At 48.6% G+C, this 49,982-nt stretch carries 45 protein-coding genes, 1 pseudogene and 1 riboswitch; of the genes and pseudogenes, 15 read left to right on the forward strand and 31 right to left on the reverse strand.

The window, feature by feature from the left end; all coding sequences use genetic code 11:
• Positions 1 to 509 precede the first annotated feature (509 nt).
• Positions 510 to 617 (forward strand): annotated as a pseudogene (locus tag NG792_RS24480) (RNA-guided endonuclease TnpB family protein); the annotation flags it as partial.
• Positions 618 to 667: 50 nt separating this feature from the next.
• Entirely contained in the window at positions 668 to 1,177 is a 510-nt protein-coding gene (apcB, locus tag NG792_RS24485; RefSeq protein ID WP_261237115.1) for an allophycocyanin subunit beta, read from the forward strand.
• Between the two features lie 275 nt (positions 1,178 to 1,452).
• Here the strand turns inward: apcB and NG792_RS24490 are convergent, their stop codons facing one another.
• The 3 genes from NG792_RS24490 to NG792_RS24500 all read right to left on the reverse strand — a co-directional run bounded on the left by NG792_RS24490 (position 1,453) and on the right by NG792_RS24500 (position 2,503).
• On the reverse strand, positions 1,453 to 1,650 hold the full coding sequence (locus NG792_RS24490) for a hypothetical protein (RefSeq protein ID WP_261198729.1): 198 nt from the start codon (positions 1,648 to 1,650) through the stop codon (positions 1,453 to 1,455).
• A gap of 91 nt (positions 1,651 to 1,741) precedes the next feature.
• Positions 1,742 to 1,876 (reverse strand): hypothetical protein, encoded by a 135-nt coding sequence (locus tag NG792_RS24495; protein ID WP_261198728.1) that lies wholly within the window; start codon positions 1,874 to 1,876, stop codon positions 1,742 to 1,744.
• Positions 1,877 to 1,999: 123 nt separating this feature from the next.
• Entirely contained in the window at positions 2,000 to 2,503 is a 504-nt protein-coding gene (locus NG792_RS24500; RefSeq protein ID WP_261237116.1) for a hypothetical protein, read from the reverse strand.
• Positions 2,504 to 3,120: 617 nt separating this feature from the next.
• Between NG792_RS24500 and NG792_RS24505 the strand changes: the two genes are divergently transcribed.
• On the forward strand, positions 3,121 to 3,969 hold the full coding sequence (locus NG792_RS24505) for a TlyA family RNA methyltransferase (RefSeq protein ID WP_261237117.1): 849 nt from the start codon (positions 3,121 to 3,123) through the stop codon (positions 3,967 to 3,969).
• A 426-nt stretch (positions 3,970 to 4,395) separates the two neighbouring features.
• Here NG792_RS24505 and NG792_RS24510 read toward each other — a convergent pair whose 3' ends face one another.
• Entirely contained in the window at positions 4,396 to 6,330 is a 1,935-nt protein-coding gene (locus NG792_RS24510; protein ID WP_261237118.1) for a heavy metal translocating P-type ATPase, read from the reverse strand.
• A 315-nt stretch (positions 6,331 to 6,645) separates the two neighbouring features.
• On the reverse strand, positions 6,646 to 7,347 hold the full coding sequence (locus NG792_RS24515; protein ID WP_261237119.1) for a M15 family metallopeptidase: 702 nt from the start codon (positions 7,345 to 7,347) through the stop codon (positions 6,646 to 6,648).
• A 358-nt stretch (positions 7,348 to 7,705) separates the two neighbouring features.
• Here NG792_RS24515 and gatA point away from each other — a divergent pair, with 358 nt between their 5' ends.
• The 5 genes from gatA (at position 7,706) to NG792_RS29025 (ending at position 16,570) form a co-directional block, all read left to right on the forward strand.
• Positions 7,706 to 9,163, forward strand: a complete 1,458-nt coding sequence (gene gatA, locus NG792_RS24520) for an Asp-tRNA(Asn)/Glu-tRNA(Gln) amidotransferase subunit GatA (protein ID WP_261198723.1) — start codon at positions 7,706 to 7,708, stop codon at positions 9,161 to 9,163.
• Positions 9,164 to 9,245: 82 nt separating this feature from the next.
• Positions 9,246 to 10,163, forward strand: coding sequence for an alpha/beta hydrolase (locus NG792_RS24525; RefSeq protein ID WP_261198722.1), 918 nt, complete (start codon positions 9,246 to 9,248; stop codon positions 10,161 to 10,163).
• 242 nt (positions 10,164 to 10,405) lie between these two features.
• Complete coding sequence (gene dnaE / locus NG792_RS24530; RefSeq protein WP_261237120.1) at positions 10,406 to 14,287, forward strand: DNA polymerase III subunit alpha; 3,882 nt, start codon at positions 10,406 to 10,408, stop codon at positions 14,285 to 14,287.
• Positions 14,263 to 15,063, forward strand: coding sequence for an endonuclease (locus NG792_RS24535; RefSeq protein WP_261237122.1), 801 nt, complete (start codon positions 14,263 to 14,265; stop codon positions 15,061 to 15,063). The genes dnaE and NG792_RS24535 overlap by 25 nt, the downstream gene beginning before the upstream one ends.
• A complete protein-coding gene (locus tag NG792_RS29025; RefSeq protein WP_261237123.1) occupies positions 15,056 to 16,570 on the forward strand; it encodes a helix-hairpin-helix domain-containing protein in 1,515 nt (504 codons plus the stop codon). The genes NG792_RS24535 and NG792_RS29025 overlap by 8 nt, the downstream gene beginning before the upstream one ends.
• Before the next feature lie 22 nt (positions 16,571 to 16,592).
• Here NG792_RS29025 and NG792_RS24545 read toward each other — a convergent pair whose 3' ends face one another.
• The 17 genes from NG792_RS24545 to NG792_RS24625 form a co-directional block, all read right to left on the reverse strand.
• Entirely contained in the window at positions 16,593 to 16,817 is a 225-nt protein-coding gene (locus NG792_RS24545) for a hypothetical protein (protein WP_261237124.1), read from the reverse strand.
• A complete protein-coding gene (locus NG792_RS24550; RefSeq protein ID WP_261237125.1) occupies positions 16,802 to 18,700 on the reverse strand; it encodes a serine/threonine-protein kinase in 1,899 nt (632 codons plus the stop codon). The genes NG792_RS24545 and NG792_RS24550 overlap by 16 nt, the downstream gene beginning before the upstream one ends.
• A 187-nt stretch (positions 18,701 to 18,887) precedes the next feature.
• Positions 18,888 to 20,759, reverse strand: coding sequence for a WD40 repeat domain-containing serine/threonine-protein kinase (locus NG792_RS24555; protein WP_261198716.1), 1,872 nt, complete (start codon positions 20,757 to 20,759; stop codon positions 18,888 to 18,890).
• Between the two features lie 396 nt (positions 20,760 to 21,155).
• A complete protein-coding gene (locus NG792_RS24560) occupies positions 21,156 to 22,307 on the reverse strand; it encodes a serine/threonine-protein kinase (RefSeq protein ID WP_261237126.1) in 1,152 nt (383 codons plus the stop codon).
• A gap of 102 nt (positions 22,308 to 22,409) precedes the next feature.
• Positions 22,410 to 24,401 carry a serine/threonine-protein kinase gene (locus NG792_RS24565; RefSeq protein ID WP_261237127.1) on the reverse strand — a complete coding sequence of 664 codons (1,992 nt, stop codon included), beginning with the start codon at positions 24,399 to 24,401 and terminating at the stop codon, positions 22,410 to 22,412.
• 485 nt (positions 24,402 to 24,886) lie between these two features.
• The gene (locus NG792_RS24570) at positions 24,887 to 25,294 is read right to left on the reverse strand and encodes a response regulator (RefSeq protein ID WP_261198713.1); all 408 of its coding nucleotides are present in this window, start codon (positions 25,292 to 25,294) and stop codon (positions 24,887 to 24,889) included.
• 721 nt (positions 25,295 to 26,015) lie between these two features.
• Positions 26,016 to 26,873 carry a DUF3153 domain-containing protein gene (locus NG792_RS24575; RefSeq protein ID WP_261237128.1) on the reverse strand — a complete coding sequence of 286 codons (858 nt, stop codon included), beginning with the start codon at positions 26,871 to 26,873 and terminating at the stop codon, positions 26,016 to 26,018.
• A 53-nt stretch (positions 26,874 to 26,926) separates the two neighbouring features.
• Positions 26,927 to 28,234: a TldD/PmbA family protein gene (locus NG792_RS24580; RefSeq protein WP_261198711.1), complete on the reverse strand. Its 1,308-nt coding sequence runs from the start codon at positions 28,232 to 28,234 to the stop codon at positions 26,927 to 26,929.
• A 139-nt stretch (positions 28,235 to 28,373) separates the two neighbouring features.
• Complete coding sequence (locus NG792_RS24585) at positions 28,374 to 28,562, reverse strand: hypothetical protein (RefSeq protein WP_261198710.1); 189 nt, start codon at positions 28,560 to 28,562, stop codon at positions 28,374 to 28,376.
• A gap of 249 nt (positions 28,563 to 28,811) precedes the next feature.
• A complete protein-coding gene (locus NG792_RS24590) occupies positions 28,812 to 29,654 on the reverse strand; it encodes an ABC transporter ATP-binding protein (protein ID WP_261198709.1) in 843 nt (280 codons plus the stop codon).
• A gap of 144 nt (positions 29,655 to 29,798) precedes the next feature.
• The gene (locus NG792_RS24595; protein ID WP_261237129.1) at positions 29,799 to 31,208 is read right to left on the reverse strand and encodes a CmpA/NrtA family ABC transporter substrate-binding protein; all 1,410 of its coding nucleotides are present in this window, start codon (positions 31,206 to 31,208) and stop codon (positions 29,799 to 29,801) included.
• 218 nt (positions 31,209 to 31,426) lie between these two features.
• Positions 31,427 to 32,266, reverse strand: a complete 840-nt coding sequence (gene ntrB, locus NG792_RS24600) for a nitrate ABC transporter permease (protein ID WP_261198707.1) — start codon at positions 32,264 to 32,266, stop codon at positions 31,427 to 31,429.
• A gap of 199 nt (positions 32,267 to 32,465) precedes the next feature.
• Positions 32,466 to 32,633: riboswitch (cyclic di-AMP (ydaO/yuaA leader) on the reverse strand.
• A gap of 312 nt (positions 32,634 to 32,945) precedes the next feature.
• Positions 32,946 to 33,419, reverse strand: coding sequence for a GNAT family N-acetyltransferase (locus tag NG792_RS24605; RefSeq protein WP_261198706.1), 474 nt, complete (start codon positions 33,417 to 33,419; stop codon positions 32,946 to 32,948).
• Positions 33,420 to 33,656: 237 nt separating this feature from the next.
• Positions 33,657 to 34,232 carry a TIGR04376 family protein gene (locus NG792_RS24610; protein ID WP_261237130.1) on the reverse strand — a complete coding sequence of 192 codons (576 nt, stop codon included), beginning with the start codon at positions 34,230 to 34,232 and terminating at the stop codon, positions 33,657 to 33,659.
• A 280-nt stretch (positions 34,233 to 34,512) separates the two neighbouring features.
• Positions 34,513 to 35,841, reverse strand: coding sequence for a hypothetical protein (locus tag NG792_RS24615; RefSeq protein ID WP_261198704.1), 1,329 nt, complete (start codon positions 35,839 to 35,841; stop codon positions 34,513 to 34,515).
• A gap of 388 nt (positions 35,842 to 36,229) precedes the next feature.
• Complete coding sequence (mnmG, locus tag NG792_RS24620; protein ID WP_261237131.1) at positions 36,230 to 38,143, reverse strand: tRNA uridine-5-carboxymethylaminomethyl(34) synthesis enzyme MnmG; 1,914 nt, start codon at positions 38,141 to 38,143, stop codon at positions 36,230 to 36,232.
• A gap of 359 nt (positions 38,144 to 38,502) precedes the next feature.
• Positions 38,503 to 39,636 carry a tetratricopeptide repeat protein gene (locus tag NG792_RS24625; protein WP_261237133.1) on the reverse strand — a complete coding sequence of 378 codons (1,134 nt, stop codon included), beginning with the start codon at positions 39,634 to 39,636 and terminating at the stop codon, positions 38,503 to 38,505.
• Positions 39,637 to 40,147: 511 nt separating this feature from the next.
• Between NG792_RS24625 and NG792_RS24630 the strand changes: the two genes are divergently transcribed.
• Positions 40,148 to 41,002, forward strand: a complete 855-nt coding sequence (locus tag NG792_RS24630) for a DUF3598 family protein (protein ID WP_261237134.1) — start codon at positions 40,148 to 40,150, stop codon at positions 41,000 to 41,002.
• Between the two features lie 19 nt (positions 41,003 to 41,021).
• Here the strand turns inward: NG792_RS24630 and aat are convergent, their stop codons facing one another.
• Positions 41,022 to 41,600, reverse strand: coding sequence for a leucyl/phenylalanyl-tRNA--protein transferase (gene aat / locus NG792_RS24635; RefSeq protein ID WP_261237135.1), 579 nt, complete (start codon positions 41,598 to 41,600; stop codon positions 41,022 to 41,024).
• A 344-nt stretch (positions 41,601 to 41,944) separates the two neighbouring features.
• On the opposite strand from aat, the gene NG792_RS24640 reads away from it, so the two are divergent.
• The gene (locus NG792_RS24640) at positions 41,945 to 42,199 is read left to right on the forward strand and encodes a hypothetical protein (RefSeq protein WP_261237136.1); all 255 of its coding nucleotides are present in this window, start codon (positions 41,945 to 41,947) and stop codon (positions 42,197 to 42,199) included.
• A 77-nt stretch (positions 42,200 to 42,276) separates the two neighbouring features.
• Here NG792_RS24640 and NG792_RS24645 read toward each other — a convergent pair whose 3' ends face one another.
• Complete coding sequence (locus NG792_RS24645) at positions 42,277 to 42,723, reverse strand: TIGR02588 family protein (protein ID WP_261198686.1); 447 nt, start codon at positions 42,721 to 42,723, stop codon at positions 42,277 to 42,279.
• The gene (locus tag NG792_RS24650) at positions 42,720 to 43,616 is read right to left on the reverse strand and encodes a TIGR02587 family membrane protein (RefSeq protein WP_317619404.1); all 897 of its coding nucleotides are present in this window, start codon (positions 43,614 to 43,616) and stop codon (positions 42,720 to 42,722) included. The genes NG792_RS24645 and NG792_RS24650 overlap by 4 nt, the downstream gene beginning before the upstream one ends.
• Before the next feature lie 414 nt (positions 43,617 to 44,030).
• On the opposite strand from NG792_RS24650, the gene NG792_RS24655 reads away from it, so the two are divergent.
• Positions 44,031 to 44,360, forward strand: coding sequence for a DUF8822 family protein (locus NG792_RS24655; RefSeq protein WP_254563839.1), 330 nt, complete (start codon positions 44,031 to 44,033; stop codon positions 44,358 to 44,360).
• A gap of 89 nt (positions 44,361 to 44,449) precedes the next feature.
• Here the strand turns inward: NG792_RS24655 and rpsN are convergent, their stop codons facing one another.
• Positions 44,450 to 44,752, reverse strand: a complete 303-nt coding sequence (rpsN, locus tag NG792_RS24660) for a 30S ribosomal protein S14 (RefSeq protein WP_261198685.1) — start codon at positions 44,750 to 44,752, stop codon at positions 44,450 to 44,452.
• A gap of 111 nt (positions 44,753 to 44,863) precedes the next feature.
• Entirely contained in the window at positions 44,864 to 46,255 is a 1,392-nt protein-coding gene (locus NG792_RS24665; protein WP_261237137.1) for an IS110 family transposase, read from the reverse strand.
• A gap of 187 nt (positions 46,256 to 46,442) precedes the next feature.
• Here NG792_RS24665 and NG792_RS24670 point away from each other — a divergent pair, with 187 nt between their 5' ends.
• Positions 46,443 to 46,604, forward strand: a complete 162-nt coding sequence (locus NG792_RS24670) for a hypothetical protein (RefSeq protein WP_261237139.1) — start codon at positions 46,443 to 46,445, stop codon at positions 46,602 to 46,604.
• On the opposite strand, the gene NG792_RS24675 is transcribed toward NG792_RS24670, so the two are convergent.
• From NG792_RS24675 to NG792_RS24690, 4 genes are all read right to left on the reverse strand, one after another.
• Positions 46,601 to 46,843: a hypothetical protein gene (locus NG792_RS24675; RefSeq protein WP_261237140.1), complete on the reverse strand. Its 243-nt coding sequence runs from the start codon at positions 46,841 to 46,843 to the stop codon at positions 46,601 to 46,603. The two genes, NG792_RS24670 and NG792_RS24675, sit on opposite strands and share 4 nt — an antisense overlap.
• Before the next feature lie 79 nt (positions 46,844 to 46,922).
• Positions 46,923 to 47,108 carry a hypothetical protein gene (locus NG792_RS24680; RefSeq protein WP_261237141.1) on the reverse strand — a complete coding sequence of 62 codons (186 nt, stop codon included), beginning with the start codon at positions 47,106 to 47,108 and terminating at the stop codon, positions 46,923 to 46,925.
• Positions 47,109 to 47,241: 133 nt separating this feature from the next.
• Positions 47,242 to 47,556 carry a hypothetical protein gene (locus NG792_RS24685; RefSeq protein WP_261237142.1) on the reverse strand — a complete coding sequence of 105 codons (315 nt, stop codon included), beginning with the start codon at positions 47,554 to 47,556 and terminating at the stop codon, positions 47,242 to 47,244.
• On the reverse strand, positions 47,553 to 48,170 hold the full coding sequence (locus NG792_RS24690; protein ID WP_261237143.1) for a Rho termination factor N-terminal domain-containing protein: 618 nt from the start codon (positions 48,168 to 48,170) through the stop codon (positions 47,553 to 47,555). Before NG792_RS24690 ends, NG792_RS24685 begins: the two co-directional genes overlap by 4 nt.
• 183 nt (positions 48,171 to 48,353) lie before the next feature.
• Here NG792_RS24690 and NG792_RS24695 point away from each other — a divergent pair, with 183 nt between their 5' ends.
• From NG792_RS24695 to NG792_RS24705, 3 genes are all read left to right on the forward strand, one after another.
• Positions 48,354 to 48,626 (forward strand): helix-turn-helix domain-containing protein, encoded by a 273-nt coding sequence (locus tag NG792_RS24695; RefSeq protein ID WP_261237144.1) that lies wholly within the window; start codon positions 48,354 to 48,356, stop codon positions 48,624 to 48,626.
• Positions 48,627 to 48,903: 277 nt separating this feature from the next.
• Positions 48,904 to 49,227: a hypothetical protein gene (locus NG792_RS24700; RefSeq protein WP_261237145.1), complete on the forward strand. Its 324-nt coding sequence runs from the start codon at positions 48,904 to 48,906 to the stop codon at positions 49,225 to 49,227.
• Positions 49,205 to 49,918, forward strand: coding sequence for a hypothetical protein (locus NG792_RS24705; RefSeq protein ID WP_261237147.1), 714 nt, complete (start codon positions 49,205 to 49,207; stop codon positions 49,916 to 49,918). The genes NG792_RS24700 and NG792_RS24705 overlap by 23 nt, the downstream gene beginning before the upstream one ends.
• The last annotated feature ends 64 nt before the right edge of the window (positions 49,919 to 49,982 follow it).

Raw genomic sequence — 49,982 nt, forward strand, 5'->3', positions numbered from 1 at the left:
CTCCCCATCCTCCCCATCCTCCCCATCCTCCCCATCCTCCCCATCCTCCCCATCCTCCCCATCTCCCCCATCCTCCCACCCCGATCGCCTTTCTTTACAATCCCATGGTCTGTTCCTGGGTATCGCTTTGTAGTAGACTACAAACGTTCGAGCATCTGACGTCCGAGGGGAAGCGAAGGCCAGTTTGCCTCACTCCCTCCTAAGTATTTTTGCTCATTAAAGTAGTAACAATACTCGGCGATCGGTCCTGTTGTTGCTCGAATCTGGATAATGCACAACACTCTCATTGACACCAGAGTAAGGATTTAATCCGATATTTGCCCGCCATCTGCGGATAATCGGGTAAAATCTCCAAAGAGAGTTGAAAATGGATCCGCCAAGAAGCGCCCTCCATAATATTTTTCCGCCCTACCTTTGAGACTTCCTTGCTTGGTTGCCGAGGTGACGTGGATTCTTAAGTCTAAGAGGGTACGAGTCTAATAAGACGAATCGACCTTAAACCATCTTGCGCTTTTGGAATCTTTCTAAAAGCTTTGCGGGATACCGCCATAGTCGCCTTCAAGGGTGATAGTGCCATCGCTGCATTGTCCAGCAATAGCCGGACAAATGTCGCATAAATGTATCAAGTAGTAAACCATCTGTTGACACTGTTGGGAGAAGAAATTTAATGCGGGACGCCATCACAAGCCTGATAAAAAACTATGACGTCACAGGTCGCTATCTCGATCGCGACGCCATTGATAACCTGAAGTCCTATTTTCAAACCGGGACTGTCCGGGTACAAGCGGCTGGAATTATTAATGCCAATGCAGCCGCACTGGTTAAACAAGCCGGGATCCGTTTATTTGCGGATTTACCTGAGTTGATTCGTCCGGGTGGAAATGCTTATACGACCCGTCGCTATGCCGCCTGTCTGCGGGATATGGACTATTACCTGCGGTATGCCAGTTATGCCTTAGTTGCAGGAAATACCGACGTTCTTGATGAACGAGTTCTACAAGGATTACGGGAAACTTACAATTCTTTAGGAGTCCCCATTGGACCGACTGTGGTCGGAATTCAAATCCTTAAAGAAATGGTCCGAGAACAGGTTGCCGCCGCCGGAATTCAACCCGGTGATTGGTTAGATCAACCTTTTGATCATATTAGCCGCGAGTTAAGCGAACGCGACATCTAGTCGGAAGACTTTAAAACCGAATTTTAAATCTCGGGAAGTCCGCATTGGCGGACTTTATATTTTTTGGGGGTTAGGGGTCTGCATCAACCCCTGAATTTTTCCCTGATTAACTTGATAAAAGGTCAATCAGGGAAATCCCCAATCCGGGTGAGTAATCCTTACGGTGAATTTTATATCCTCAGACTGTTGTAGAGAGGAGAAAGGAGCATTTCTACATCTTCTTTTGATTTGAGGTTATGTACATCAGATTTTGGATGACTCGCTCTCCCTTTGTTTTAAAAAGCAGCCAGGTCGCCCCAGACCTGGCAACGGTGAAGCAAGTTTTTAATGCGCGATCGCTCTAAAAATTGACTGGCGATCGCTTCTACCTTGCCATTGGGATAAACAATATAAATGCTATCTCCACTCAGAACCGCTAATAGATTTTCTGAGGGTGTGAAGGAATCACGGTCGGTCGCTTGTGAGAAGGCCATACCTGAATTTGCCTAGAACGTCAATATTGGTTCTGAAATTGTTGCCCGTCTCAATCATCAAGCCATTTCTATATTTGCTAAGTGATCTTACTTAACAAATTAGGCGATCGAAAACAGCTACAAAGGCGATCGCGATCGTTTCTAAAATGGACAATATCTGATATAGACGCAAAAGTTCCCTGCCTTCTAACTTCCCAGAGAATTCCCCGACTCTGGAAAAGGTCACACTCTTTTCAGGGCATGACGTGGGGATATAAGGGTCATCGGACCCAGGATGATTTTAAAAACTGAGTTCGTAATGTTGTGATAGCTGCAAGGGAATTTTCAGTCTATGGGTAGATTTAAACTATTAATAAGTATCGTGTTCCCCCAGTACACTCCAGGGAGTTAGGGTTTCCACCTGCCCAACCAGGGTTTCAGGCAGGGTTTGAACGGCAACTAAGGGGATGAGTCCACAGAGAAAAGAGGTGAAGACAACCAGGGAAACGGTTAGGAATCGATTCGGGCGATCGCCAGGAAAATCATTCCAATGGTGTTTATTTCCCGAATTTTCTCCGGTGATACTGCACTCATTTAGTAATAATTCCAGGGAAGGTTGCTCTAGCAATCCAGGCATTTCTTTCCGTAAAACCGATACGGTGACTTCTGTTTTGGCGATCGCCACTGCTGCATATTCTTTTAATTGCTGCAAGGCTTCAAAAATTTCGCGATCGCTATAAGGATGGTCCCGATATTCCGAGGTCCAGGCTTTAAAATCTTGCAAATCCACCTTAACAGGTGATTCTCCGCTTCCTCTGCGCTGAATCCAGCCATACAATAAATTGGCGCAGGGGTTGAGTTTTGCTTCTAACATTGAGTGCCTCTCCACTGTAAATTCAACTGCGGATCCAAGCTAATTCCTTGTCTTAATCCAACTCCCTAACCCGCTTGAATTAAACCTCGTCTCTCCAGACTCAAGGGTTCAAGAGTGGGATGAAGAACAGGGGTCATTTTTTTTGGATTTCTCCTTAATGGTAACATTGGTTACAGTTCCGTCAAGAATTGTGTGCATGATTTTTCGTGAAAAAATATGAAGCCTTCACCGTTAAAGGATTCTATAGAGCTTTTGCAGAAGGAGGCTCATCCCAGGCCCCTCTTTTTAAATGAAAAGTTCGGTCAGGATCCAAAATCTTAAATTGTCAAGGATTCCTGACAATTTAAGATTTTTAATCATTCAGCATGGCTCAAAATTTACCCCTCTTGAACCAGGGGATTAAACATACTTGGTTCATTCTAAAAAAAATTAAAGATGAAGAATTTAAAGCGCTTCATCTTATCTTTAAAAACAGGAAAACTTGAGTGATTGATGAAGGATTCAAGGTTGAGGGGGTTGGCCGGATACTCGCCATTGCTACGGAGCGATCGCCTAAATTTTGGCCCAAAAAACGGTAAAATCAGGTATTGCAAATCCGTCTGCACCCCTGAAATCCCGTGGCTAAACAACGACTCGACACCCTGTTAGTAGAAAGAAACCTCTGTTCCTCTAGGCAGCAGGCACAGCGTTTCATTCGGGCTGGGGAAGTCAGGGTGAATGGGCAACTGCTGGATAAACCCGGTACCGAAGTGGATATCAATGCTGAACTTCAGATCAAAGAGCGATCGCGGTTTGTCTCCCGAGGCGGCGAAAAACTCGCCAAAGCCCTGGAAACCTTTCCCATTACCGTCAGCAGTCGCTGCTGTCTCGATGGCGGCATTTCCACCGGAGGCTTTACCGACTGCTTGCTGCAAGCGGGGGCTAAACTCGTCTACGGCATTGATGTCGGCTATGGTCAAGTGGATTGGGGACTGCGTAACGACCCCCGGGTAATTTTGCGGGAACGCACCAATTTACGGTATTTGAGCAAAGCAGATTTGTATGAGTCTGAAGAGAATCTGCCAGATTTAGGGGTGGTGGATGTCTCTTTTATTTCTCTGACCAAGATATTACCGGCCTTATGGGAATTGCTGGTATCTCCCCGAGAATTAGTGTTATTGGTGAAACCTCAGTTTGAAGTGGGGCGATCGCGGGTGGGGAAAAAAGGCGTAGTGCGGGACCCAGCGGACCATACCGATGCAATTTTTCAAGTCTTGCAAGCAGCACTAGAACTGGGTTGGGGTTATGGGGGGTTAACTTGGTCTCCCATCAGTGGTCCAGCCGGAAATATCGAGTATTTACTGTGGTTAAAAATGGCAAGCGATACCCCTGCACCGGATCAAGTAGCGATCGCCCTGATGGCAAAACAGGCGCAACAAATATCCAAAAAACCCGCAGCGTCAAGCCCGGAGGCTACACGGACGTAGACGCGCTAGAGGCTTCCCGAAGGGTAGCCCGCCTGCGCGGGCTGAAGAGAAAACTTGTTTAGGTGCGATCGCATCAATTTTGGATGATTTATTTGTTGGAATACCCTAGGCTGTTGCTGTAGAGGCGATCGCCCCTTATACCAAATCCAGTTGTCAAAAGTCGGTTTTCTCTTCAGCCCGCGCAGGCGGGCTTTGTCCGTGTAGCCCCAGGCTTTAGCCTGCGGGTTTTTATAGACCTATCAGAACCGAATTCCGTATCATACCAAATCCAGTTGTCAAAAGTCGGTTTTCTCTTCAGCCCGCGCAGGCGGGCTTCGTCCGTGTAGCCTCCGGGCTTTAGCCTGTGGGTGTTTATTTCACGCCCTCAGCAGCAGGCGGGCTTCGTCCGTATAGGCCCACCCTTCAGGGTGCGGGTTTTTATAGACTTCAATCCCTCAGCATCCGCAAACCGTTGAGGGTGACCAGCAAAGTCGAACCTTCGTGGCCCAGCACCCCGATGGGTAGGGTGAGTTCCCCCAGGAAATTGGCCACCATCAGTAGGCTAATGGAAACCAGAGCCAGGGTGATATTTTGCCAAATGATGCGCTGGGAGCGTTGGCCGATGACAATAGCCTGCTCTAGCTTTTCTAGGCGATCGGCCATCAGCACAATATCGGCAGTCTCCAGGGCCACATCTGACCCGGCGGTGCCCATAGCAATGCCCACCGAGGCTTGGGCCAGGGCCGGGGCATCATTAATGCCATCCCCCACCATAGCTACGGTGCCGTACTGCTGTTGCAGAAGCTTTATCACCTTAACTTTATCTTCGGGCAGCAGGTCGGCATAGACCTCTGTGACACCCGTTTCAGTCGCCACAGTTTCGGCGGTGGCGCGGTTGTCACCAGTCAACATCACCGTGGCCATAATGCCTCGCCGACGCAGAGTTTGTAGTAACTGGGCCGACTGGGGCCGCACCTGATCGGCCACGGCCAGCAAGCCTAAAACCTGCTGCTGGCGGCGCACCCAAATCACAGTTTTGCCCGCAGCCTCTAGCCGTTGACTGGCTTGCACCAAGGTCGGGTCTACGGGGGTAGCCAGGTCAGTGGAGATATAGACCAGCTTGCCCACCTGCATCGGTAGCCCATCCAGTTCGCCGCTAATGCCTCTGCCGACGCTGGCTTGGACTGCGGCGGCTGGGTGTAGGGGAATCTGGCGCTGGTGGGCGGCAGCGACCACGGCCTGGGCGATGGGGTGTTCGGAGTAGGTTTCTAGGGATGCGGCGATTTGCAGCAGTTGTTCGGGGGTTACGCCAGGGGCGGGAATTTGGTCGCTGACGTTCAACAAGCCGGTGGTAAGGGTTCCCGTTTTGTCAAAGGCGATCGCCTTGACCTGACCAATGGTTTCTAGCAGGGCTCCGTCTTTGAAGAGAATCCCCTGTCTCGCCCCCCGGGCAATCCCCGACAGCAAGGCGGGCATAATCGACGCCATGAGGGCACAGGGGGAGGCGACTACCAAAAAAACTAAGGCGCGGTAGATGGTGATGTCCCAAGCCCAGCCCAGGATCAGCGGCGGCAGGGTGGCCAGCAGGACCCCGGCCCCAACAATCACCCGAGCGTAGCCCCGCTCAAACCGTTCTAAAAATTGTTGGGAGGGGGGTTGAGTGGTTTTGGCTTGCTCGACTAGCTGAATCACCCGCTGAATCAGACTGCTTTCGGGGGGTTTATGCAAATCAACCAGCAGCACACCGCTGCCGTTGATGGTGCCCGCAAACACTTCATCGCCCAAGGTTTTTTCCACGGGAATCGATTCCCCGGTGATCGGGGCTTGGTTGACGGTGCTATCGCCTTGGGCTACTAAGCCGTCGGTGGGGATGAGGTCGCCCGGTTTGATTAAGATGCGATCGCCCACCCGCAAATCTGCCGTGGCTACCTGCTTTTCCTGCCCCTGCACCAGCATCCGGGCGGTATCCGGCGTTAACTGCATCAAGCTACGAATATTGCGCTCAGTGCGATGCATGGCGATGTTTTCCAGGGCACCGCTGAGCGCAAAAATCAAGATCAGCACTGCCCCATCCACCAGCAAGTGGTAATCCTGCTGCCACAGCCCCAAGGCCGCCGCCCCTAGGGCCGCCACAATCATCAGCAAATCTACATCTAGCTCGCGCTCTTGCCACAGAGTGGTTAAGCCCTCCCGGGCACTGGCATACCCGCCAATCACGTAGGCAGCAAACAGCATCCAGACTCCCAGCCCCAGCCACTGCATCTGGAGCGCCAGCCAGCCCAACATCGTTAACCCAGCGCAGAATCCTGCGGCGATCGCCTCTGGGTAGGTCTGCACCCAAGGGGGTAGCCTTTTTTGCAAGGGGATGGGAATGTAAACCATGAGAGACAGCTTTGAGGAAGAACACTTCCAAGGTAAACCTTGACATTAATGGCAATGTCAAGCTCAAGGGGTAATATCCTCGCTATTGGTTGGGCTAATGGCGAAAAACAGCAACCCTTGACCTTGAACATTGACCTTGACATTGCCATTAATGTTAATGCACAAAATGGCCAATTTTACCTCTTTTTTTCAGGTCCTCTGTGTCCTTTGTGGGCTTTTTTCCCCACCCTTTCCTAACAGAACGCGACAGGAACAGGCTGGGGGTTTTTTGGAAATTTTATTTCAGGGAGTTCCCTAAAAAAAATGGGTAAGTCATCAGGGGGACTGGTGAAATAGCTGCTGACTTTCTGCATCGCCCACCCAGCGCCAGTGCCAGGGTTCATAGTTGACTGAGGGATGATTTTCAGGGAAAGAAAGTTCAAATCCAAAGGTAGCGGCGTTGGCGGTTAACCAGCGAAAAGCGGGGGTATTTTCAAAGCTGACCCGCAGATCATGGGTGGGTGCTGCTCCATCGCCGATATCCAGAGCATAGCCGGTATGGTGTTCGCTGTGGCCGGGGGGTGCGGCATAACGCGCGCGTTGTTGTAGGGTTTGGCCCCGTTGGTCGGCGATCGCATAAAAAACGTGATGTTGAGCCTCGCGAGTGCGAAATCCGGAGAGGGGAACCAACTGGACTCCATCGGCTGCCGCTGCACTTACCATTGCCTCAAACTGGAATGCTGCACTTTGACGCAATGTTTGCCCATTTCCCACGGCGACTAAATCTCCATCCGGGGCTTCGGCGTAGGCTAAATGACCATAGAGGGTTGCGCTGGGAGTGTGAGTGGGCAAAGGAATGTAGAGACTAGAATCGAGGAGGGGTGGCAAGGGGGGCGGAGTTAAATTCAGCAGGGATTTCCACGATTCCTCAAGGGTAACCTCTGGGGGAATCGCTGGGGGTGGGGTCAGGGCGAGGATGGGGCTAGGGTTGGGGAATAGGAAGGCGATCGCGCCGAGGGGAATCAAACGTCCAATCATTCATTTTTAGGGCAAATCATCCGATAGTTTCAGAATATCTGGACCGCCCTCCCCCGGCATCGCCCCCCTGACAGAAATTCCCCGGGATCAATTGAAGAAAATTACCCCAGGGGGATCTATCCTCCGAAAGAGCGCTGAGTCTCAACGGCATCCGGGCATCGGGTGATCCAGCGTTCCCGAAGTGTCCCTACAAATAGAGCCGTTCAAAGTATTAAACTCCTGGGAGTGCCTGTTCATTCTGATATAGCATGAGTTTAGAGACGCTGGCTGCGCCAAAGATTTGAAAGCCCCAAGCTTGATGGTATTCTGGCGAGTTGAGGTCACCTTAATATTAAGATTGAAATCATAAGGTACGAGCATGGCATCCATCCGCGAGTTACACAAACAACTAATCCGAAAAGAACGCTCGGCGGTAGAAATTACCAAAGAAGCCCTAGAGCGGATTGATTCGTTAGAACCCAAACTACATAGCTTCTTACTCGTGACACCCGATCGCGCTTTGGAACAAGCGAAACGGGTGGATGCCAAAATCGCTGCCGGTGAGGAAATCGGTATGCTCGCAGGCATTCCTATCGCGATTAAAGACAATATGTGCACTGAGGGGATTCGCACGACTTGCGGATCTCGGATGTTGGAAAACTATGTGCCGCCCTACGAATCTACCGTGACTGAGCGTTTAATTGAGGCAGGCGCGGTGATGGTGGGTAAAACCAATATGGACGAGTTTGCGATGGGCAGTTCTACGGAAAACTCAGCCTTTCAGCTCACCTCGAACCCTTGGGACCTCAGCCGGATTCCTGGGGGGTCTTCTGGCGGGTCAGCGGCAGCCGTCTCCTCGGGAGAATGCATTGTGGCCCTCGGTTCGGATACGGGGGGTTCTATTCGGCAACCGGCATCGTTTTGCGGCGTAGTGGGGATGAAACCCACTTACGGATTAGTATCCCGGTATGGATTGGTCGCCTATGCCTCTTCCCTGGACCAAATCGGACCGTTTGGGCGCACGGTAGAAGATGCAGCAATTTTGCTTAAGCATATTGCTGGATATGATCCCAAGGATTCGACGAGTCTGAAGGTGACGATCCCCGATTATATGAAATTCGTGAAACCGAATTTAAAGCCGAAGGGTCAGCGACGGATTGGGATTATTAAGGAAACCTTTGGGGAAGGGTTAGATGGGGGAGTGGAAAAAGCCGTCACCAAGGCGATCGAGGTGTTGCAAGAGTTAGGGGCGGAGATTCAAGTCGTATCCTGTCCTCGGTTCCGCTATGGGTTGCCGACTTACTACATTATTGCGCCTTCGGAAGCTTCGGCGAACCTAGCCCGTTATGATGGGGTGAAATATGGGTTCCGCGCTGAGGATAGTGAAAGTTTAATTGAGATGTATGGGAAGACTCGGGCCCAGGGATTTGGGGCTGAGGTGAAGCGCCGGATTGCGATCGGGACTTATGCGCTATCGGCGGGCTATTATGATGCGTATTATCTCAAGGCACAAAAAGTTCGCACCCTGATTAAAGAAGATTTTGAACGAGCGTTCGCCCAGGTGGATATTTTAGTCTGTCCGACTGCTCCTTCTACGGCATTTAAGGCGGGAGAAAAGACGGCTGACCCGTTGAGTATGTATTTGTCGGATTTGATGACAATTCCGGTCAATTTAGGGGGGTTACCGGCCCTGAGTATTCCTTGTGGGTTTGATGACCAAGGATTGCCGATTGGAATGCAGATGATTGCGAATGTTTTGCGGGAAGATTTACTGTTTGAAGTGGCCTATGCTTATGAACAGGCGACAGATTGGCATAACCGCAAACCGCAAATTTAGAAGGGCGATGCTGGGATTTTCTAGGAAACTGGTGATGCTCCGAAGGTTCATCTAAAATCAAAAGTCTAAGGTTGCAATTGGCATGAATGGAATGGGACTGCCGACTTCTGTAAAAGGACCTGTTTTGATTGCGGGGATTTTGGCGATCGCCTACTTCGGTGCTTGTTTGTTTCTTTATCTGCGGCAAAATCGGTTTATCTTTTTCCCCGCACCTGTTATAGAAACAACTCCGGCTGAGCTTGAACTCCAGTATGAAGAAGTTTGGATTCCTGTAAGTCGGAAAAATGGCAAAGTAGAACGCATTCATGGATGGTGGATTCCCTCAGAAACCCCCAGCGATCGCGTCTTGTTGTACCTGCATGGAAATGGGGTGAATATTGGGGCGAATGTCAATCATGCCGCCCGGTTTCATCAATTGGGGTTCTCCGTGTTGTTAATTGATTACCGGGGGTATGGACTCTCGGAAGGGTCATTTCCCACGGAGAATACTGTATTTGTAGATGCAGAAACCTCTTGGAACTATTTAGTTCAGGACCGAGGGATATCACCGGAACAGATTTTCTTGTATGGACATTCTCTCGGGGGGGCGATCGCCGTTGACTTGGCAAGTCGCCAACCCGATGCCGCTGGGGTGATTGTTCAAAGTTCCTTTACCACCATGCGGGAAATGGTGGATTATCGCTTCCATTTTTGGATGTTTCCCATCGATTTATTGTTGACCCATCGCTTTGACTCTCGGGCTAAAATCAGCAAATTACAGACTCCTGTTTTGTTCATTCATGGCATGGCTGATCCAGAAATTCCCAGTGAAATGAGCGAACAACTTTATCAAGTGGCACCGGAACCAAAACGCATTTTTTTAGTGCCGGAGGCGGGACATAATAATGTGGCATCGATTGCTGGTGAAGCCTATTTTCAAGCGGTGAGAGACTTTATCACCCTTGCTGAAGAGGACCTCAGTGCAGAGATTTCTCGGGATGGAATCCAATCTTTCCGATAACTTGAGTGAAGCCTTCAAGGAAGTTTATCTAGTAAAATCCGGCAGCCTAAAGGGTGCAGCGATCTGAATCAAGCCCGCCTGGGCGGGCTACCCTGAAAATCGGGGTTTGACAATTTGATAGGGTCTGATTCTCAAGAACTCCGGAAAGCGTTAAAATAGGACTAACCGGGGGATAAATTTCTCAATCGGGAATATCAAAACTCTATTTATTTCATCATCAAACTTCAATTAAACGTAGCCTTATGTCATTTGTTGGTTTACATATTCACACCGATTATAGCCTGCTTGATGGCGCCAGTCAGATTCCGCAACTGATTGACAAGGCGATCGAGTTGGGAATGCCCGCGATCGCCCTGACGGATCACGGGGTCATGTATGGGGCGATCGAACTCATTAAAGTCTGCCGAGGAAAGGGAATTAAACCAATTATCGGCAATGAAATGTATGTGATTAATGAACCCTTAGATACAAAAGCCCGTTGCCGTCGCTATCATCAAGTTGTTTTAGCCAAAAATACTCTAGGCTATAAAAATTTAGTTAAATTAACCACAATTTCTAGTTTAGAAGGGATTCACGGCAAAGGAATTTTTGCTCGTCCTTGTATTAATAAAGAACTCTTAGAACAATATCATGAAGGGTTGATTGTTACCAGTGCTTGCTTAGGGGGAGAAATTCCCCAAGCGATTCTGCAAAACAAAGTAGATGTCGCCCGAAAAGTGGCGAAATGGTATAAGAAACTGTTTGGGGATGATTATTATTTAGAACTCCAGGATCATGGGTCTCAGGAAGACCGGATCGTGAATGTGGAACTGGTGAAAATTGCCCGAGAACTGAATATTAAACTGATTGCCACCAATGATTCCCATTTTATCTCGTGCTACGACGTAGAAGCCCATGATGCGCTGTTGTGCATTCAAACCGGCAAGCTGATTAGTGAAGATAAGCGGATGCGCTATAGCGGGACGGAGTACATGAAATCCGCCGAAGAGATGGCGTTGTTATTTAGAGATCACTTGTCTGATGATGTAATTCAAGAGGCGATCGCCAATACCCTAGAAGTTGCCAGTAAAATCGAACCCTACCACATTCTGGGCGAACCTCGGATTCCTGATTTCCAATGTCCTCCGGGAGAAACTCCTAACACCTATGTGGAATGGATTGCCAAAGAAGGACTGAAGGAACGCTTCAAGGTTAAAAGCTACGAAGAAATCCCCCAGGTGTATCGGGACCGACTGGTTTATGAAGTGGAAATGCTGCAAAAGATGGGGTTTGCGGCTTATTTTCTAGTGGTTTGGGATTACATCAAATATGCACGCGATCGCGGCATTCCTGTCGGTCCCGGTCGAGGGTCTGCCGCCGGGTCTCTCGTCGCCTATGCCATGCAAATCACCAATATTGACCCAGTACATCATGGACTCCTATTTGAGCGCTTCTTGAACCCCGAACGGAAGTCTATGCCCGATATTGATACAGATTTTTGCATCTCTCGCCGGGATGAAGTCATTCAATATGTCACCGAAAAATATGGCAAAGAACGGGTCGCCCAAATCATCACCTTTAACCGCCTCACTTCCAAAGCTGTGTTAAAAGATGTCGCCCGGGTGTTAGGGATTCCCTACAAAAAATCCGATGAAATGGCGAAATTAATTCCCGTCGCCCGAGGGAAACCAGAAAAATTAGCAGTGATGATTTCCGATAAATCCCCTGCCCCGGAATTTCGAGAAGCTTATGTTAAAAACGAAGAAATACTCCGAGAAGATGGGACAGTAGTCAGATTCCAACAATGGTTGGATATGGCAATTAGAATTGAAGGAACTAACAAAAGTTCTGGGGTTCACGCTGCCGGAGTCGTTATTTCTGCCGACCCTTTAGATGAAATTGTTCCCCTCCAAAAGAATAACGACGGTGCAACCATTACCCAGTATCCGATGGAGGATTTAGAATCCCTGGGTTTATTAAAAATGGACTTTTTAGGGTTGAAGAATTTAACCATGATTCAGAAAACTCTAGACTATATCAAGGAAACCAAAAATTTGGATTTTGACCCTTATCAGTTTCCTTCGGAAGAACGACGAGCACAAGAAGTTCGAGGCAGAGGGGTGAAAAAATTCCCCAAAGATATTGAAAATACCTACAAGATTTTAGAACGAGGGGACCTCGAAGGAGTTTTTCAATTAGAATCCTCGGGAATGAAACAGATTGTGCAAGAATTGAAGCCTTCCAGTTTGGAAGATATTTCTTCAATTTTGGCTTTGTATCGTCCGGGTCCGTTGGATGCGGGACTGATTCCCAAATTTATCGATCGCAAACATGGACGAGAAGCGATTCAATATGAACATCCCATGTTAGAAACGATTCTGAATGAAACCTACGGGATTTTATGTTTACCGCAAGGGACGCAGATTAATAAACCTGATGGGTCTACCGTGGCGATCGAAGACATTCAACCCGGAGACTGGGTAATGACCTCAAATGGTCATCAAGTTTGGAACGCTAAGGTTGCCAAACAATGGCGCAGTGGGTGCAAAGAAATCCTCAAAATTACCCTCTCTAGCGGGACGGTGATTTATACCAGTAAATCCCACCGATTTTTAACTCCAGAAGGAGACAAAGAAGCGGGGGAATTGAAGGCTGGACCTGGAGGATTGAAAAATGCTCATATCTATAGTTCAGTTCTCTATGAACAATGGCCGATTTCTAACAATTCCAAACAGCTTAATGCCAATGAAGCCTATCTGTTAGGGTTGTTCATTGGCGATGGCAACCTGGTTTCATCTACTCCGAATATTGCTTGTTCGCGAGAAGAAACTGCCCAATATGTGGCAAATCTAATCGGGTCAACCTGGGGAGGTGAACCGAAATATTATTTCCATACGCGATGCTGGTACGCTTACTCTAAATTCAAGACGCAACCGAAACCGACTCCATTAACCCAATTTATGGATGGGTTGTATGGCGGACGGAGTTGGAAGGTGAAATCGCAACAGAAACATTTACCGGCAGATGTGTTGGATTATTGCGAAGGCGATCGCCTCGATTTGTTACGAGGTTTATGGGATAGCGATCGCTGCTATCATCCCACCTTATTATTTTTCCGCAGTTCCTCTCCCCAGTTATTACAACAAGTTGGGTTATTGTTAGGTAGCCTAAAAATCTCTTATGCGGTGTTGGACAATTATGTTTATGTCCTCGATCGCACGCGGTTTAAATCCCTGTTAGGCAAATCTCAACTTCCCGCAAAACTGGATGAAGGGATTGTTGACAATTATTTGGCAGTCGCTGCCAATCGGTTTAGCAAATTGCTCACCGAGGCGATCGCCACTACCGATTCCAAAACCAGGCAGGCGATCACCACCTCCCTCCAAAATGCCACCCTATTTAAACCCAAAGCATCCCAATACAAACAAAAGTTAGACCGCTGGGACGAATTTTATCACCATCTTTATGCAGAAACCTATCTGCAAGATGCCCGCTATGTGTATGTCATGGCAGTAGAAGAGGCAGGCGTCGCCGAATGTTTTGATATTCAAATGGAAGACCAATCCTCACCCTATTTTCTAGCCGAGGGCGTGGTTACTCATAATTGCTATCAAGAGCAAATTATGAAAGTCGCCCAAGATTTAGGAGGATATTCCTTGGGTCAAGCGGATTTATTACGCCGTGCAATGGGGAAAAAGAAACCCGAAGAAATGAATAAACATAGGGAACTTTTTCTGGATGGCGCAACAAAAAATGGCGTTTCCAAATCCATTGCCGAAAACTTGTTTAATCAGATGCTTTTGTTTGCAGAATATTGCTTAAGCTACGATACGGAGATCTTGACCGTAGAATATGGCCCAATGGCGATCGGTCAAATTGTAGAAAAGCAAATCCCCTGTACCGTTTATAGTATCGATTCTAATGGGTATGTTTATACCCAGCCTATTGCTCAATGGCATCATCGAGGTCAGCAAGAGCTTTTTGAGTATGAACTCGAAGACGGTACAGTAATTCGCGCGACGAAAGACCATAAATTTATGACTGAATCAGGTCAGATGTTCGCCATTGACGAGATATTTGAGAAAGGATTAGAGTTGAAGCGCGTAGAGGGGATAGAGAAATGGCAATTTCCTACAGCAAGTTAACACCTCAGTATCGACAACAAATTATTGAAGCGTTCCATAAAGGTATGGAATGTCGTGATATTCCTACTTATTTGGAAGTGAGTGAGCGTTCCGTTTCCCGAGTGCTTGCTGAAGCAGGCATCAATACCAAGCGCAGAAATCGCTATACCCTGAATGAAGGCTACTTCGATGTCATTGATTCTCAAATTAAAGCCTACTTGTTAGGGTTAATGGCCGCTGATGGTTGCGTTACCTCCACTAACTATGTGGTTTTTGAATCCGTTCAACGGGAATTGGTCGAACTGCTAAAAGCCGAATTACAATACACAGGTGAAATCCGAGTAATTGATCCTCCTGGTGGTTATGCTTCTCATTACCGCATTAATTTTTCTTCGGAGGGATTAGCGACGGCTTTATCCCGATATGCAGTAATTGCCGGTCGAGGAATATCCGGCGTTTATTACTTCCCTGAATCAGATTATCTTGGGTCTTACCTCTTGGGGTATTTTGATGGGGATGGTTGTGCGTATGTCAATAAAAATAGAACTGGTGGATTGGTTTGTATCGTTGGTTCCCGACCCTTTACTTGTGAGTTAGCCAAACAAGTTGACATGGGTAAAGTTGTGATTCATCAATCTCAATCGGTATATTATTGGCGGATTTATAGTCGAACTCATATCCAAAAATTTTATGATTTGGTTTATGCAAAAAATAAATTAGACCCAGACAAAACATTTGGACTGCAATATAAAAAGACAAAAATAGAAGAAATTTTAGGGAGTTACTCTCGTGGTTAAAATCAAAAGTAGAAAATTAGTCAGCACTCAAGAAGTTTATGATATTGGCGTTGAACGCGACCATAACTTTATTCTTGAAAATGGGTTAGTTGCTTCTAACTGCTTTAATAAATCCCATTCCACTGCCTATGGCTACGTTACCTATCAAACTGCTTATTTAAAAGCGAATTATCCCGTCGAATATATGGCGGCTTTGCTGACTTCCAATAGTGGGGATCAGGATAAAGTTCAGAAATATATCGCCAACTGTCAAGAGTTAAATATCACCGTCCAAGGACCGGATATTAATCGGTCGGGGGTAGATTTTACTCCCGTGGATGCGAATCCAGAAAAGGGAACGATTCTGTTTGGATTGTCGGCAATTAAAAATATTGGAGACAATGCAATTCATTGCATTTTGGCAGAACGAGAGGCGAATGGGCCGTTTCACTCTTTGGCAGATTTGTGCGATCGCATTAATCTACATACGGTCAACAGTCGTGCCTTAGAAGCCTTGATTAAATGTGGGGCTTTGGATGGTCTCAATTCTAACCGCAAACAAGCCCTTGAATATATGCCTTTGGCAATTAAATGGGCGCAGGACCGGGCCAAGGAACAAGAAACAGGCCAGCTTAATTTATTTGACCAATTAGCTGTAATGACCGAGACTTCGACCTTTGAGTCAGCGCCGGTTCCCCCCAATGTTGCTGATTTTCCCGTGGAAGAAAAGCTGCAATTTGAAAAAGAATTGCTAGGGTTTTATGTGTCCGAACATCCCTTAAAAAATGCGGGAAGAATTGCCGAACACTTGGGAATAACGGTAGTGAGTTTGGGGAAACTGGATGAACAGAAATCCCGAACCAAAATTAATGTACTGGTGGTGTTGACGGAAGTTAAACAGATTCTAACGAAAAAAGACGAACGCCGCATGGCCTTTTTGCAAATGGAAGATATTGAAGGCAAGGCGGAAGCGGTGGTATTTCCCGATACTTATGAACAAGTGCAGGAGTTGCTAATTCCCGATACGCCAATTCTGATTGAGGGGAAAGTCGATCGCCGGGACGATCGCACCCAATTAATTGTAGAAGAAGCCAAAATTTTGAAATTGGATGAGTTAACCCCACTGCGTCCGGCGATCGCACCGACGAGGATAACGGAGATGATATTGCTAGAACTGACCACCGATCGCATCAATACCCCTGAAGTGCTCGATCGCCTGAAAGTGCTTTTGGAAGAACATTCCGCAGACAAAACCAAAGCAACGGTCCCAGCAGTCGCCATCATCGTTAAGTCCGGCGATCGCCATCGCGCCGCTGCCATTTGCGGACCCAATTTTTGGGTCCAGGATTGTCATAATGTGGTCACAGCCCTCAATTCGGCGGGATTCCCGGCAGTAGTGTATTCTCTTCCTCCCCTGAACGGGATGGGGAATTTACCCCCATTCCCGGACCAGATTCCGTTTCAACACATTACCGTCCCCTATCTCAACTCGATTCGGTCAATTTTGCAGCAGTTCGATGAGGCATGATGGGGATAACGACAGCAAGCCGTTACAACGACCGGGGAAGGGGATAACGACAGCAAGTCGTTACTACAAACTTGCTGGTTTCTCCCCCATCTTCCCCATCCTCCCCATCTTCCCCATCCTCCCCATCCTCCCCATCCTCCCCATCCTCCCCATCTCCCCCATCTTCCCCATCCTCCCCATCTTCCCCATCCTCCCCATCTTCCCCATCTCCCCCATCTCCCCCATCCTTCATCACGGTGCCTGCCACAACTTAATCGTCTCATCCCCTGCAGCCGTGGCGAGGGTTTTGCTATCGGGACTGAATGCCACAGCAAAGACGCGATCGCTATGGTCGGTCAGAGTACAAATCGGCTTACGCTTGCGGATATCCCAGAGGATGACGGTTTGATCCCGGCTGCCACTGGCGAGTAATTTGCCATCGGGACTAAAGGCGACAGTATTGATCCGTTCAGAATGTCCTGGTAAGCGGGTGATTTGTTCACCCCGACCCACATCCCACAAGACCAGAGTGCCGTCAAAATTGCCGCTGACAATGGTTTTGCCATTGGGACTGAAAGCCACGGCATTAACGAGGCCCGAATCGCCGTAGAGGGTAAAAAATTGCTTGCCAGTGTGGACATTCCACAGCATCAGGGTAGTGTCGCGACTGCCGGAGGCGAGGGTAATGCCATCGGGACTAAAAGCGAGGGAATAGACCCAGCTTGAGTGGCCCCTAAGCTTGCGAAAGGCTTTGCCGGTGTAGGGATTCCACAGAATGATTTTCCGGTCCCAACTCCCAGAAGCCAACATGGTCCCATCGGGACTGAAGGCCAGGGCGTCTACTAATTCAGAATGGCCGGAAAACCATCCTCCCAGGTTCCGAATCCGTTCCCCGGTTTCGGCGTTCCAGAGAATGATACTTTTATCTCGGCTGCTACTAGCCAATAAAGGAGATACAGGACTAAAGGCGACGGAGAGGACTAAATCGGAATGACCCTGTAGGGTGCCGAGGCGATCGCCGGTGATGGGATTCCAGAGGATTACGCTTTGATCTGCGCTACCACTGGCTAAGGTTTTGCCATCGGGACTAAAAGAGATCGCCCAAACCCAACCTTGATGACCTTTGAGGGTGCGGATGCATCTCCAGGCATTGGGATCTTCTACCAGGGATGGGGTTGCCGGTGGGGTGGGGGTGGGGACGGTGGGCGGTAAACTTTCCTCTTCTAACGGGTTCAAAAAGGTCGGTCGGTGGGAATGCAAATCAGCCATAACTTCCGTGACAGACTGATAGCGTTCATTCACTCGGTCCTGCAAAAGTTTCTCTAGGATTTGGGCTAAACGGTCACTTACATCGGTCCCAATTTTCCAGAGTCGTTCTCTCCAGATCCATCTTCCCTCCAGGGGGTCGTACAAATCGTCAACCCACTCTCCGGTTAACAATTGAATACAGGTGACCCCTAGACTATAGAGGTCGCTGGCGGGATAGGCGAGTCCTCCCCGGATCTGTTCTGGGGGCGCATATCCTTCGGTGCCAATGGTGCTCCCGGTGCGGGCGAGTCCCAGACTGGCTAAATGTTTAGAGATGCCTAGATTGGTCAGGACTAATTCCCCGTTATGGCGGCGGCGAATATTCTCCGGTTTGATATCTCGGTGAATAATATTGCCATCGTGAATGGTTTTAAACACGGGTAAGAGAAGATCAAGCAGTTCCCAGATTTGGGGTTCTCGGAACGCCCCATGTTGTTCCATCTCTTCGAGCAAACTTTGCCCGTCGATAAACTCGATCGCCATGTACAGGCGTTTGTCTTGCTCAAAATAATCTAGCAACTGCGCAATCTGCTGATGATCTCCGAGTGCCTGCCGCCGTTGAGCATCGTGATGGAAGACTTCAATCGCTTTTTCCAGGGTACTACTGTTGTTTGCGGAGGCTTCTAAGCCGGTTTCGATTGGCAGCAGTTGCTTGATAATGCAGTAACTGTCTTGTTTCTGTTGATCCACCGCCAAAAACGTTCGTTCCATCCCCCCTTCTCCCAGAAGTTGGATGGTACGGTAGCGCTCTTTCAGCAGCAAATTCGATCCACAACTTAGACAAGTCTGGATATTCGTTGGGTTTTGGGGATTTTGGCAAGCGGGATTTACGCAATAAGTCATACGAGCAAACACTCAGAAGTGGTTATATAATAATCAGTCTTTACCAGCATTTTGGGTCGGCGCGGTTACAAAACGGGTCCATTGGGATTGATTTTTGCTAATTATTGGTATTGCAGACTACCAAGAGTCGGGAATTTAATCGGCTTTTTTTGGAGGGGACTCGTCTTGTGGATGGCCTATTTTATGTTTATGTTTTATTTTCAGTTGACAAGACAGCTTGCCAAATTTTGATTGTATTATCCCAACTGCTACTCACTAATTTGTTGCCCTCTGGACTAAAGGCCACAGAGGTAATAGGTCCAGAATGCCATTTTAAGGTGCACAGTTCTTGTCCGGTTCTCAAATGGAACAATCTAATCAGGCGATCGCGACTGCCACAGGCTATGATTTCTCCATCGGGACTCACGGCGATCGCTTGTACCCAATCCTTTAGAGTCGGCAAGCTGTAGGTCGGGCTGTGGGTCTGTAAATCCCACAGTTTCACGGTTTTGTCTTCACTGCCGCTGACTAACTGTTGACCGTTGGGAGTAAAGGCAATGGCCCTGACCGAGGCCAAATGCCCCTGGAGGGTGGTTTGCTCCAGTCCGCTGCTCAAGTCCCATAATTTGATGGTATGGTCATCGTATCCACCCCCACTCGCCAAGGTTTTCCCGTCAGGGGCGATCGCCACACATTCCACATACCCCGTATGTCCCATCAGGGTCCCCACTGCCATCCCCGTTGTCAGGTCCCACAGTTTCACGGTACTGTCAAAACAACCTGCTGCCAGTATTCCCCCATCGGGACTGATCGCAATCGACAACGGATAAGCATTTAATCCATCCCAGGTCTGCAATAAGTTCCCACTGCCCAAATCCCACAGTTTTAGGGTGTTATCCAAACTCCCACTAACCAGAATTTGTCCGTCGGGACTAATGGCAAGGCAACTCACCCACCCGGTATGAGCGCTTAAAGTCCCGATCGCATTCCCGGTTGCCAAATGCCAGACCTTGATTGTTTTATCATAACTACAACTGGCTAAGGTTTCTCCATTGGGACTAATCGCTACGGCGATCGCATAGTTCTGATGACCTGTCAAGGTATGAATACATTTCCAGGTAGTCGGAATAGCTGGGTTAATCGTCGGAGTGGCTGTTAGGGATTTGGACATAAACCCTTGGGGAAGCGACCAATAAAGGTCTACCAGCGCCCCTGACGCACTTTCGTAGCGATCGTTCACCCACTCCTGCACCATCTTATCAACTACTTTTTCTAAGCGGCGATCAATACTCATTCCTTTTTTGATTAATTCTTCTCGCCACAACCAGCGCCCCCTCATGGGATCGTACAATTCATCCGGGTTTGTATCGGTCATCAAATGAATACAAGTCACCCCTAAACTGTACAAATCACTGGCCGGATATGCTTTTCCTCCCCGCAGTTGTTCAATCGGTGCATAGCCTTCGGTCCCGATTTTGGTTCCCGTTTTAACTAAAACATTATTACTAAGTTGTTTAGCTACGCCAAAATCAATCAAGACATATTTTCCATCTAATTCTTGTCTTAAAATATTTTCCGGCTTAATATCTCTATGAATTACATTACGGTCATGAATAAACTGTAAAACAGGTAATAAATCTAATAATAAATTTTTAATTTTATCGCTCGAAAATGCTCCATTTTCTTCCAACTCCTGCAACAAAGTTTTGCCCTTGATGAACTGTTGTACCAAATAGAGCCGCCCATCGATGGCAAAATCTGCAAATAAGGTGGGTATCTGAGGATGATCCCCCAGTTGTAACAGTCGTTGGGCTTCCTGGGCAAACATTTTAGTTGCCGTTTCTAATAAGTCAGAATTTTGCTGAACTTGGGGTAAGGGCAAAAATTGTTTGATCACGCAGGTGGCATTTAAGCGATCGGCATCTTCTGCGATGAAGGTACGCCCAAATCCCCCTTCCCCCAGGAGGGAAAGTGCTCGATATCGCTGATTGAGTTGCAACTCATTGCCACAACTTTGACAAAACTTGATACCGGCTGGATTCTCTGGAGTTTGACAGTGGGGATTGAGACAATAGCTCATGCCATTTTTAAGTAAAACGCTTCAGGATGCGGGCAGGTCTTCTACTTTTCTATTTTAATCCCAATTTTAAAAAATTAACCGCTGGCTGGAAAAATTAATGGAGTTACTACCGCAGGGTTTTATCAGGCGTCTACATCATTATAATCAGAGGATTTAGAAGGGGGATATCGGGTTTCCTAGCAGCAGTAAATAACCAGATATTTCCCCCCTTAAAAAAATCATTCATTTATTATTCTAGCTTGGTTCTTAAAAATTGGGGGTAATTTAAGCCGATTAAATGGGTTTTAACCCTAAAGAAATGGAGGGTTTAGCCCATTGAATGCGCGGTTTTATTTTCAGGAGAGGGAATTTATGTTTATTCGGGATAAACCGGGGTGTTTTCAGGTTTCTCAGAGATTAAAGTTCTTCTCCAAATTCTGAGCGTAAGGCTTCTAATTCAGCGGAGATCGGGTCAAATCCTGGGGGTTTAGTGGGGGGAGTTGGGCTGGATTTGGGTGGGGGAGATGCAGGGGGTGGAGCATTCCCCGGTTGTCCTTGACTGAAATGTGTTTTAATCGCTTGTAAATCCAAAGAAACCGGGTCAAATTTTCCCGGTTGAATGGGGATGGAGGGGGGAGTTTGGGCAGCAGCAGAAGCGGGTTTGAGGGGAGGGGAGGAGACTGGATTGGGTTGCAGTGCCTGTAAAACCTCTGCCGCTGATTGATAGCGATCGCGCACTACTTCTTGCAACAATTTATCTAAAATTTGCGCTAAAATTGGAGAGGTACTTTTCCCTTGCTTTGCCAGTTGTTCTTTCCACAGCCAGCGGGCATTCATCCCATCATATAAATCATCGGGCATTTTTGCCGTTAATAACTGAATACAAGTCACGCCCAAACTGTATAAATCACTGGCGGGATATGCCTGACCCCCGCGAATTTGTTCCACCGGAGCATACCCATGAGTACCGGCGCGTGTTCCCATTTGAGCGAGGGCAGTCCCCGTCCCTTCTTTAGCCACGCCAAAATCGACTAAAACTAGCTTATTATCCTTGCGCCGCCGTAAAATATTATCGGGTTTAATATCTCGATGAATCACATTATTTTTATGAATAAATTGCAGAATTGGCAATAAATCCAGTAACAGGGATCTAATTTGAGTTTCGCTGAAAGCTCCCTGTTGTTTCAGTTCATTTAACAGGTCTGATCCCTCAATTAATTCCTGGACTAAATACCAGCGTTTATCCTGTTCAAAATAAGCATAAAGGGAGGGGATTTGAGGATGTTCCCCGAGGTGAAGCAGTTGCACTGCTTCCCGTTGAAACAGTTCTGTCGCTTTTGCTAAGGCAGTAGTGCCTTGAATTTGGGGAAAAAACTGTTTAATCACACAGGGTGCATTGAGGCGGTCTTCATCAACGGCGAAAAAGGTGCGACCCATCCCCCCTTGGCCCAGGGGTTGTACTGCCCGATAGCGCTCTCGCAACAGCAATTTAGTACCACAAGTTAGACAAAATTTGGTAGAGGGGGGATTGGAGGGGGTGGGACAGTTTGAATTGAGACAATAGGTCATAATCTTACCGGAATTGACAGAATGGTTATTCTTCTTCGGTGATGAGTGGCGATCGCACCGACACAAGTCAACCGCAGTCCAAACTAGGCTAATCGGCCCAGTTTAAGACAAGACTTGCCAAATTTTAATCGTTTCGTCCCAACTGCCACTAATCACCAGTTTACCATCAGGAGCAAAAATCACCGCATTCACCGCCCCAGTATGTCCATTGAGGGTGGTAACAGGGTTCGTGAAGAACTGGCCTTTTTCCTGGCGAATTTGCCACAGATTTAACGTTTGGTCCGTACTGCCACTGACGATATGTTTGCCATCGGGAGAAAAGGCGACGGAATTCACCATCTCCCGATGACCGGATAAGGTGGTAATCAGCTTTCCGGTGGCAAAATTCCAGAGTTTAAGGGTTTTATCTTTACTGCCACTGATCAGAAGTGTCCCATCGGGACTGATGGCTAAACAGTTTACCGATTGGAGATGTCCCCCCAGGGTATAGAGAACTTTATGCTGTTTTAAATCCCAAATTTGGATGGCGTTATCGAGACCGCCACTGGCTAAATGTTGACCATTGGGTGCGATCGCAATTGCTTTAATCATCCCCGAACGACCGGCCAAAGTACACAAAGGTGAGACGGAAACGCTGTCTTTTGGTCCCGTTCCTAGCTGCCAAAGTCGCACGGTTCTATCTTCAGAACCGGAGGCTAAAATCGTGCCCGTGGAGTTAAAAGCTAGGGAATTTACATCCCGTAAATGTTCCGTGAGGGTGGCAATTTCCTGGCCCGTATTCAGATACCAAAGCTTGATGGTATCATCATCGCTGCAACTGGCTAAAAGAGTCCCATCTGGCGAGATCGCCAGGGCATTAATGGATTTGGTATGACCGGAGAACCCGCGTAGAGTTTCCCCGGTAAAAAAATTCCAAATCAGGATGCGATCGTCGAGACTGCCACTGGCGAGAATGTGACTGTTAGGCGCGATCGCCAGACAGGTTACCCAAGAGGTATGGCCCGTGAGGGTCCGCACACACCGAGGTCTACTGTGGGTTGAGGCGCGATTGCTAATCGGGGGTTTGGAAAAAAGGGCCACCGGACTCACCCTCTGTGCAGGGGGAAGTAAATTCCGGGTGGAGGGGGTTTTCATAAACTGGGGGGTTTGAATCCGGGTGGCGGCGTTGGGGAGTTCCGGGCGATCGCCCTGGGGTAAAAGTGCGGCCAAATCGGTCAATACCGCCAGGGCAGACTGATAGCGATCGCCCAAGTTATCTTTAATCATTTTATCCAAGATATCCCCCAGGCGCGGGGCGATCGTCCGCCCTCGATTTGCCAAATACTCCCGCCAAATACATCCCTTAATTGGATCAAACAGTCCATCGGGTTTTGCACCCGTAAGCAAGTGAATGCAGGTCACCCCTAACCCATATAAATCACTGGCGGGATACGCTTTCCCGCTGCGAAGTTGTTCGATCGGTGCATAACAAGTGGTCCCGACCCTTGTCCCGGTTTTAGCAAATGAAGCGTCCGTCAGTTGTTTGGCCACCCCAAAATCAATCAAAATCAGTTGACCATCGCGCTTCCGTCTCAACAGATTCCCCGGGGTTATATCTCGGTGAATCACATTTTTGGAATGGACAAATTGTAGAACCGGCAAGACTTTGGCCAGGAGTTCGCAAATTTTCTCTTCCCGAAATGGACCTCCCTCTTTGAGTTCATGCCACAGGGTTTTCCCATCAATATACTCTTGCACCAAATACAGGCGTTTGTCCTGTTCAAAAGAGGCCAGCAGGGTGGGAATTTGAGGGTGTTCTCCCAGTTCGTAAAGTCGCACCGCTTCTTGGTTAAATAGGGCAACGGCCTTCTCGAACAATCCTTGTCTAGATTCACTACTGCCTTGTAGGGTCGGCAGCAGTTGTTTAATGGCACAGGGCGTATTGAGGCGGTCTTCATCGATCGCAAAAAAGGTTCGGCCAAATCCCCCTCGGGCGATCGGTTTAATCGCTCGATAGCGGTCTTTAAGCAGTAACTTTGAGCCGCAACTTTCACAAATTGAAGTCTTCGGCAGATTTTGGGGATTTTGACACCGGGGATTTAGGCAGTAGCTCATATAGGGGCAGGCGATGAACCGATCTAGTTTTATTTTGCCTTGTCAGCGTCCAAGTATTTCGACCATCCTGAGCAAAACCCCTCTACCTCTGTGGTCGTTTTATCTTTATTTCCCGCGATCGCGGGGAGTTTTTTGGCCCTCCTCTGAGTCCCCTAACGGCTAACCTGTCGGGGCTTTCTTGGGGTAACTACCCCTCGGGATCAACAGATTTTTAGCCCAAATTTTACACTTCTTGAATATTTATTAATTTTTATGGATTAACCACCTAAGTCCCTATTGTTGTATGCTATGATTGAGTTTGAATCAAATCTTAAATTTTGTTAAAGGCTTGCCCTCTTCTCCTCCAACAATTTTCCCTCTTCCCCTTTGCTTGAAGCAGTCCGAGGACTTGGTTTCCCCTCAGAGCCTCCTCTGGCAATGCCGCCTGGTTTTTCGGGGAATTATTTGAGAAGAATTTATCAATAATCCTCCCCCGAACTTGTAGATTAGTCCGCAACGTGGGAAGGATGATTACTATTAATAAAATTTCCCACAACTTGACGCAGTTGGGCGGCATCAAAGGGCTTAGTTAAATATTCCGTTGCTCCCGCTAACCGGCCTTGAACCTTATCAAATAGACCATCGCGAGCCGTTAGCATGACGATGGGCAGTTCTTGAAATTGAGGAATATTCCTCACAGTTCGACACAGCTCTAAGCCATCAATTCCCGGCATAGAAACATCGAGCAACAAAATTGCCACCTGCTCATGGTAAATCATCGACAAAGCATCCACGGCATTATCTGCCACGAGGACACGATAATCCTGAGCCAATGCTCGCTTGACTAAATCTTGCATGACGACACTATCATCGACGGCTAGAATTGTGGCTACGGGACTATTATTTTCAGACATTTTTCTCTCCAGTCCTTAAAAACACTTCAGACGGACAGGTTAGAATCGCAACAACTTGACCGGCTTTTCGGCCAAATCTTTCTTGACTCAATCGGACGATACTCTATCCCCTGAACGATGGGCAGATCTCTATTTAAACTTTACCCTATTTCTCCCCTGAAATAACGAATAGGGTCCAGAAACAAAATTCGGGGTTTTGGTAGATGAGGCTACAGTGGGTTTACCTTGATTAAACGCCCAGAACAACCGCCCTTCCCACCGGGAGGGCGATCGCCCTCTACTCCGTCGATCAAACCTCGGTATTTTCCGCCTAGGTTCATCGTTCGTAAAGCTTTGATAAAGTTGGCTCAAGTTGACCGCCGGATGAATCAGAGAGGGTCAGGAACTGACCGAGGACGGACTCAGATTTTTGACCCTTTTTTAACCTCAGTTATGCCATCCGTCCCCTTTCTTTTTGTCGAATTGACTCGGGGAATGTAACCCTTGGGGTTGCTATCAGGTGTTCCCTCTCTCCAAAGGCGTGTTCCGGAATTTTCACCTTGTAAACTTTACAGTTATTGGAGGCAGAAAGCCCTCCTCTGGGTCTTGACTCTGTGGGGAAAGGGGGTTAGGTCCAATTCCCCAACGGAGTCAGGAAAAACTGTTCTGAACCCGTCACAGGGCCCCGGTGATCCACAGTCCAATCTGGATGAGAGACTGGGTACTCTGGGGATACCAACCTTTAACCCCCAAGATTAGCGGTTTCCGGTTGGGGTTTTTTGGCCTTTGGGGGTTTGCGCTGACCCATTCCCAAGGCGGGTAACAGTTTGTCTTTTAAAAAGATACTAACGGTCACAAATAAGGCAATGATTAATGCCCCAATCCCTATGGGACTTGGGACCCAGAATCGGGTCTCCAGATGATTCAGTTGTCCCGGTTGCAGGATCCAGACCAGTTGCCGCCCATTGTTGCGAATCTCTGGCATCAGTGCATTGTCGGAGACGAGGGCTGTTGCACCCCAGGGCGTATTTAAGGTAAATTCCAGATCTAAAAGCACCCCCGGACTGACAATCACGGTGCCATTAGAGGAAATCACCCCGAGCGATCGCAAATCTAACTCATAATTTAGGTGATTATAAATCGCCAGTAAAAAGTTTCTTTGTCTGAGCGCCATCTGGGAAGAAATATCCGGAATTTGCGCCTCTGGGGAACTCGCTAACTGCCCTGGACTCCCCTCATCGGGATTAAAAAATTGGTTGAACTTGTCTACTAATTCTGCCCCATTATTAAACGGAATGTTCACCGTAATTTCTCGGTCTGAACTGCGCTTAACCTGCCCGTGCAATTGGCGAGTGCGGCGATCGATACTCTCTAACCAGGCTTCAGCGGTAGAACTACTAAAGGCTTTAAGTCGTTCTCCCAGTTGGATATGTTGGACAATTTCTCCGTGAGTTTGACTCTCGAAGTTAATCCCCACATCATATTCCACACAGCCGGTGAGCAACAGGGGGACCAGTAAGAGGACGAGTCCGACTCGCGATCGCCTCATGCTACCCCAAATCCACTCCCCGACAATCCTCCCAAAAACTGCTAATTTCACAAATTTCTCTCCCTCCGGTCAAATCATTAAATCATCTTTTACAAACCCGAAATTTAACCTTGTCTGGCAGAAACTCCCAGTTTTCCAAACAGCATACTTGGCAAGAATGCACCACCGCCTACCCAAACCCGTTCCTGACTAAAATCTACTAAATTGTCAAAGGCTTCAAAAATACTCCCGGCAACCATTGTATTTTTGACTCGCCCGACAATCTCGCCATTTTCGATTTTATAACCTAAATCTAAGTTAACCGAAAATTCCCCGGCCAGTTGATTGGATTGACCGGCCCCTAGCACTTGCTCGACGATCAATCCTTCCTTCACTCCCGCAATTAAATCCGCCGTGGAGGTACTCCCCGGATTCACGCAGAGATTGACCAAATCCGGTCCTGGACGCGAAAGTCCACCGCGAAACCCGTTCCCGGTCGATTGTAACCCGGCACGGGCGGCCCAGCGTCTGTCCCAGTAAAACCCGTTCACCACGCCGTTCTCAATCAGGGTGTTTGGACTGGTGGGAGTACCCTCATCGTCAAACTCACAAGCTGAGGGACCCAGGGTGGGGTCTTCAAACAGGGTCAGGCGCTCATCAAATACTTTTTCGCCGACTTTATCCATGAGGGGGGATGCCTTTTGGACCACCGCTTGACCGGATAAGATGGTATCGAATAGACTGCCCAAGGTACTCGCTGCCGCTCTGGGGGTAAAGAAGACGGGGAAAGAACCACTGGTGATGGTGGCGGGACGTTCGGCGAGTTGGTATTTTCTGAGGAGGTCTTTGAGGAGGAGATCGAAGTCAGGAAGGCGATCGCGGGCGACATCATAGCTATAAACTTGCAGAAAGTCTTCCCCTTTGACCAAGTTACCACTGATACTGGAGCTCACCATCTGGCTCGATCGCGTGGCATACAGATCTTGGGTGGTCATAATTTTGACCGTCCCACTGCGAATATGAAAGCTGACATCCACCAGAATATCGGGGTTGTAAGCATGAACTTGCTCAATTTGATTTCGACCCACTTCCAGCAATGCCTGGGTAGTTGGGGGTTGAAATTCCGAGGTTGGGGAGGACAGATGGAGGTTACTGGCAAACTCAAATTCCGCACTGTCCCCTATTTCCGAGGTTTGGACGGCAGCATCGACTAAATCATCGAGGCGGGTGAGGTCCGTGGAACTGGCAAAGCCAATTTTGCCCTGGGAAATCACACGGAGGGCAACCCCTTGCAGGGCTTTGGTTTGCAGGGATTTCAGGCGGTTGTTTTCAAATTCAATCGGGGTATCTTGACTGGAGACATAGTAAACCTCGGCAGAGTCTACCCGAGATTTTGCCAAGTCGAGAATTTTCTCAAGAGTCGAATCACTCACAATTTCTGTCGTTGTTACTGGTTTTCTTCTCGATCTTAGGCCGGATCGGCCTGCGATCGCTACCCGTCTGGATCGGAATCTGGGAAGAACATCGGTAATGAGCAATAATACTAGATTTTTTTCCTGAAATTCCGGGAAATTACTCCGGTTTGGGCGGTTTGCTTTGACTGCGACGGGATTTGTCCGGCTGTTTCTGTCGTTTGAGGCGCTGAATCTCCCCGAGCACCTGTTGCCATTGTGCGTTTAACTCCCGAGAAGCATCATCGCTGTGAAAATCTAAATAAGTAACAGTTTTGCGAATTAAATACTCAAATTCTGGCAAGTTCATAGGTGCTATCTTTTAAATAATTTTTGTGAGAATCTTCAAGGAAATCCCCGAATCCCCCCTGATATATATTAAACTAAATTTTCCCACAGGGAACTTCCCTCAATTCTTAATCGGGGAAATCCTAGGCGTAAAACTTTGCCAGCTTTCGGAGCCCTTCTGTGGAAACAACGCGACCCTCACTAAGGAATTAGTGAGGGTCGGTTTGACCCTTCTCTCCCTCCCCTAAGTCAGGAGCAATTTCCTACAGCATCAATCATCCTGAGTGAAATAGCGATCGAGAAAAGCCAGGGCATGATTTCGTAACTCGTAATACCGCTTATCATCCCGCAACGCTGCGCGATCGCGCGGATGAGCAAACGGGACTTTCAAAATTTCCCCGATTTGGGCTTGGGGACCATTGGTCATCATCACAATTCGGTCCGACATAAACAGCGCCTCATCTACATCGTGAGTAATCATCATCACCGCCTGGGGATGGTGTTCCCAAATGTCAAGTACCTGCCGTTGTAATTTCCCTCGGGTCAGGGCATCCAACGCCCCAAACGGTTCATCCATTAACAACATCTTAGGTCGAATCGCCAAAGCCCGAGCAATTCCCACCCGCTGCTTCATTCCTCCGGAAATTTCATCGGGGTATTTCTCCGCTGCTGCAATGAGATTCACCATTGCTAAATGTTCATTGACAATTTCGCGCTTCTCGACTTTTGACAAACGAGGCATCACTTCATCTACCGCTAGGCGCACATTCTCCCGCACTGTCAGCCACGGCAACAGGGAATACTGCTGGAAAACCATCATTCTTTCTGCTCCGGGCTTAGAAATAGGTTTTCCTTCCAAGGTAACTTGGCCTGAGCTGGCTTGCTCTAGCCCTGCTACAATCTTGAGTAAGGTAGATTTGCCACAGCCGGAGTGACCAATAATCGAAATATACTCATCGGACTGTACTGTTAAATCGATGCCGTCTAAAATAACCGACTGACTGCCATTCGTGGTGGGGTAAGCTTTGACTAAATCACGAATGACTAAAAAATCCTCAGTTGGACGAGTTTCAGTATTATCACTATTAAAGGAATAGTTACTGGGTTTAACCACGATTCACCTCGGTAAATGTATTTGAATAAAACAGAAGGTTAGGATAAACAGAAACAGCCCTAGGGCTGCCGCCGATCGCCATGCCATAAACATCGAATTTGATAGGAATGCTAACGGCTGAATATCTAATATCCAAACAGGTATCTAAGATAGAAAAAATTTCACTGGAGCTTTAGCCCTAATCTCAAAACTGTTGAGATAGCCCACGGGGTTGCTAGGGTCAAATGCCTTGCGATCGATAAATAACTCCCCGGGTTCTAATTTGTAATCCTCCGCAGGACAGGGAATCCCCATCTCGGTGGCAATCTCACGATAAAGGTCCGTGCGCCATGCGCGACGAGCCAATGCCTCCGCATCTGCGGGAAACTCTTTAACCTGTCCCCATCTGGCCGCCTGGGTCATTAGCCAGAGGCCCTGAGACTGCCACAAAAAGGTAGAATGATCTCCCGGAGGGTGAGGGTAATCATCGGGCAGTACATCAAAGATGGTGGTGTCAATATTAGAAACTATCCGCTCTTGACCATCAAAACCTCCATAGTTGTAGTTGCCCACAATACCGGGACGAGTGAATTTCGCAGGTGCGCCGGTAAAGGCGCGGGCTGAAATAATCTCCGCCACTTCTTCCCGATTGCGGGGATCGCCGCAATACTGACAAGCCTCAATCATGGCCTTTACTAAAGAGCGATAAGTGCGGGGATTTTCATCAATGAAAGACTCCATTACAGCCAAAATTCGGTCAGGATGGCCGCGCCACAGTTCTTTGCCCTGAGCAAAGGTAAAACCGACGCCTTCATTGCCCGTAATCGCTCGGGTATTCCAAGGTTCAGCTACCATATAACCCTGCATCGCCCCGATTCGCACATTGGAGACCATTTGAGGGGGTGGAATGATCATGATCCGAAAGGTAGTTATCGGGTCGATACCTACTGCTGCTGCCAGATAGCGGGCGAAGTATTCATAAATAGCAGAACTCAGTACCACTGCCCAGATTCGCTCCTGTGAGGGCAATCCTTCAAAGTAAGTGCGAAAGTCCCGCGCAAACTGATCGAGGTCTCCGTTGTAGTCTCGCAGGGGTCGCAGTCCGCTATCCCACATACGGCGATTCATGGTCATGGCATTGCCGTGGCGGTGAATGGTCATGGCACCACACATGGGCGCATGGCGTGCGCCCTCTGCTCCTAGACGAGCATTGGTAACGGAACCGGATACGACGGGGGCAGCATCCAAGCGGCCAAAGATGAGACCGTCTCGGGATGTGCCCCAACTGGCTTCTCGGTTGAGGGTGACGTTGAGTCCGTACTTGTAAAAAAAGCCTTTTTGGGCGGCTACGGCAAAAGGGGCACAATCGTTGACTGGCACATAGCCTACGCGAATATTGGGCTGTTCTAAAGTGCTGGGGTTAATTACTTGGTCAATTTCAAAGGTTTGAGATGCAGCATTTGTGCGGGAGTTGCTGGACTTTCCAGAGAAGGCTTGACCGCAGGCTCCAAGGGCTAATCCCGCAGAAAACCTGGCTACTCCCTTAAGCAGCGATCGCCGACTGATATTACTCATAGGTTTTAAGAAGATTTAAAGTTCAGTAAGCTGCGTTAACAAATCTGGGTATAAACAAACTCTCCATTAGGGAGGTACCCCCAGACGGAATGTAGGATAGTCAATTCAGTGAGGTAGAGACCAGGCTGAAGGTTGTTTCACCAGACTGAGCTTTCACTCTCTAGGTATAGGGCGATCGCCCCCATATCAAGAAGCAAATATACGGCAATCCAGCCCTATTAAACCTGGGTAGCGGGTCGATGGGTGGCCCATTGCTGAAGTCGTGCCAGCAGGTAGTCCAGAATCAGACCCGTCACACCAATGACGAGGACGGCGAGAAATACCGAACTCAAGTTCAGACGGTTCCATTCATCCCAGACGAAAAAGCCAATGCCTATGCCGCCCGTGAGCATTTCAACTGCCACAATGACGAGCCAAGCAATCCCTAAACTGATTCGCAATCCGGTGAAAATATAAGGGAGACTCGCGGGCCACAGAATCTTCGTCATCCGCCGCCAGGGGGACATCTCCAGAACCTCGGCGACCTGAATATAGTCCTTCGGTACACTGGCAACTCCCAGGGCGGTGTTAATCAGGGTGGGCCATAGGGAGGTAATGAAAATAACAAAGATAGCGGAAGGCTCGGCAAGGTTGAAGATTGCTAGGGCGATGGGTAACCAAGCTACGGGAGAGACCGGTTTAAAAATCTGTACGAGGGGGTTAATTGCCTTCATGGCCCGGGGAGAGAGCCCAATCCAAAACCCCACGGGAATGGCAACCAAAGTACCCAAGCCGAAACCCAACAGGACCCGGCGTAAGCTGGCTAACAGTAGCCAGCCAATGCCTAAATCTCCGGGTCCCCGGCGATAAAAGGGATGGAGAATGTAGTCCATATTCGCCACCAATGCCTCCCACGGATTCGGCATCAAGGTGGTAAAAAAGGTGGCGATCGCCCACCACAGGGCAATAATCGCCGCAAAACCAATCCCTGGGAGCAGCACTGTGTCTAATTGGAGCAGGCGACGACGCGGTGCGGATGAAAAACGGCTGCCCTTACGGGTAGCTATACGTGTACTCATCTAATTTAAACCTCAGAGTCTAGGACCAAATGGAGTCATGTCAGAATAAGCTGAACAATTTTTACCCGGAAGCATTATGCAGCTACCATTTCGGATAAAATTTGTACAACTGATTTTTACATGATGCCTATAAGGGAGTAAGTCGTAGCGATAGTGGGCCTAGGACACTAAAGCAGTCAGGTTATAGATATCCTGTACTTCAGTCTCCTCTCAATGCCTACGAAGTTAGCTGCCGGGCTAGAGCTGAGAGATGCTCTTCTTTCTCATTCACGATGGATTCAACGAAAGATTCGCCCCGATATATGGTTCCCCCGCTTTAGGACGATCGCAGACAAGCTACGGATCCTAAATTAGGCTGACTTACTCTTGTCACCCATTCTTACGAAAAATTTTCAGAATTGTCAAGGGGGGGTAGAATTTAATTTCCTGGCTGCTAGGGGCCGGACCTAACCCCATCGGAACTCATCCATTTCGCCGCTGACTAGGGTGGTTCCGTTGGGGCCTTGTCAGCGATTTCCGTGGTTATCCCCGGTTCACCGTCCCGCCTTGCAGTGGTTATCGCTCTTATTTCGCAGTAACATCGCTTGGTTATCCCAATTTTTATCTTTCCTACACCCTCGGATCACAGAACGACAGCAAGTCGTTACTACAAACTAGGAAACGGGCGGATTTATCTAAGCTAGGATTTAGGGGATTTGAGGAGTTTTGCCTGTAAAATTGTTACGCCTAACGGCAAGAATTTGGAAACGAGTTGTCCTAAGAAAAACTTTATTTTTAAAGGTTTGGGTAATTCTGCCCAGGAAATTTTTACAAATCCCAAGTGTTCATAAAACTCCACCAACCACCCCATACATTCCACGTAAACCGGGGCGATCGCCTCGGAGACTAGATGCTCAACCAGATAGGACCCTAAACCGCGATCGCGCCAAGGCTTTTTTACCACTAAACTCCCCAACTCTTGACAGCCGGAAAATTGGCGTAACTGTCCACAAGCGATGACTTGTTCCTGAAGTTCAATTACGGAAAAATTCTCCCATCGCAACTGTGTAGGATCGAGTTTTGCCTGGAATACTAATTTACGAATCGCCCCCAAATCTTCTGGAGTTGCGGGGCGCAAAATACAGCCCAAAGGCAGAGATTTTGGTGCAGCCATGACTTAACTCAGTCCCCATGATTAACCCGAATCCAGGGTCATTAAAAATTAATGATTCATCCCTTTTTATTGGAATAAACTGGGTTTTAAATTCTCTTAAAACCCCAAGTAATTAAACATTTATTCTTCGGCCCTCCCCTGGGATAAGGGTGACTATCCGGGGAGCTGAACGGGGGGTGAGCGGGTTTTTTACGGGATGAAACCTTTCCTGTTTAATAACCACCCCCCTCGTCATCATCACCGTTTTATATTGCGCTTCAACCGTTCCAATTCTTCATCAGCTTCCCAGCGGCGAAATTCCTGATCTAAAGGGTCGGCACCACTATTAAAACTGCGGTTATAACTTTTATTCCATCCCGTATCCCAACTTGTGGGAGTTTTCGTTTGAACACGGGCTGCCTCTGCCTCAACGGATTTGGCTTTGACTTCGCGACGGCGAACTTGAATCTGGCGATACAAATCCTTCGCCTTTTCAATCCGCTCTTTAACCCCTTGCATTTGCCCCCAGAATTGGTTGCCTTCCCGGAGTAAAGAGGCTTCTCGTTCTTGGGCAGCACGGACTAAATCTTCGCGATTAGCAGCTTTGGCTTTACTGACGCGATCGTGCCAGAGTTGAATTTCCTGAGCTGTGGAGAGAATGCTCTCCTGCAATTGCTTTTCTTTCCGTTGTAGCTCCAGAATTAACTTGAGGGTATCCTCCTCTTGCTCCCGCAGTTGCTCTTCTAGCACCTGCAATTCAAGATGAGGATTGTTTCGCATAAACTCCTCTAATCTGGTTTCTAAGAACCGGCTCATGTCTTCAAATAGACCCATTGCAGGCACTCCCTCGCTCAGGTTTCACTTCTTCTATCTATGGTAGGACAATTTTTCGTGAGGTAACTCCAAAAAATAAAATATCCAAACAACCCGCACCCTCAAGGGTGGGGCTATACAGACGAAGCCCGCCTGCGCGGGCTAAACGAATCTTGTTAGGTGCGATCGCATCAAAGTTGGACGATTTATTTCTTGGAATACCCTGAGTGTTTTCACGGCTAGGGGCGCATGAGCTGCACCCCTACTGCTTCATGAACTACAGAGTCTTACGAGAAATTCTCTATAGAGACTGTCCCGTATAGATTGAGCGCACTTCGCCATTGCGACGAATGATGGCTTCGCCGTCTTTGACTTCGACTAAACTCCAGCCGCTTGAGCCGATTGTCTCGCCAATATTCACGCGACGGGGAACGCCATCGACTTCAAATAAGGCAACGGAGCGATCGCCCAGTTCCAGAATTCCCACTAATTTATGCTTGAGACCGGAAACGCTAGAACTGGATGCCGCAGCGGCGGGGACGGGTTCGGATTCTTCCGCTGCGGGATTTTCCGCCCGTTCATTATTCCCAGGGGCTTCTTCTGCCGTGGGGGGGGCGGGTTGGGGAACGGGTGGGGGTGGGGCTGCCACCTGGGGTGGGATGTTAACTGTTCTGGGCGGTTGGGTGGGAGTGGGAGTGGGGGCCGGTTCTGGGGTAGGCGTTTGAGTTGCGGTTGGTGCGGGTGCCGCTGGTTTCGGAGATGCCGCCGGTGCTGGTGCTGCGGGTTTGGGAGATGCTGCTGGTGCTGGTGCTGCGGGTTTCGGCGCTGCTGCAGTAGTTTGAGGCGCTGGCGGGGTCCGAGGAATGGTAACCGTCAGATTGGGTTGAACCAGGGTCGGATTGATGCCACGTTCCAAGGCGATCGCAATCCGATTAAGCACTTCGGCAAGATTCCCTTGATGGGGGGTATTCACTGTCACTTGGGGAGCCGGGACCATCACATTCGGCGGATTAACCGTGACATTCACCGGAGGCGGTGGCGGGGGAATGGGTAAGGCGGTGTTGGGTGGCACTACAGGTTCGGTCGGTTGACCCGCTGCTTGGCGGTCCATGACATCAAGCGATCGCTCCATATAGGCAGCAAAATCCGCGTCTGCCTCGGCTTTCAACTGTTCCGCCGTTTTCGGAGGAGCTACGGCTTCAGGCTGTGCCGGGGCAATTTTTGCCCAGAATTGCTGCAAATATCCCCGATTCCACAACCATAAACCCAGGGTAATCAGGAGCAATCCACAGGCGGACCCTAATAAGAGGCGATCGAATGATTGTCCCTTGCGTCGTTTATCCGTGCGGGTTGCCTTGGCATCCACCGTCGCTTCTGCCGCAGTTTTGGGCATCATCGTCGGCGGGAGGATGATTTGCGGCACCTGCACCGATTGCAAGGTTACCAAATCCGGGGGGGCTGGTTTGGGTTTGCGCGTGCCTCCATCTAAAATCCGGTCTACATCTTGAAACAGGTCATTCATGAGGCGATCGGCGTAGGCATCCACCGACCAATTCGGGGTGCCCACCCCACCTCGCTCCTGTTCCGCCTGGGGTGAGTCTATGGTTTTGGTGCTGATATCCTGAGACATGGCCTTTTTTTTATAAGGGTTAGGGTTAAAGATGCGATCGCAATCATTGGGCGACTACTGGCAACCGGGCAGTTCCCCTCCGATTTTATAACCTAGTTTAGACAATCCGACAGTCCTAATTTTTAGGGCCTAATCCGTTTCAACGAGTTGCACCCATTTATTGTCCTCGCTTTTGCCAGAACGGTCAACCGTGTTTTTGTTACAAACTATTGACAAATTCTGTGGTCATTGGTCATTGGTCATTGGTCCCTCGTGACTTGGCTCTGCCGAGTCATGCGCTCTAGTAGGCTCTGCCTCCTGCTCTCTCACATCGCACCAGAACAGGCGGCAGAGCCGCAAGATGTGCGTGTCACGGCTTCAGCCATGACACGAGACGGAAAGAGATATACTAAACCGAGGCACTCGTCGCCAACTGTCGCCCTTGTAACTCCAGATAAATCAACAAGGCATTAATATCCGCCGGATTCACCCCGCCAATGCGACAAGCTTGACCAATCGTCAAGGGTTTCACTTTGGCTAATTTTTCCCGCGCCTCTTTAGACAATGTGATAATGTTGGCATAATCTAAGTCTGGCGACAGTTTCCGATGTTCTTCCCTTGCCACTTGGTCAATTTGATGTTGCTGCCGTTGGATGTACCCGGAATATTTGATATCAATTTCCGCGCCTTCCCGTTCCTCTAAACTCAAATCCAGATTACTCAGTCCATAACGGTTGAGGTCAACATAATGGAACCCAGGACGGCGCAACAACTCGGCTAGGGTAATTGAGCCTTTAATCTTTTGCTGAATATCAGCGGCGATCGCCACCCCCAATTCCTCATGTTCCTTAATGCGCGTCGTCTCCAACCGTTGTTTTTCTGCTGCGATATTCTCCTGTTTTTGGGTGAATAATTCCCAACGGCGATCGTCAATCAACCCAATCTCCCGTCCCAACGGCGTCATCCGCTGATCCGCATTGTCCGATCGCAACAACAACCGATACTCCGATCGCGAAGTCAACATCCGATACGGTTCCCGCAAATCCTTCGTACACAAATCATCCATCAGCGTCCCCAGGTAACTTTGTTCCCGAGGAAAAATAACTGCATCCTCACCGCGCACTAACCGCGCCGCATTAATCCCCGCCACAATGCCTTGTGCCGCAGCTTCCTCATATCCCGTCGTACCATTAATCTGACCCGCACAGAATAACCCCTCAATTTTCTTCGTCATCAAGGTTGGGTAACACTGCGTCGCCGGTAGATAGTCATACTCCACCGCATAAGCCGGACGTAACATCGTACAATGTTCCAAACCCGGAAGACTCCGCAAGAGTTCCAACTGTAAACTCTCCGGCAGACCCGTAGAAAATCCCTGAATATACAACTCAGGAATATCCCGCCCTTCCGGTTCAATAAAAATCTGGTGCGATTCCTTGTCCGCAAATCGCACAATTTTATCTTCAATACTCGGACAATAGCGCGGACCTTTCGCATCTACCCAGCCCCCATAGACGGGAGATAAATGCAAATTTTCCCTAATCAGGCGATGAGTTTCCGCCGTTGTGCGAGTGAGATGACAAGGCATCTGTTCCCGTTCCACCCAAACCTCTGGGTCAAAACTGAACCAGCGCACCTCCGCGTCCCCCGGTTGCGGTTCCATCTTGCTGTAATCCACCGATCGCCGATCCACTCGCGCCGGAGTCCCGGTTTTCAGCCGTCCCGTCTCAAATCCCAGGCGGTTCAAGGTGTCCGTCAATCCCACCGCAGCAAATTCCCCGGCACGTCCCGCACTCATGGACTTGTTCCCCACCCAGATCGTCCCACCTAGGAACGTCCCCGTGGTTAAAATCACCGCCTTGCAACCAAAGGAGACACCAAAATAGGTTTCCACCCCGATGACATCATCATTGTCACCGAGAACCAGATCCGTGACCATGCCTTCGCGGATAGATAAATTCTCTTGATTTTCGACAATCGTTTTCATAACGTGAGCATATTCCCGCTTATCCGTCTGAGCGCGTAACGCCCAAACAGCGGGACCTCGGGAAGAGTTGAGGACCCGTTTTTGCAGATAAGTGCGATCGGCCATTTTGCCAATTTCGCCCCCGAGTGCATCCACCTCATGAGTGAGTTGGGACTTCGCAGGGCCACCCACTGCGGGATTGCAGGGTTGCCACGCAATCTTATCCAAATTCAACGTCAGCAAAAGGGTGCGACACCCAAGACGTGCCGTAGCGAGTGCTGCTTCACATCCCGAGTGACCCGCACCCACAACAACGACATCAAAAACATCTTGAAACTCTGGTGTTGGCATGGTCATTCTGTCTGGATGGTGTTGGACTCTTTCCTAATCATAGCCCTTCTCATCCCCTTCTACACCGGGATGATGGGGCGCGTCTGGCTCCCTACTCATCTAGTCAGCGAGCCAGATGCTATTATTATCCTAGCCAGCAAGATGCTACAGTCAGCAAGATGTGATGGCCGTAAACCTGTGCGTGGTCCACTTAGCTCTTGCTCGCTAAAATGATTCGATGATTCGATGTAAATGCGTAAGCCGCTTATCACCTTCAATAAAATAGGACGTCGATACAGTAGAGATCACAAACCCAGTTTTTTCCTGGATTAAATTCTGTATCGCCGCCCTAGATTGGAGAGTTAAATTTCGTTCTTAAACGGGTTTTAAGACCGCATCAAGTTATCAAAGAGTTCTGTATCGCGAACGGAGTTAAAGTCAGACTCATGTTGAGCCATCTCTCTAATTTCCGGGTTGAGAGAAATGGCCTGCCGGAGGTTATCCACTGCCATATCTGTATCACTTTTCAAGGCATAGCAGCGGGCTTTTCCGTACCAGGCATCGGCTTTGTCGGAACTGGTGCGAATGGCTTTGTTATACGCTGCGATCGCCTCGTCGTAGCGTTGCAATCGAGTATAGGCCACTCCCTGGCCTAAAAATGCTTCATAACAATCGGGATTAATTTCCGTGGCTTTGTCATACATCTCCACAGCATTTTCATATCTCCCTTCCCGAAATAGCTCATTCCCTTGCTTGACATAAATGCCAAAAATTTCCTGGAATGGTTCCTCCATCCGGGTTTGCATTTTCATCGACTCTTCCAAGGTTGTGCGAGCTTCTGCAATTAAGTTTTGAGTCGCTAAAGCCATTGAAATCAACTCGTTTAATTGAGCTGTACTCTTGGGTTCTTCAGAAAGAGCCAGAGGCATTCCGCTATTCTCACTTTTGACCAAACTCCCCCCTCTTTGTGAGGCCGGGAGTTGAGCTGGAACGGTTGGGCCAAGTTGTTCCCTAACCTCACTTGCAACTTGATTGGCGACGCTTTTTTTCAGCAGCGAAATTCCCGCTAAGGTGGCTGCCACGGGAAGCACCACTAACCCGGCGATCGCAGCCGCTAAGGGACTCACCGTCCGCATAAAGGCACGGTCTACTTCGTCTTGAATCTGCTGTTGAATGGCTGGATCGAGTTCTGAACTTTGTTGTAACACCTCTTGCTGGGCAGCTTCCGATTCCGGGGCCTTCTCCGACTGCTCCTGGCTCTCATTGACTGGAGTGGCTGCCGGAGTGGTTTTAGCCGGTGGGGTGGGGTCCGCAGAGGGGGACGGTTTGGCCGCTTCCGGGGTGGAGGATGCCGGAGTCGGAGCCACGGGGACGAGGGGTTTGGGTGGAGGCGGAGGGCTCGGACGTTGTGCCGTCGCTGCACCCACAGACAGCAAGAGCGTAACCAGGACCAGGGTGCTTTGTCCAGCGATCCTCGCGCACAGCGCGGTGAGCGGCGCTAGATTCAGAGCAGGCGACATCCCTGGATGAACCGCCTGCTTCGACATAAAAAAGGTGAGCCTTACCCTGCGCGGCCCCCTTGTGTTCCCGACTCGATTTTTCATGGTCATGGAAATCTCACCTATTAATCGCTCGACGACTTCACCACTTTGGCATTACTGTAGACGATTCTACCGATTTCTCAGGTCTTAATTTCATTATCTTTAAGGCCAAAAGTCTGCCAACCAAGACAATACAGGACCGGAGCAATGCTGAGTAGGTTATCTTTTTTATCAGTCAAGTTTTTAATCATATCATTACCTCGATCGCCTATCAAGAGGGTCAAAATCCATCTCCCAGGGGGTCGGGGTAGATATTAAATAAACAGGACAAGACACCGAGTTTCTAGCCCAGATTTGGTGCTAATTGGCAGAGCTTTGGTAAAAAAACCCGGTTGTCTTCCCTAAACTGAAGCGATCCCAGACTCTGCTATAAAGGGGATGGAAAGTCAATATTCTATCTAAATTCCAGCGATGGAGGGCGGGGCAAAACATGGGAACGCAATGGGAAAATTTCCTGCAAAATCTGGGAGAGTGGGAAGGGTCGTTCACGCGACTCTCACCCACTGGAACCGTACTCGAAGACACCCCCACGCGACTTTCATTGGAGGGATTAGACGAAAATCAACGGGTGCGCTTCACCCTCCAATTTTTTGCCCCAGGGGCGAACCGGGAGACGGACCAACCCGTTAGGGAATTGGTCCAAGATTACCAATCCTTGGGGCGGCATATTTTATTTTTTGACTCGGGGGCGTTTTCCCAGGCGTCGATGCAACTCTCCCCTGTTTCTACTTTGCTGATTGAGTTTGGATTCATCTGGGGTAACCGTCGCCTGCGGGCAGTGCATCAATTTGCGGTGGGGGGTGAGGCGGAACGATTTACCCTGGTGCGAGAAAAGCGGGTGGGTGCGGGGGCGACGGAAAATCCGCCCCTGACCCTAGAGCAACTGTTGGGACGGTGGGAGGGGGAAGCGCAAACGCTTTTTCCAGATTTGCGAAATCCGGAGACTTTCAAAACGACTCTGGAGGTGCAAAGAACGGGGACGGAGGGTGTGGAGCAACGGATTACTTTGGCGAGTGGCAATCATCGCCCTCATGAAATCCGGTCTAGGGGGCGGGTTGAGGGGTCGATGCTGGAGTTTGAGGGGGGTGCTCGTCCGGTCCGGGTGTTGATGCTGCCGGATGGGGCTTCTCTGACTTTTCCTCACCGGGTGGAGGTGGGGCAGATGTTCTTTTTAGAGGCGGGTTGGTTAATTGAACCCAACCTGCGGCAGCGGTTAATGGGTAGTTACAATCAGAGGGGAGAATGGACGAGTGTGACTCTAGTGACTGAGCGCAAGGTTGGATAAGGTGGGGAAGGGGTGGGGGTTAGACTAATGAACAGGAGCGTTGTAGGGCTTTTTGGAGTAAGGCTTGATATTCCCGATCGCTGATGGTGTAGGCTCCAAATCGGTCCAAATGGGGGTTGCTCATTTGGGCATCAAACAAGATAAACTGGCGATCGCGCAGTCGTTCCACTAGCTTCACCATCGCTACTTTTGACCCTTCCGGAATTCGATAAAACATCGACTCGCCAATAAAAGCTCCCCCGATCGCAATTCCCAGAATCCCCCCAGCGAGGGTATCTCCTTGCCAGGTTTCAAAACTATGCGCCCAGCCTTGGGAGTAAAGTTCCCAATAAATTTCTTTTAATTCAGGAGAAATCCAAGTCGTCTGGCGATCGGAACAACCTTCTACCACCGCCTTAAAATCTCGGTCGATCGCCACGGTGAACCGTTCTTGATTCAGGGCGCGATTCAGGGATGAAGGATAGCGGAAGCGATCGTCTAGGGGAATCAGCGCTCGCTTACGACTGGAGTACCACCCTACGCTCTCATCGCCCACATTCGCCATTAAAAAATAGCCTTGGGCGTAACCTTGGATGATTGACGGAATATCAAATTCCATGAACTTAGCCGGTTAAAAAATGGAGAAATTGCAGACAGACACAAGAGAGGAACGGCTTAAAAAGGGAAGAAAGTGCTGCCCTCAAACCGGCTCACGACTTAAAAATATCATGAAACTGAGGGAATACTCTGACTCAGAATGAAGAATCAAGGATCAAGTCCAACGTCCCGACTTGCTATCGTTCTCTTCTGTTTGTAGTCAGGACTTACCCATGAACACTATATCTAGCGTAGCGATCAAGGCTCCTAAATTCTACCCCGTTTTGATGCATCCGCTCTCACTCTTCTACATCTTCGATGTCTTCCAGTCGTTCCAGCATTTCTTGGTATTCGTCAATATGCTAAATGACCGCCACTGGTTTGCCGTCTCGCAGAACAATTTGCGGTTTTGAGCGTTTGGTCTCCATGCCGATCGCCTCCTGTTTTTCTCATGCTTTATTCTATCATGCGATCGCTTTCTATATCCCCTGGGATTTCCTGTTGGCAAAAGCTAAAACTGTGGGTGGCTCTTGTTGGGAGACGCGCTCTTATCGGCGTCTCTACAGGAATTTTTCTGTGGGGGGTTCTTGTTGGGAGACGCGATCCTATTATTTGTGCTGAATTAACCTTAATAAATTAGTCCGCGAAGGCAGAATGATACTGTGTAAACGCGATTTCAATCGCCCCGGTTTATCCGCCTACGGTAACTTATAACTGGAAATTCGCATGGTTAATTTTCCTTGGCGAGGGTCTCTGTTTGACACAAATGCCCCCTCTTCTGTCTCTCCTTTGGCTAAAAATTCGATTTCTTGTTCTCCCATTGAATAAGTAATTCCATCAATTTCTAATTCGGCAATCACATGAACTGAAGCGACGGTTTCTCCCCCTTCGTTTTGTACCCGAAAGGGGACGTAAAATTGCTGGTTGCGTTCTTGAATCTGTCCCTTTGGCGTTACGGAGAGAATCGGCGGGCGATCGCCCTGGGTCATCCAGTCATAACTCACCAATCCAATCAGAATCGCCACGATTGACAAAGCAATGCTAAATGTCACCCATTCCGCAGGCGATCGCCCTGCAATTTCTTGGCGTCGTCTATCGTTTTGTTGCGTCTGTTTGCTTTGCGTCTCTTTCATTTCTGATGTCATACCGCTAACCTCCCCGCTGCACCGCCGATCGCTGCTGGAAGTCCCAATATTATACTATGACTCAGCCAAATTTGCCAAGGATCGCTAAAGTTAAGTTTCTGGAAAAACCACAACATCACCACCGATGCACCCAAAGATACTAAATAGCAAATTAAGGTTTCTCCTAACGGATCTTGAAATATCCCTCGCTGTTTATATCGTCTTTTTTGTCCCCGAAATCCCGCTGCAAATACAATACAGTAAGAAATCAGCAAAGAAGAAACCACAACGGCAATTTGCCAAGGGGGAGAACTCGCCGCCGCCAGCATGGAAACTTCATCGGTAGGTGCGATGTTAAAGGCAATAAAAATTGCCCCGATTAAAGTGGCACCCAAATCGGCTAAATTGTTTTCTATTTCTGTTGGTTTTGTTGAATTGCCTTTGGTGTTATTATTCTCCAAATTTAATTCAAAGCGATCGCCACTCATCAATGACGTTGCCAGCGCTACCCCTAACGAAAAGGGCAATCCTTCAAAAATCGCTTTTCCCAGTGCTTCATTCAGAGGCGTGTGAATATCGATTTGTCGCAATAATATCAACACCACTGTTGCCGAAACCAAGCCGATCGCGATCGCTTCCACACTCTCCATCGCCGTATCCCGCCATCGCATCTCGATATCTTGGTTGCGCCGAAATCCCGCCGTGCGATTGAAGAAAAACACCACCAAATAGGTAATCGCCAGCGCCACCAGTCTCATCGACGCTTTACTATACGAACCGATCCACCACACTTCCATCGTGTACAATAGGGGAATTCCAAACAAAAATCCTCCAGAAATCCCCCGAATTAGCTCATCCGATTCTTCCGCCCATTCCCATTTTTGGTGAGACTTTCCCTCGCGCTTTCCCATCATCTTTCAAAATTTCAACCTTGCTTTTTACTACAGGAATGATTCATTTTCTATTTTTTATAGTTTTATATTTTATAATTATATTCTGCCCTATGGCATCATCCTTCCGATAGATTTTTGCAGCTCTTTTCGGGACTTTGAATAGAGATAAGATAAGGAGATTAAGTTGTTACTACAAACGGGAAGATAACGGCTGAAGTCGTGATTTTGAATAGAGATAAGATAACGAAATCAAGTCGTTACTACAAACATCGGATCACGACTCATATTGTGATTTGGAACTAGGGGAACGACTGAAATTGTCACACCGAACTGGAGGGGTCATTTTTCAGGGTTCATCTTTGATCGCGGTTTAGGGTGGGTATGAGGGAGAATGTACTATAAAATTGGGAAATAGTAATGTCACATTCAATGCCCATGAGTGAACCCATTAAACCGATTACGTTGCCCCCAATGAGTAATCCTCAACAGGAGGGGAAATGGTTGCAGGCTGCTTTACATCAGTGGCTCGATCGCGAGTTTATTCCCGAGGCAGTCAACCACCAGATTGCGGAACGAGCGACGCAAATTTTTGTCCGTCAGCGACTCGAAGGCGAGAATGACCTAGGGTCTTTGGTGATTGCGATCGTGACTGAAATGCAGGCGTTTGATTTTTCTAAAAGTTTTTATGGGGAATTTGCGATCGCGAATGCCGTCAGTGACTTACTGTTGGATAGTCTGGGGATTGATCGCTGTTGTGGACAATAACCTGGGGAGCGTCGGGATTTTAGATTTTAGATTTTAGATTTTAAAAGTCTGATCTAAAATCCAAAATCCACGCTCTATATAGCTTTGGACTACCAGCTAGACTTGACAACCCCAGGGAGGAGTCCTTCGTGGGCCATTTCGCGAATCACGTTCCGAGAGAGTCCGAAATCGCGATAAAACCCTCTGGGACGTCCCGTCAGCCAGCAACGGTTGCGGACCCGGTTTGGGGCGCTATTGCGGGGGAGTTGTTGAAGTTGGCGGTGAATTTGCAATTTTTCTTCTGGATCCGTCGCGGCGGCAAATTGCGCTTTTAACTCAAATCGCTTATCGATGTACTTGTCAACGAGCGCTTTGCGTTTCTTTTCCCGCTCGATCATGGATTTCTTAGCCATGTAATGATTCTCATCCCTTAAAAAAGACAGCATCTTTCACTGTACATCATTTCACCTCAAAAAAACAATCCCTCTCAATAGTTAGAGAGGGATTGCTTTTGCTTTACCGGGTCAGGATTTTGGGTGCAATTCTTTCATGAGTTCATTGAAAAGCAGTTCTACACCTTTCGCGGCAGTCTGGGAACATATCAGCTTTCCAAAACGCTTTTTCGCCTCACCCTTTTTTACCGGGGCCGTCGCTTTGCCATCAGTTCCCAGTAACGCAGGGAGATCAAGAGTAAGGTTTAGACTTTGCTCTAGTTGACTGAGGATAGCAGGGGAAAGCAAGGGCCCGAGTTGAGTCTTGAGAGTTGCGATCGCATCCTGTTTCTGTTTTTCCAATAACCGGGAATGGTAAATCTCAGGGTTATCGTTATATTGCCGAGTCCGGGTATCGTAGAACTCAGCCAGTTGTTTTGAGATCTCGGTATCGGGGCGAGCTTTCACGGGTGCGATCGTCGTGACAATCCATAAATAGAGCATTTGGCGCGATATCTTGGATCCGCTTTTCTGGGTTGATTCTTTATCACCGGATGAGTGTTCAATCCCACCATAGCCCAGACGCTGTTTAAAACGGGCTCGCCAATTGCGATAATCACCGGAACCCATGAACCGCTCGATCGGGAAAATGTGGGAGATGACCCAACAACGAGTTCTCATCCCCATCCCTAACTCTTCCATCACTCGGTTATAAACCCTGAGTTCTGGTTGTCTCAAGAGAGCCCCTAGCTTTTCCTCTATCTGGATCTCCCAGTCGGTTAACTGGCAGAGTTGACGGGCTAGATTACGGGAATATTCAGAGATTTCAATCCCATAAGTAGGGGCGATCGAGATCTCGTAAAGTTTTTCGTAATAGCGATGATTGGTTTTGAGGTTTCGCTCTCGACCGGCAAGAAAACACCATAACGGGACCTGTCCATCTATAGCGCGTTGTGAATCTTTCAACGCTGCCTCTGGAAATTCCCGGGCGAGTTGCTGCCTGAGTCGGTTGATAATCGGACTCTGGATCCGATTTAAGCTTTGAAGTTGGTGACATCCATCTCTCATTGGCACGATGAAATTCTCATGCTCATATCCCAAAAATGCCTCTGGATAATTCCAGAAACCGAGGGCATAAGCGGCGAGGGCGAGCGCGTCAGCAGCATCATTCTTATCGGGTAACTTTTTAGATTTCCGAAAGGATGCAACTTCCGAGTGCCCGACCCAGAGTATTTTCACCCCGTGACTTTTTAAAACATGAGCCCATATCCATGAGTAATGTACTCCCGTGGGTTCCATTACCACCGCGTCAGGGTTTAGGGCGAGCAATTCTTTGATTCCGTCCCGGTTAGAATATAACCGAGGGAATGATTTTGAGTTCTCTTTAAAATAGAGTTTGAGGTTGTAAGGTGCTTCTGTTAGCGGGCAAGCTACAACATTATCCTTACTGACGTCAAGCCCAATAACGACTGATTTTGATTCCATGAATTTTCAAGGTTGTAACTGGGTGGGATTGCGCTAAATTTCCCCTTTCTTTCAGGGCCACGAATCACCCGAATAGGAAACAATTCACTGTCAAGCCTCTAAAGGGTTAGGCGCTATAGAGGCAATAGTCTGATCCACGAAAGATGTAAACCTTAAAAGGTCATTTCATTCTCAAGACCCCGATCTATTGCCAAGCACCACCGGGTCAAAGACCCGGGCGGTTCAATTGCGCTATCTCCCCGCGATCCTCCCTTTGGGGGAAGATTTCGATCCAGCGATAGCTATGGATCAGGCGATCGCCATCAGTGCGATCGCCTCTGGCAGAAGCCAGTCATCAGGCGGGGATTAGGGGATTAAAATCTTGGATACCCTCTCCTCTATGGAATCGCGTGCTTCCTCAAGAGCTTCAACCAAATAGAGTGCTTGCTCATCCTGGAAAATGGCGCGGTTTCCATTAGCCCAAATAACACGAGCTTCACAAGCGGTATCAGACAACTGAACCTCGGCAATTTGGGCTAAATTAACCCAACGGTTGCCCGGTAATAAAACCATCCAAGTGCTTGGTACTTTCACAATTGTTGTAGTCATGATAGGATTAGATTTAGGAAAGCGAATTGATTTACTAGGGAGCCTTTTAGGGGGGTCCCTTTCCCCGTTTTAATCAAGGCTAAATTTGGGGACGGTATGCAACCTTAAGGTTGCGATTAGGGTAGAGACGCCGATATGCACAAAGTACGTTATCTACCTCTTTTCTTTTAGCGAGTTGAGCGTGAATAACCTCCAATCCTTTATCGTCAGTTGAGATAACAAGCCAAGGATAGAGAGAATCTTTTTTAGGGTTGTATTCTTTCATCAAAGTTGCACCTGAACAAACTGTATAAATACAAAGTGAGATAAGCTAGGTAAGGGTTTGAGACTGAAAGTGCTATACTGTATAACAGTACAATCACAGGATAATTAACTTCCAAAGATGACGTTATTTAGACTCATCTTTTGCTGTAAAAGTAGTTAACTATCGCCATTTTCTCATGAGGAGAAAGGGATAATGCCTCCGCAGAGGCAGCACTCAAAAAAGAGCTATGCACTTCTTCCGTTGAGCATTGCAACAGCCTCGCCAGTGCCTCGGATAATCGCAAGATTGCAATGAGTTGAATTGCCGTGAACTCGAACTGATTCCCCTCTAACTCAGCAGGAATCATGGATTCTAAAACTACATCTAACCCTTCAGAATTCATCGCATCTACGAAGCGCTTATAATCCTCTGGGGTCCCTTTGAACTTCCTGCGTTGATATTCATTCATCTCATTAACCCCTTGCCTTGATCGTGACTACTGGGAAGGGGATTAATTCGAGACCCGGGGAAGATTGAGCTAAAGCCGTGGCTAGATTTTGGGTATAGGTCGTTTATCAGTCGGTCATGACCCAAGGATGATCGGGGTATGTCAGGGTCATGACCCGCGCATACCCCAAGGATATTCGCCGGATACTCGCAAGATACTCGCGGCATAACCGGGGGATAACCTGGGGATAACCCGGTTATCCCATTAGGATGACTCTGGGATAACTCTGGGACAACCAGGGAGTCTAAGCACAGATCAGTTTTGTCTAGAGTCGGGGATACCTGGGAAGGATCTGGGTTGATCGGGGATACCGGGGACAGCTCTGGGTGGATCTGGGTGGATGCGATCGCATCTGGGGAACTCTCAGCGCGATCGCCTTCCAGTTCCTCGGTAGGGGCCTCTAGTAAATTTTCCTCCAAAAAAGCGTCGATGCTGTCTAGGACGCTTTCAACATAAGCAATCAAGTCACTCTTGCGGGTATAGCGCGAGTAGCCAGTAATCTCGCGATCGCGGCAAAACTGCTTAATCGCTTCAACGGTCATCGCCTCCAAGTTGGGGCGCGAGTAGGTGCTCATCTTTTTTCTCTCCTGACAGAAAGGTGATATAGACAGAGGAAAGGACAGGTCGCATCAATGCACCCTGATAACGGACAGCATCTCGCTGCCTGTCCATTCGTGTTGTTTCTTGTATGTCATTCTGGCATGACACACTGACTTCTGTCAACCTGTCACGCCAAAATGTCATGCCAATAAGTCATAATGAAAAGAGAACAAAATGCTGAAAGACAGGAAGGTGGTTCCCTATTGGAGGCACTACGAATTGACCGAACTCAGTTAACTCAGGAGGAACTATGCAGGAGATGCGGGATCCCCCTGAGAACTTATGCTCGTTGGGTTTCAGGTGAAACCCAGGGACGGCCTACAATTTCCCAGGTCAAAGCCCTATGTCGTGAGCTGGGAGTGTCGATCGATGAGTTGCCGGATGACTTCGGACCGATAGTGCGATCGCACTCCCAAGAGGAGGGCGAATAAAAACAAACCCTCTGTCGTTCGTGACAGAGGGCCCCTTTAGATTGCGATTAAGACAGAGGAGGATTTTGGAGCAATGCTAGGGAACGAGTCGAGTCAGGATCCATCGGTTGAAATTATCACAGAGGCTATCGAGGCCCTGTACAGGGATTGGTATTACCTCCCCTGCTCTTGCGGCACAAGCCATCGGCGGCTATTTTTCCCTAGGACTAAAACGGGATGGAGAGAATTTTGCTCTTTCTGTAATGGTCTTGGTTTCCGTGCGATGAGGGTTGAGCAGATGGCTGAAAAAATCGAATGCCCTCGTTGCGAGGGAACCGGGGAATATCGCGCCTATTACCGGGTGCAAGATGACGCAGAGATTACCGGCTACGAGATTACCGGGGAACTTCACTGGATCCGGTACAGTTGTGGGTTTTGTGACGGGACCGGGGAGGTAGATCCGGATACCGCTTATTGGTGTGACGAGTGCAACGGAACCGGCGTGGATTCAGAGGGTGAAGAGTGTTCAGCTTGCCATGCTACAGGGATTGATGAAGATGGACCTTGGGCTGATGACTTTATAGAGGATACCGGGAACGATGAACCAACTTTCTCTGTTTGACCCTGAAAAATACTCAACCCCATCAAGCGATGGTAAACCGGATTGGTTCTACGACACGCATGATGGGGAGGAGTATGTTCCCTCTGTTAGCCCGAAAAAAGAAGAAAACGGATCTACCGAAACTTCCAAGGCAAGGGTGGATAGGTCTCAGGATGATGACATCAGCATACCCGGTCAATTCTCTCCAGTCAAATCAACCCAGAAAATCACCGGCGGGGGAAATTCAACGCCAGGGGAAGAAGTTATCCCCAGTGCGATCGCTTTCCCTTCCCCAGGGGTTGAAAGTTTAGACAGCAGCGCCAGCGGCGATCGGCATATTGGAATCTGTCGCACCGCTGGGGAAAATCTTGACAGCAGCGGCGAGGGCGATCGTCAGGTCACCGGGGATCGCACCGGCGCACCACAGGACTCTAAAAATCTGGGAATGCTAGGGAACGTCAGTGGCGATTGCTCCTGTTCTATAGCATCAAACTCAAACCCTTTAACCGAGATGGAAGGGAAGGCTATCTGGGATAACCTGATTTTTGGCCGAAAAACAGAGAATCCCGGTAGAGTCGCTTGTAAAACTACCGGGAACTCAGGCGATCGCAACCCAGGGAGGAACGATCATCAAAGGGTGGAATCCCACGATTCTACACTAGATATGGTGTCAGATGACAGCTCCAGGAGCGCTATATCTAGGGTTTGCTGAAAAAGTTATAAAAAGCAGGGGGGGTAAATGAACAAGAGGCCCCTATTCCTGCACCAATAAACAG

This window comes from Laspinema olomoucense D3b, assembly GCF_025370785.1.
Classification (GTDB): domain Bacteria; phylum Cyanobacteriota; class Cyanobacteriia; order Cyanobacteriales; family Laspinemataceae; genus Laspinema; species Laspinema olomoucense.

Bases quoted from the DNA above. Each gene is read 5' to 3' on its own strand.
- apcB (WP_261237115.1), top strand. From the start codon at position 668: ATGCGGGACGCCATCACAAGCCTGATAAAAAACTATGACGTCACAGGT.
- NG792_RS24490 (WP_261198729.1), bottom strand. From the start codon at position 1,650: ATGGCCTTCTCACAAGCGACCGACCGTGATTCCTTCACACCCTCAGAA.
- NG792_RS24500 (WP_261237116.1), bottom strand. From the start codon at position 2,503: ATGTTAGAAGCAAAACTCAACCCCTGCGCCAATTTATTGTATGGCTGG.
- NG792_RS24510 (WP_261237118.1), bottom strand. From the start codon at position 6,330: ATGGTTTACATTCCCATCCCCTTGCAAAAAAGGCTACCCCCTTGGGTG.
- NG792_RS24515 (WP_261237119.1), bottom strand. From the start codon at position 7,347: ATGATTGGACGTTTGATTCCCCTCGGCGCGATCGCCTTCCTATTCCCC.
- gatA (WP_261198723.1), top strand. From the start codon at position 7,706: ATGGCATCCATCCGCGAGTTACACAAACAACTAATCCGAAAAGAACGC.
- NG792_RS24525 (WP_261198722.1), top strand. From the start codon at position 9,246: ATGAATGGAATGGGACTGCCGACTTCTGTAAAAGGACCTGTTTTGATT.
- dnaE (WP_261237120.1), top strand. From the start codon at position 10,406: ATGTCATTTGTTGGTTTACATATTCACACCGATTATAGCCTGCTTGAT.
- NG792_RS24535 (WP_261237122.1), top strand. From the start codon at position 14,263: ATGGCAATTTCCTACAGCAAGTTAACACCTCAGTATCGACAACAAATT.
- NG792_RS24550 (WP_261237125.1), bottom strand. From the start codon at position 18,700: ATGACTTATTGCGTAAATCCCGCTTGCCAAAATCCCCAAAACCCAACG.
- NG792_RS24555 (WP_261198716.1), bottom strand. From the start codon at position 20,759: ATGAGCTATTGTCTCAATCCCCACTGTCAAACTCCAGAGAATCCAGCC.
- NG792_RS24560 (WP_261237126.1), bottom strand. From the start codon at position 22,307: ATGACCTATTGTCTCAATTCAAACTGTCCCACCCCCTCCAATCCCCCC.
- NG792_RS24565 (WP_261237127.1), bottom strand. From the start codon at position 24,401: ATGAGCTACTGCCTAAATCCCCGGTGTCAAAATCCCCAAAATCTGCCG.
- NG792_RS24570 (WP_261198713.1), bottom strand. From the start codon at position 25,294: ATGTCTGAAAATAATAGTCCCGTAGCCACAATTCTAGCCGTCGATGAT.
- NG792_RS24585 (WP_261198710.1), bottom strand. From the start codon at position 28,562: ATGAACTTGCCAGAATTTGAGTATTTAATTCGCAAAACTGTTACTTAT.
- NG792_RS24595 (WP_261237129.1), bottom strand. From the start codon at position 31,208: ATGAGTAATATCAGTCGGCGATCGCTGCTTAAGGGAGTAGCCAGGTTT.
- ntrB (WP_261198707.1), bottom strand. From the start codon at position 32,266: ATGAGTACACGTATAGCTACCCGTAAGGGCAGCCGTTTTTCATCCGCA.
- NG792_RS24605 (WP_261198706.1), bottom strand. From the start codon at position 33,419: ATGGCTGCACCAAAATCTCTGCCTTTGGGCTGTATTTTGCGCCCCGCA.
- NG792_RS24610 (WP_261237130.1), bottom strand. From the start codon at position 34,232: ATGGGTCTATTTGAAGACATGAGCCGGTTCTTAGAAACCAGATTAGAG.
- NG792_RS24615 (WP_261198704.1), bottom strand. From the start codon at position 35,841: ATGTCTCAGGATATCAGCACCAAAACCATAGACTCACCCCAGGCGGAA.
- mnmG (WP_261237131.1), bottom strand. From the start codon at position 38,143: ATGACCATGCCAACACCAGAGTTTCAAGATGTTTTTGATGTCGTTGTT.
- NG792_RS24625 (WP_261237133.1), bottom strand. From the start codon at position 39,636: ATGTCGCCTGCTCTGAATCTAGCGCCGCTCACCGCGCTGTGCGCGAGG.
- NG792_RS24630 (WP_261237134.1), top strand. From the start codon at position 40,148: ATGGGAACGCAATGGGAAAATTTCCTGCAAAATCTGGGAGAGTGGGAA.
- aat (WP_261237135.1), bottom strand. From the start codon at position 41,600: ATGGAATTTGATATTCCGTCAATCATCCAAGGTTACGCCCAAGGCTAT.
- NG792_RS24640 (WP_261237136.1), top strand. From the start codon at position 41,945: ATGACCGCCACTGGTTTGCCGTCTCGCAGAACAATTTGCGGTTTTGAG.
- NG792_RS24645 (WP_261198686.1), bottom strand. From the start codon at position 42,723: ATGACATCAGAAATGAAAGAGACGCAAAGCAAACAGACGCAACAAAAC.
- NG792_RS24650 (WP_317619404.1), bottom strand. From the start codon at position 43,616: ATGATGGGAAAGCGCGAGGGAAAGTCTCACCAAAAATGGGAATGGGCG.
- NG792_RS24655 (WP_254563839.1), top strand. From the start codon at position 44,031: ATGAGTGAACCCATTAAACCGATTACGTTGCCCCCAATGAGTAATCCT.
- rpsN (WP_261198685.1), bottom strand. From the start codon at position 44,752: ATGGCTAAGAAATCCATGATCGAGCGGGAAAAGAAACGCAAAGCGCTC.
- NG792_RS24665 (WP_261237137.1), bottom strand. From the start codon at position 46,255: ATGGAATCAAAATCAGTCGTTATTGGGCTTGACGTCAGTAAGGATAAT.
- NG792_RS24675 (WP_261237140.1), bottom strand. From the start codon at position 46,843: ATGACTACAACAATTGTGAAAGTACCAAGCACTTGGATGGTTTTATTA.
- NG792_RS24680 (WP_261237141.1), bottom strand. From the start codon at position 47,108: ATGAAAGAATACAACCCTAAAAAAGATTCTCTCTATCCTTGGCTTGTT.
- NG792_RS24685 (WP_261237142.1), bottom strand. From the start codon at position 47,556: ATGAATGAATATCAACGCAGGAAGTTCAAAGGGACCCCAGAGGATTAT.
- NG792_RS24690 (WP_261237143.1), bottom strand. From the start codon at position 48,170: ATGAGCACCTACTCGCGCCCCAACTTGGAGGCGATGACCGTTGAAGCG.
- NG792_RS24695 (WP_261237144.1), top strand. From the start codon at position 48,354: ATGAAAAGAGAACAAAATGCTGAAAGACAGGAAGGTGGTTCCCTATTG.
- NG792_RS24700 (WP_261237145.1), top strand. From the start codon at position 48,904: ATGGCTGAAAAAATCGAATGCCCTCGTTGCGAGGGAACCGGGGAATAT.
- NG792_RS24705 (WP_261237147.1), top strand. From the start codon at position 49,205: ATGAACCAACTTTCTCTGTTTGACCCTGAAAAATACTCAACCCCATCA.